The 49626-nt window shown below is 75.2% G+C and carries 43 protein-coding genes (1 of these 43 cut by a window edge); 32 read left to right on the forward strand and 11 right to left on the reverse strand.

Annotated elements, in window-relative coordinates:
• On the reverse strand, window positions 1-17 hold the beginning of the coding sequence (locus WCD74_RS25570) for a class I SAM-dependent methyltransferase (protein WP_337697725.1). 865 nt of this gene lie to the left of the window's left edge; only the first 17 of its 882 coding nucleotides appear in the window; the start codon lies at window positions 15-17; the stop codon falls past the left edge of the window.
• A 140-nt stretch (window positions 18-157) separates the two neighbouring features.
• Between WCD74_RS25570 and WCD74_RS25575 the strand changes: the two genes are divergently transcribed.
• Window positions 158-1408: an alpha-hydroxy-acid oxidizing protein gene (locus WCD74_RS25575; RefSeq protein WP_337697726.1), complete on the forward strand. Its 1251-nt coding sequence runs from the start codon at window positions 158-160 to the stop codon at window positions 1406-1408.
• On the opposite strand, the gene WCD74_RS25580 is transcribed toward WCD74_RS25575, so the two are convergent.
• Entirely contained in the window at window positions 1402-2067 is a 666-nt protein-coding gene (locus tag WCD74_RS25580; protein WP_337697727.1) for a DUF1707 SHOCT-like domain-containing protein, read from the reverse strand. The two genes, WCD74_RS25575 and WCD74_RS25580, sit on opposite strands and share 7 nt — an antisense overlap.
• A gap of 103 nt (window positions 2068-2170) precedes the next feature.
• Here WCD74_RS25580 and WCD74_RS25585 point away from each other — a divergent pair, with 103 nt between their 5' ends.
• A complete protein-coding gene (locus tag WCD74_RS25585) occupies window positions 2171-3421 on the forward strand; it encodes an FAD-binding oxidoreductase (RefSeq protein WP_337697728.1) in 1251 nt (416 codons plus the stop codon).
• Window positions 3422-3506: 85 nt separating this feature from the next.
• Here the strand turns inward: WCD74_RS25585 and WCD74_RS25590 are convergent, their stop codons facing one another.
• Window positions 3507-5003 (reverse strand): sigma-70 family RNA polymerase sigma factor, encoded by a 1497-nt coding sequence (locus tag WCD74_RS25590; protein ID WP_337697729.1) that lies wholly within the window; start codon window positions 5001-5003, stop codon window positions 3507-3509.
• Between the two features lie 158 nt (window positions 5004-5161).
• Between WCD74_RS25590 and WCD74_RS25595 the strand changes: the two genes are divergently transcribed.
• The 7 genes from WCD74_RS25595 to WCD74_RS25625 all read left to right on the forward strand — a co-directional run bounded on the left by WCD74_RS25595 (window position 5162) and on the right by WCD74_RS25625 (window position 12160).
• Complete coding sequence (locus WCD74_RS25595) at window positions 5162-6121, forward strand: GGDEF domain-containing protein (RefSeq protein WP_337697730.1); 960 nt, start codon at window positions 5162-5164, stop codon at window positions 6119-6121.
• Window positions 6122-6133: 12 nt separating this feature from the next.
• Window positions 6134-7318 carry a 5-(carboxyamino)imidazole ribonucleotide synthase gene (locus WCD74_RS25600; protein ID WP_337697731.1) on the forward strand — a complete coding sequence of 395 codons (1185 nt, stop codon included), beginning with the start codon at window positions 6134-6136 and terminating at the stop codon, window positions 7316-7318.
• A gap of 75 nt (window positions 7319-7393) precedes the next feature.
• Window positions 7394-7897 (forward strand): 5-(carboxyamino)imidazole ribonucleotide mutase, encoded by a 504-nt coding sequence (gene purE / locus WCD74_RS25605; protein ID WP_337697764.1) that lies wholly within the window; start codon window positions 7394-7396, stop codon window positions 7895-7897.
• A gap of 66 nt (window positions 7898-7963) precedes the next feature.
• On the forward strand, window positions 7964-9259 hold the full coding sequence (locus WCD74_RS25610) for a DUF222 domain-containing protein (protein ID WP_337697732.1): 1296 nt from the start codon (window positions 7964-7966) through the stop codon (window positions 9257-9259).
• Window positions 9260-9283: 24 nt separating this feature from the next.
• Window positions 9284-10216 (forward strand): LLM class F420-dependent oxidoreductase, encoded by a 933-nt coding sequence (locus WCD74_RS25615; protein WP_337697733.1) that lies wholly within the window; start codon window positions 9284-9286, stop codon window positions 10214-10216.
• Between the two features lie 124 nt (window positions 10217-10340).
• Window positions 10341-10880: a CGNR zinc finger domain-containing protein gene (locus WCD74_RS25620; protein WP_337697734.1), complete on the forward strand. Its 540-nt coding sequence runs from the start codon at window positions 10341-10343 to the stop codon at window positions 10878-10880.
• A gap of 122 nt (window positions 10881-11002) precedes the next feature.
• Entirely contained in the window at window positions 11003-12160 is a 1158-nt protein-coding gene (locus WCD74_RS25625) for an acyl-CoA dehydrogenase (RefSeq protein WP_337697735.1), read from the forward strand.
• Here WCD74_RS25625 and WCD74_RS25630 read toward each other — a convergent pair.
• Window positions 12157-12858 carry a TIGR03089 family protein gene (locus tag WCD74_RS25630; protein ID WP_337697736.1) on the reverse strand — a complete coding sequence of 234 codons (702 nt, stop codon included), beginning with the start codon at window positions 12856-12858 and terminating at the stop codon, window positions 12157-12159. The two genes, WCD74_RS25625 and WCD74_RS25630, sit on opposite strands and share 4 nt — an antisense overlap.
• Before the next feature lie 19 nt (window positions 12859-12877).
• The gene (locus WCD74_RS25635) at window positions 12878-14656 is read right to left on the reverse strand and encodes an LCP family protein (protein ID WP_337697737.1); all 1779 of its coding nucleotides are present in this window, start codon (window positions 14654-14656) and stop codon (window positions 12878-12880) included.
• A 287-nt stretch (window positions 14657-14943) separates the two neighbouring features.
• Between WCD74_RS25635 and rfbD the strand changes: the two genes are divergently transcribed.
• From rfbD to WCD74_RS25665, 6 genes are all read left to right on the forward strand, one after another.
• Complete coding sequence (rfbD, locus tag WCD74_RS25640; RefSeq protein WP_337697765.1) at window positions 14944-15837, forward strand: dTDP-4-dehydrorhamnose reductase; 894 nt, start codon at window positions 14944-14946, stop codon at window positions 15835-15837.
• Window positions 15838-15963: 126 nt separating this feature from the next.
• Complete coding sequence (locus tag WCD74_RS25645) at window positions 15964-16209, forward strand: hypothetical protein (protein WP_337697738.1); 246 nt, start codon at window positions 15964-15966, stop codon at window positions 16207-16209.
• A gap of 36 nt (window positions 16210-16245) precedes the next feature.
• Complete coding sequence (locus tag WCD74_RS25650) at window positions 16246-17136, forward strand: glycosyltransferase family 2 protein (RefSeq protein ID WP_337697739.1); 891 nt, start codon at window positions 16246-16248, stop codon at window positions 17134-17136.
• Between the two features lie 620 nt (window positions 17137-17756).
• The gene (gene manB, locus WCD74_RS25655; RefSeq protein ID WP_337697740.1) at window positions 17757-18854 is read left to right on the forward strand and encodes a mannose-1-phosphate guanylyltransferase; all 1098 of its coding nucleotides are present in this window, start codon (window positions 17757-17759) and stop codon (window positions 18852-18854) included.
• The gene (locus WCD74_RS25660; protein WP_337697741.1) at window positions 18847-19779 is read left to right on the forward strand and encodes a DNA-3-methyladenine glycosylase family protein; all 933 of its coding nucleotides are present in this window, start codon (window positions 18847-18849) and stop codon (window positions 19777-19779) included. Before manB ends, WCD74_RS25660 begins: the two co-directional genes overlap by 8 nt.
• Before the next feature lie 4 nt (window positions 19780-19783).
• Window positions 19784-20290 (forward strand): TipAS antibiotic-recognition domain-containing protein, encoded by a 507-nt coding sequence (locus WCD74_RS25665; RefSeq protein ID WP_337697742.1) that lies wholly within the window; start codon window positions 19784-19786, stop codon window positions 20288-20290.
• Between the two features lie 78 nt (window positions 20291-20368).
• On the opposite strand, the gene WCD74_RS25670 is transcribed toward WCD74_RS25665, so the two are convergent.
• From WCD74_RS25670 to WCD74_RS25685, 4 genes are read right to left on the reverse strand one after another with little or no spacing between them, the layout of a single operon-like run.
• Window positions 20369-20890, reverse strand: coding sequence for an NUDIX hydrolase (locus tag WCD74_RS25670; protein WP_337697743.1), 522 nt, complete (start codon window positions 20888-20890; stop codon window positions 20369-20371).
• A complete protein-coding gene (locus WCD74_RS25675) occupies window positions 20887-22242 on the reverse strand; it encodes a coenzyme F420-0:L-glutamate ligase (RefSeq protein WP_337697766.1) in 1356 nt (451 codons plus the stop codon). Before WCD74_RS25675 ends, WCD74_RS25670 begins: the two co-directional genes overlap by 4 nt.
• Window positions 22243-22246: 4 nt before the next feature.
• Window positions 22247-23206 (reverse strand): 2-phospho-L-lactate transferase, encoded by a 960-nt coding sequence (cofD, locus tag WCD74_RS25680; protein WP_337697744.1) that lies wholly within the window; start codon window positions 23204-23206, stop codon window positions 22247-22249.
• Window positions 23207-23249: 43 nt separating this feature from the next.
• Window positions 23250-24011, reverse strand: a complete 762-nt coding sequence (locus WCD74_RS25685; RefSeq protein ID WP_337697745.1) for a site-2 protease family protein — start codon at window positions 24009-24011, stop codon at window positions 23250-23252.
• Window positions 24012-24341: 330 nt separating this feature from the next.
• Between WCD74_RS25685 and WCD74_RS25690 the strand changes: the two genes are divergently transcribed.
• The 3 genes from WCD74_RS25690 to WCD74_RS25700 all read left to right on the forward strand — a co-directional run bounded on the left by WCD74_RS25690 (window position 24342) and on the right by WCD74_RS25700 (window position 28812).
• The gene (locus WCD74_RS25690; RefSeq protein WP_286054370.1) at window positions 24342-24593 is read left to right on the forward strand and encodes a WhiB family transcriptional regulator; all 252 of its coding nucleotides are present in this window, start codon (window positions 24342-24344) and stop codon (window positions 24591-24593) included.
• A gap of 96 nt (window positions 24594-24689) precedes the next feature.
• Window positions 24690-28397, forward strand: a complete 3708-nt coding sequence (locus WCD74_RS25695; RefSeq protein WP_337697746.1) for a glycosyltransferase — start codon at window positions 24690-24692, stop codon at window positions 28395-28397.
• Between the two features lie 37 nt (window positions 28398-28434).
• Window positions 28435-28812, forward strand: coding sequence for a VOC family protein (locus WCD74_RS25700; protein ID WP_337697747.1), 378 nt, complete (start codon window positions 28435-28437; stop codon window positions 28810-28812).
• A 4-nt stretch (window positions 28813-28816) separates the two neighbouring features.
• Here WCD74_RS25700 and WCD74_RS25705 read toward each other — a convergent pair whose 3' ends face one another.
• Window positions 28817-29338: a metallopeptidase family protein gene (locus WCD74_RS25705; protein WP_373696131.1), complete on the reverse strand. Its 522-nt coding sequence runs from the start codon at window positions 29336-29338 to the stop codon at window positions 28817-28819.
• Between the two features lie 194 nt (window positions 29339-29532).
• On the opposite strand from WCD74_RS25705, the gene WCD74_RS25710 reads away from it, so the two are divergent.
• The 6 genes from WCD74_RS25710 to WCD74_RS25735 all read left to right on the forward strand — a co-directional run bounded on the left by WCD74_RS25710 (window position 29533) and on the right by WCD74_RS25735 (window position 35707).
• Entirely contained in the window at window positions 29533-29883 is a 351-nt protein-coding gene (locus WCD74_RS25710; protein ID WP_337697768.1) for a DUF3499 domain-containing protein, read from the forward strand.
• A 73-nt stretch (window positions 29884-29956) separates the two neighbouring features.
• Window positions 29957-31381 (forward strand): phosphomannomutase/phosphoglucomutase, encoded by a 1425-nt coding sequence (locus tag WCD74_RS25715; protein ID WP_337697748.1) that lies wholly within the window; start codon window positions 29957-29959, stop codon window positions 31379-31381.
• Complete coding sequence (locus WCD74_RS25720) at window positions 31378-31611, forward strand: Trm112 family protein (protein ID WP_337697749.1); 234 nt, start codon at window positions 31378-31380, stop codon at window positions 31609-31611. The genes WCD74_RS25715 and WCD74_RS25720 overlap by 4 nt, the downstream gene beginning before the upstream one ends.
• The gene (locus WCD74_RS25725; protein WP_337697750.1) at window positions 31608-32747 is read left to right on the forward strand and encodes a hypothetical protein; all 1140 of its coding nucleotides are present in this window, start codon (window positions 31608-31610) and stop codon (window positions 32745-32747) included. Before WCD74_RS25720 ends, WCD74_RS25725 begins: the two co-directional genes overlap by 4 nt.
• A gap of 91 nt (window positions 32748-32838) precedes the next feature.
• Complete coding sequence (gene manA / locus WCD74_RS25730; RefSeq protein ID WP_337697751.1) at window positions 32839-34047, forward strand: mannose-6-phosphate isomerase, class I; 1209 nt, start codon at window positions 32839-32841, stop codon at window positions 34045-34047.
• Window positions 34048-34168: 121 nt separating this feature from the next.
• On the forward strand, window positions 34169-35707 hold the full coding sequence (locus WCD74_RS25735; protein ID WP_337697752.1) for an APC family permease: 1539 nt from the start codon (window positions 34169-34171) through the stop codon (window positions 35705-35707).
• Window positions 35708-35756: 49 nt separating this feature from the next.
• Here WCD74_RS25735 and WCD74_RS25740 read toward each other — a convergent pair whose 3' ends face one another.
• Window positions 35757-37367 carry a long-chain fatty acid--CoA ligase gene (locus tag WCD74_RS25740; protein ID WP_337697753.1) on the reverse strand — a complete coding sequence of 537 codons (1611 nt, stop codon included), beginning with the start codon at window positions 37365-37367 and terminating at the stop codon, window positions 35757-35759.
• Between the two features lie 468 nt (window positions 37368-37835).
• Between WCD74_RS25740 and ahcY the strand changes: the two genes are divergently transcribed.
• The 8 genes from ahcY to secA all read left to right on the forward strand — a co-directional run bounded on the left by ahcY (window position 37836) and on the right by secA (window position 49625).
• Complete coding sequence (gene ahcY, locus WCD74_RS25745; RefSeq protein ID WP_337697754.1) at window positions 37836-39320, forward strand: adenosylhomocysteinase; 1485 nt, start codon at window positions 37836-37838, stop codon at window positions 39318-39320.
• Between the two features lie 273 nt (window positions 39321-39593).
• The gene (locus WCD74_RS25750) at window positions 39594-40313 is read left to right on the forward strand and encodes a dTMP kinase (RefSeq protein ID WP_337697755.1); all 720 of its coding nucleotides are present in this window, start codon (window positions 39594-39596) and stop codon (window positions 40311-40313) included.
• A complete protein-coding gene (gene mtrA, locus WCD74_RS25755) occupies window positions 40310-40987 on the forward strand; it encodes an MtrAB system response regulator MtrA (protein ID WP_337697756.1) in 678 nt (225 codons plus the stop codon). Before WCD74_RS25750 ends, mtrA begins: the two co-directional genes overlap by 4 nt.
• Window positions 40988-41038: 51 nt before the next feature.
• On the forward strand, window positions 41039-42811 hold the full coding sequence (gene mtrB, locus WCD74_RS25760) for an MtrAB system histidine kinase MtrB (RefSeq protein ID WP_337697757.1): 1773 nt from the start codon (window positions 41039-41041) through the stop codon (window positions 42809-42811).
• A complete protein-coding gene (locus WCD74_RS25765) occupies window positions 42808-44604 on the forward strand; it encodes an LpqB family beta-propeller domain-containing protein (protein ID WP_337697758.1) in 1797 nt (598 codons plus the stop codon). The genes mtrB and WCD74_RS25765 overlap by 4 nt, the downstream gene beginning before the upstream one ends.
• Before the next feature lie 106 nt (window positions 44605-44710).
• On the forward strand, window positions 44711-45433 hold the full coding sequence (locus WCD74_RS25770) for a ComF family protein (RefSeq protein ID WP_337697759.1): 723 nt from the start codon (window positions 44711-44713) through the stop codon (window positions 45431-45433).
• A gap of 205 nt (window positions 45434-45638) precedes the next feature.
• Window positions 45639-46304: a ribosome hibernation-promoting factor, HPF/YfiA family gene (gene hpf, locus WCD74_RS25775; RefSeq protein ID WP_337697760.1), complete on the forward strand. Its 666-nt coding sequence runs from the start codon at window positions 45639-45641 to the stop codon at window positions 46302-46304.
• Between the two features lie 147 nt (window positions 46305-46451).
• Entirely contained in the window at window positions 46452-49625 is a 3174-nt protein-coding gene (gene secA / locus WCD74_RS25780; protein WP_337697761.1) for a preprotein translocase subunit SecA, read from the forward strand.
• Window position 49626 lies beyond the last annotated feature (1 nt).

The raw sequence follows: 49626 nt of genomic DNA on the forward strand, positions 1-49626 counted from the left end.
AAACGGCTGTCCGCCACGTCCGCCTCCTCAGAAATGTTGTTAGCGTCAACAACCGAGGTTCCGCGTACCGACGGTCCCGTGCAAGCGCTGCGTGACGGTCCCGACACCGTCCGTACCCGCACGGCGGCGGGGCCGGGTTCGTGCTAGACGACCGCGCATGGCGATCGCGGCGGGGCGGGCCCGTCAGGAGCAGGTGTACCGCGACGGCGTCTCCGGTCGCCGGCCCCGGGTCCCGACGACGGCGGGTGAGCTCGAGCGGCGCGGACGGCGCGCGATGTCGCGCCGGGCCGACGCCTACGTCACCGGCGGGGCCGGGGCCGAGGCGACCGTGCGCGCGAACCGGGCCGCGTTCGAGCGGTGGCAGACGGTGCCGCGGGTCCTGCGCGACGTCGGCGCGCGGGACCTGTCGGCCGAGTTGTTCGGCCGCCGTCTCGAGCACCCGCTGCTGCTCGCGCCGATCGGCGCGCTGGACCTGGTGCGCCGCGGCGCCGACGTCGCGGTGGCCCGCGGTGCCGCCGCGGCCGGCGTGCCCATGATCGTCAGCAACCAGGCGGGGACGGCGATGGAGGCGCTGGCCGGGATCGGGCGGCGGTGGTTCCAGCTGTACTGGTCGACCTCCGACGAGCTCGTCGACAGCCTGCTGGCGCGCGCGGAGGCGAGCGGGTGCGAGGCCGTCGTCGTCACCCTCGACACGACCATGCTCGGGTGGCGCCCGCGCGACCTCGACCTGGGGCACCTGCCGTTCAGCCGCGGGCTGGGGATCGCGCAGTACACCTCCGACCCGGTGTTCGCGCGCCTCGCGCAGGAGCGGGCCCGTGCGCCGCGGTCCGGTCCCGCGCCGCGGGTGACCCCGGCCGCCGTCCGGACCCTGCTCGACATCTCGCGGAACCACCCCGGACCGGTCCTGGAGAACCTGCGCTCGCCGGTGCCGCGGGCCGCCGTCGAGACCTTCCTGGACGTCTACTCCCGACCGCACCTGGGCTGGGACGACGTCGCGACGCTGCGGTCGCGGACCGCGCTGCCGATCGTGCTCAAGGGGGTCCTGCACCCCGACGACGCGCGGCGGGCCGCGGACGCGGGCGTCGACGCGGTGCTGGTCTCCAACCACGGCGGACGGCAGGTCGACCACGCGGTCGCGGCGCTGGACGCCCTGCCGGGCGTGGTGGCGGCGACGGACCTGCCGGTCCTGCTCGACTCCGGCGTGCGGACCGGGGCGGACGTCGCGGTCGCCCTCGCCCTGGGTGCCCGGGCGGTGTGCCTCGGGCGGCCGTTCGTCTGGGGGTTGGCGCTGGCCGGGGCGGACGGCGTCGCGCAGGTGGTCTCCGACGTGCTCGCCGAGCTCGACCTCACGGTCGGGCTGGCCGGGGCGACCTCGGCGGCCGACCTGGAGGTGACGCGCCGCTACTGAGCTCCCCCGACGGCCAGGGGTCGCCGGCTGACGCTCACCCCGCCCATCATCGCGAAGCCGGTGACGCGGACCCGGGGTCCGTCCGGCCGGTTCGGCGCGCCCGCCTGGTCGGCGAACCCGCCCATGAACCCGACGCCGGTCACCTCCACCGTGGTCTCCGGGTCCACCACGACCTCGCACCCGCCCATCAGCGCGAACGCCTGCACGGTGACGTCCTGGCCGACCCCGCGCAGGTCCACCCCGGCGCCACCCATGATCGACACGACCTGCAGCGTCAGCCCGCGCGGGTCCAGGCGGGCGTGCCGCAGGTCGAGGTTCGTCCCGCCCATCACGCTCACCGCGCGGTGCGTCAGCCCGGGCGTCCACGCCCCGGACCGGTCCGCGCCGCTCATCACCGCCACCGACCCCGTCGTCGCGGGCCTCGTGCCCTTCCCGACGGCGGGCGGCGCGGCCGGTCCCGGGGTCGCCTCCAGGTCGGCGGTGACGGGGGCGAGCTCGTGGCGGAAGGTGGCCGCGTAGGCCGCCCGCTGCCGCTCGTCGCCCTCGACCATCGTCAGCCGCCCGTCGCCGACGGCACGCCGGACGAGCTCGGCGACCTGCTCGCGGTCGGCGTCCGAGGCCCGGACGGCGGGTGGCGACGATTCCCCGGGCTCGCTCATGACGGTCAGCGTAGGGCGTGCGTCACGCCCATCACTGCTGCTTCTGGCGCCGGTCACCACCATGTCTTGGACTTCTGCAGCGGGTCTCGACACCGTGAACGCCATGACGAGCACCGTGACCGGCTTCCAGACCGCCGACCCGCACCGTCCCGACGTCCTCGTGACCGCGCACGAGCCCGCCGACGTGGTCGCGGCCGTGCGGACGGCGAGCGACCGCGACCTGCCGGTGACGGTGCACGCCACCGGGCACGGGCACACCGTCGGCCGGGTGGGCGGGCTGGTGGTCGCGACCGGGGAGATGCGCGGCGTCGCCGTGGACCCGACGGCCCGGGTGGCCTGGGTGGAGGCCGGGGCCCGGTCGGCGGACGTGGTGGCGGCCGCCGCCGCGCACGGGCTGGCGCCGGTGTCCGGGTCGTTCCCGGGCGTGGGGGTGGTCGGCTACACGCTCGGCGGCGGGCTGGGCCTGCTCGGCCGGGAGTTCGGCTGGGCCTCCGACCGCGTGCGGGCGGCGGAGATCGTCCTGGACGGCGGGGAGCTCCGGCGGGTGACGGACGGCGAGCTGTTCGCGGCGCTGCGGGGCGGCCGCCCCTCGGTGGGGGTGGTGACGGCGCTCGAGATCGGGCTGGTGCCGCTGCGCACCGTCGTCGGGGGCGGGCTGTTCCTGGACGTGGCGGACGCGGCGGCGGTGCTGCCGGTGCTGCACCGGCTCGCGGTGGAGGCGCCGGAGTCGCTGGGGGTGTCGTTCGGGGTGGTCCCGGTGCCGGCGCTCGACGTCGTCCCCGCGCCGATCCGCGGTCGGACGGTGCTGCACGTGCGGCTGGTGGACACGTCCGGTGGGGCGGCGCGGGCGGCGGAGCGGTCGGTCCGGGCGGCGGCCCCGGTCCTGCTCGGCGGGCTGCGGGAGCTGCCGTGGACCGAGAGCGGGACGATCGTCGGCGAGCCGGAGGTCCCGCACGCCTACGAGGGGACGAACGTCCTGGCGGGCGAGGTGCCGGCGGAGGCGCTGGGCGGTGTGGTGGAGGCCGCGCGGACGGCGCCGGTCGGGTGCGTGGTGGACGTGCGGCGGCTCGGCGGCGCGCTGGCACGGCGACCCGAGGGCCCGGACGCCGTCTCCTTCCGCGGCGCCGGGTGGATCGTGCGGGTGCTGTCGTCGACCGAGGGGTGCTCGCCCGACGACGTGCGGCGTGCCCACCGTGCGGTGCTCGCGCCGGTGGCGGAGTCGGCACTCGGCCGGATGGCGGGGTTCGTCTACGGCGCGTCCCCGGTCGGCCCGGCGGAGCTGCACGAGCCGGCCGTCGCCGACCTCCTCACCCGGGTCCGGGCCGAGTACGACCCGGCGGGCCGGTTCGCCTGACGCGCAGCCGGGTGGTGTCCGGGGACGACGAGCGGACCCTCACGGGGGTCCCGGGGGCCGACCGGGACCGATGAGGGGCCGGTGATCACCGCAGGAGGACGTCGAGCACCGGTTCGAGCAGCCCCCTGCGGTCGGGCTCGCGCTCCCGCGCCACCTCGACGCCCAGCCCGAGCACCCGGAGCTCGACGAGGCTGCGGTCCTCGGCGACGCGCGACGGCCGGGTGGCCGTGAGCGCGGTGGCGGTCGGCCTCGCGGCCGAGGACCGCTCCGGTGTCCACCGACCCGAGGTGACCCGACCGGACGTCGGCACCTCCTCCGCCGACGCACGCGACCCGCCGGAGGACCCTGACCGGCCGGGGTCCGCCATGGAGGCGCTGCCGTCCACCCGGTCCTCCGCGTCGCCGGGCGTCGCGGGCGGGACCGGCGCCGACCTGTTGTCGGGAACGGGCGGTACGGCCGGTGCGGCTGGGGGAACCGGACGCACCGGGGCCGGTAGACCGTCGGGGATCAGCACCGACGGCGGCGCCGCGACCACGGGGGCGTCCGGGGTGGACAGCGCGGCGGCGGTCGCGACCCCGAGGCCCGCGAGCCCGACGACGGCCGCGCCCAGTCGGCGCGCGCGGGGGACCTCCGCGGTCCGGGTGAGGCCGCCGATGGCGCCGAGGACCCCGACGACGCCGGCGCCCGCGACCACGAACTCCGCGGTCGAGGGCACCCACGTGCCCTGGCGGGCGGCGAGGTAGCCGACGAGCGCCGCGCCCAGCACGAGCGGGCCGATCGCGGAGCGCACGATCCCGGAGTTGACCTCGCGCAGCTCCGCGGCCAGCGCGCGGCACTCCGCGCACTCGCGCAGGTGCTCCTCGACGCGGGCGGCGTCGCGCTTCGACAGGCCGCCGCGGGTGTAGGCGCCCAGCTTCTCCTCGGTCTCGCGGTGCCGGCGGTCCTTGGGTGGCGTGTCCGGCCCCGACCCCGCGAGGTGTTCCTGGAGGTAGGCCTGCCGCAGCCCCTCGCGGGCCCGGTAGCCGAGGGCGGAGACGGCGTTGGGGGTCAGGCCGAACAGCGGGGCGATGTCGGCGGGGGAGTCGCCCTCGACCTCCAGGTGCCACAGCACGGCCTGCCAGCGCTCGGGCAGCGTGCCGAAGGCGCGGGCCGCCAGGGAACGCTCCAGCCCGGCGACGGCGGGGTCGGCGAACGGGACGATCGTCCGGTCCGGGTCGACGCCGATCACCTCGCCCATGTCCTCGGTGAGGTCCAGGCGGCGTTCGGCGCGGGTGCGGTCGTAGGCGAGGTGCCGCAGCGAGGTCAGCAGGTACGCGCGGAAGGCCTCCGTCGGCCCGCCGCCGGCCCGCAGGATCTCCAGCAGCCGGGCGAAGGCCGCCGAGACGAGGTCGTCGGCGTCGGAGGGCGAGCGGGCCAGCTGGCGGGCGAGCGCGCGGGCGGCGTCGCGGTGGCGGCCGTAGAGGGTGCCGAAGGCGAGGGTGGACTCGGTGTCCGCGGGACGGCCGCGGATGACGCCGAGCAGCTCGGCATCGCTGGGCCCGGGCGGGTCGGAGCCCGCCGCGCTGTCGCCGTTCTCGGCCATCTGGGCACACCACCCCCCTCGGCGAGGAGTCTGGTGCCGCTTCGGGGAGGATCCCCGCAGTGTCACCGTCACGGATGACCGTCTCGCGCGTCGCCAGGGGGAGCGATCGTCACGAGGGGGCGGTCCGATCCGGCTGGGACCGAGGAGGGGTGCATGGCATGACGGTCGCCGAGGAGCGCGAGGACGCGGTCGGTCCCGTGCCGGGCGCCGACCGTGCGCCGCTCGCCCGCGGCGCCGGGCGGGGGCGGCCCGGGCTCGCCCACGGAGCGCTGAAGGAACGCTGGTTCGCCTGCAGCAACGCGCTCGGGTGGTCGATCGCCTCCGAGTGGCCCGACCCGGCCGTCGACGAGGTCTGCGACGTCATCCTCTCCGGCCGCGCCGGCCCGCCGCTGGAGCGCGCCCTCACCCGGTGGGCGGGTGCGCGCGCCGCCGCCGGGATCGGCCTCGACGAGACCCTGTCCGACCTCGCGGCCCTGCACACCGCCGTCAGTGGCGCCCTCGGCGACCTCGGGGAGCGCCGCCGCCTGGGCCTGCCCGGGGCGGAGGGCTCGCGCCTGGTGCGGGTCGTCTCGCTCGGCTGGACCGACGTCGCGTGCGGGGACCTCTCCGAGGCCGCGGCGCTCGATCCCCTCTCCGGGCTCGCGAGCTCCCGCTACCTGCGCACCCGGCTCGCCGAGGTCTACCGCGCCGCCCGCGCCCACGGCACCGCGGTCGGCGAGGGTCATGCGCTCGTCGTCGTGACCCTGCACGTCGCCGGGTGGTCGCGGGTCGCCCCGTTGACCGTGGCCGGCGACGCGGCCGCGGTGGTGTTCGACGCCGGCGAGACGATCGCGGTGGTCGGGCGCTCCACCGTCGTCGTCCTCGCCCCGCGGGCCGGTCTCGCCGCGCGGGTCCGGGTGCTGCGCGGGCTCCTGGCGCGGCGCCTGCACGGGGCGACCGGCGTGACGGGCGCACCGGGTGCGCGCATCGTCGCCCTGCCGTCCTCGCTCGACGCCGCGGACGAGACCCTCGCGCGGCTGCGCGACGCCGAGCCGGCCGCGCCCCGCCGCGACCGGATCCTCGGGTTCGACGTCCCCGTGATCGCCCCGGACGAGTTCGACGCCGACGCCGCCGACTAGGGTTCCCGCCTCGTGGAGGAGCGCACCGGCCTGCCCGTCGTCGCGATGGTCGGCGGCGGTCAGCTGGCCCGGATGACCCACCAGGCCGCGATCTCCCTCGGACAGACGCTCCGGGTCCTCGCGACCGGCCCCGACGAGGCGGCGGCGATGGTGACGCCGGACGTCCGGATCGGCGACCACCGCGACCTGGACGCGCTGCGCCGCGTCGCCGTCGGGGCCGAGGCGCTGACCTTCGACCACGAGCACGTGCCCGGCGAGCTGCTCGAGACGCTGGTCGCCGAGGGCGTCACCGTGCACCCCGGCCCGGCGGCGCTCCTGCACGCCCAGGACAAGCTGGTGATGCGCCGCCGGCTCGCCGAGCTCGGGGAGCCGGTGCCGCCGTTCGCGCCCGTGTCCACTCCCGCCGATCTCGAGGCCTTCGCCGGCGAGCACGGCTGGCCGGTGGTGCTCAAGGCGGTGCGCGGCGGTTACGACGGGCGCGGCGTGTGGGTGGTCGACGCCGACGGGGCGGGCCCGCTGGTCGACGAGCTGCTCGCGGCCGGGACGCCGCTGATGGCCGAGGTGAAGGTGCCGCTCGCGCGCGAGCTCGCCGTCGTGCTGGCCCGGTCGCCGTTCGGGCAGGTCGCCGTGTACCCCGCCGTCGAGACCGTGCAGTCCGAGGGCATCAACACCGAGGTGCTCGCGCCCGCGCCCGGGCTGTCCGAGGACACGGCGGAGGAGATCGGCGAGCTCGCGATCCGGATCGCGGCCGCCACCGGCGTCGTGGGGCTGCTCGCCGTCGAGCTGTTCGAGACCCCCGACGGCCGCATCCTGGTCAACGAGCTCGCGATGCGCCCGCACAACTCCGCCCACTGGACGATGGACGGCGCCGTGACCGGCCAGTTCGAGCAGCACCTGCGGGCGGTCCTGGACTACCCGCTCGGGTCGACGGCGGTCCTGCGCCCGGTGTGCGTGATGGCGAACGTCCTCGGCGGCGATCCGACCCCGACGACCGGCCCGGACGAGCGCCTGCACCACACCCTGGCCCGCTTCCCCGAGGCGCGGGTCCACCTCTACGGCAAGGGCGAGCGGCCGGGGCGCAAGCTCGGCCACGTGACGATCACCGGGGACGATCCGGCCGAGGTCCGCCGCCGCGCGCGGCTGGCCGCCGACCACCTCGCGACCGGTGTGTGGACCGACGGATGGAGTGCGCACTAGATGTCGAGCTCGGAACTCGTGCCCGGCCAGGCCGTGGCGACGTCGGGCGACTCGAGCCAGGTCGCGGGCGCGCGGCTGCCCCCGCTGGTCGGCATCGTCATGGGCTCGGACTCGGACTGGCCGACGATGCAGGCGGCCGCGGCGGCGCTGGACGAGTTCGGCGTGCCGTGGGAGGCGCGGGTGCTCTCGGCGCACCGCACGCCGCGGGCGATGCTGGAGTGGTCGGAGACGGCGGCCTCGCGGGGCCTGCGGGTGGTGGTCGCCGGAGCCGGCGGGGCGGCGCACCTGCCGGGCATGGTCGCGGCGGCGACGGTCCTGCCGGTGATCGGTGTCCCGGTGCCCCTCAAGCACCTGGACGGCATGGACTCGCTGCTCTCGATCGTGCAGATGCCGGCGGGGGTCCCGGTGGCGACGGTGTCGATCGGCGGCGCGCGCAACGGCGGCCTGCTCGCGGTGCGCATCCTGGCGGCCGCCGACGCCGGCCTCGCGGCGCGGATGGCCGACTTCCAGGCCGACCTGCGCACCTCGGTGGCGGGCAAGGACGAGGCGGTCCGCAAGCTCGGTCCGGGCGGTTCCTGACGGCGGGTCGGTGCCGGGGCGGCCGACTCAGGCGTGGTTGTCGGGGGGTCGCGCTATCCTTCGAACATGAGTTCGGACGGTGGTGGGGACGCGGTCAGCGACGAGCTGACCGCGCTGCTCACCCGCCTCTCCGAACTCGCCGACCTTTCCACCGACCCGGCGTGCGGGATCACCGACACGGCGCGGATCGACCGGATCGCGCTGTTGGAGCAGGCCCGGGCCGCGCTCGCGGCCGCTCAGCACACCGAGATGGTCGCCTTCGCCAAAGCCCACGTGGAGGCCCAGGCCGACCTGGTCGCCGCCCACGAACTCGACCCCCGCGACCTCGGCAAGGGCATCGCCGACCAGATCGCCCTGGCCTGCCACGTCTCCCCGACAGTGGGCTCTCGGCGGTTGGGGGTCGCCCAGGCGCTGGCCGACGACCTGCCCTGTACGCGGGCGTTGTTGGTGGCGGGTCGGGTGTCGGAGCGAGTCGCCGAGCTGGTGGTGTCCTGGACCAGCCACCTCGACCCCGAACTGCGCCGACACGTCGACCAGCAGGTCACCGAGGCGGGGATCGAGGCGCAGAGCCGATTCCAGGCCGAAGCGACCATCAAGCGGCTCGCGTACGAGGCGGACCCGGCCGGGTTCACCGACCGCGGGCGGACCGCCCGCAAACAGCGGCGGGTCACGCTGCGCCCCGCCCCGGACACCATGAGCGTGCTCTCCGGGCTGCTGCCGGTCGAGCAGGGCGTCGCCTGCATCACCGCGCTACGCCGCCACGCCGACACGTTGATCGCCGGTGGCGACGCCGACGGGCGCACGCGGGATCAGATCGTGGCCGACACCCTGGTCGAGCGGGTCACCGGGCAGACCTTCGCCGAGGACGTCAACGTCGAGGTCGGGATCGTGCTCCCCCTCGACGCCCTCACCGACCCCGACAACCCCACCACCGGCGAGGTCGTCGGCCACGGGCCGCTGCCCGCCGGGGTGGTCGCGGACCTGCTCAACACCACCCAGGGCAAGAAGTGGTGGCGGCGGCTGTTCACCCATCCCCGCTCCGGGCGCCTCGTCGGCGGCGACCCCACCCGCCGGTTGTTCGACGGGTTCCTGGCCACCCTGATCCACTACCGCGACCACGGCCGCTGCCGCGACCCTTACTGCGGCGCCCCCGCGAGACACACCGACCACATCCGCGGCAAGACCGCCGGCGGGCCGACCAGCCTCGGCAACGGCCGCCGTACGTGTGTGCGCGGCAACCAGGTCAAAGAACTCCCCGGCTGGTCCACCGACCTCATCGACGACGGCCTCGGCGAGCACCCCCACGAAGTCCGGACCACCACCCCCACCGGCCACACCTACACCAGCCGCGACGGACCATGAGCGGTGCGACCTACGGTGGAGGTCGTGGACCTCAGGATCTTCACCGAGCCCCAGCAGGGTGCGACCTACGGCGACCTGCTCCGCGTCGCGTGCGCGGCCGAGGACGCCGGGTACGACGCGTTCTTCCGCTCCGACCACTACCGCTCGATGGGCGACGCCTCCGGCGAGCCCGGGCCGACCGACGCGTGGACGACGCTGTCCGCCCTGGCCGTGCAGACCGAGCGCATCCGCCTCGGCACCCTGGTCACGTCGGCCACCTTCCGGCTCCCCGGCCCGCTCGCGATCCAGGTGGCGCAGGCCGACCAGATGTCCGGCGGGCGGATCGAGCTGGGGCTGGGCGCGGGGTGGTTCGAGGCGGAGCACACCGGCTACGGCATCCCGTTCCCGTCGACCGGGGAGCGCTTCGCCCGGCTCGCCGAGCAGCTGGCCGTCATCACCGGACTCTGGTCGACGCCGCCCGGCGGGTCGTTCTCGTACGAGGGCGAGCACTACACCCTCGTCGACTCCCCGGCCCTGCCGAAGCCGACACAGCAGCCGCTGCCGGTGATCGTCGGCGGCACCGGCCCGCGCCGCACGCCCGCCCTCGCCGCCCGGTTCGCGACCGAGTTCAACCTGCCGTTCACGCCGCTCGAGCAGGCCGCCACGCAGGTCGAGCGGGTCGCCGCGGCGTGTGCCGACGCGGGCCGCGACCCGGGGTCGATCACGCGCTCCTTCGCCCACACCCTCGTCGTCGGGAAGGACGACGCCGAGGTCGCCCGCCGCGGGGAAGCCCTCGGCGTCGGCGCCGATCAGCTCGCCGACAACCCCTTGGCGGGCACGCCCGCGCAGATCGTGGACGCGATCGGGACGTGGCGGGAGCGCACCGGCGTCACGCGCGCCTACCTCCAGGTGCTCGACCTGGACGACCTCGACGCGATCGAGCTCGTCGCGGCAGAGGTGGCCCCGCAACTCGGGTAGAGCACGCGGAGGGCCCCGCACGCGCACCGCTGGTAGCGCACGGGGCCCTCGCTGGTGGCGTGGCTCGAGGTGGTCGTCCAACGGTGGCTCGCGGTCATGACGACGAGCGTGGTGTCATTGTCTTGTGCACCTCAACCCTTACGGGCACGACGCCGTGCTGTTGGCGGCGGATCTGGTCAACGACCCGCCGTCGGGACCCGAGGACCTGGTGCAGCGGTGCCGCGCCGCGGGCCTCGTCGTCGACGCGACCGCGGACGACGACCTCGAGCGCGCCCGCGAGGTGCTGGACGGGTGGGTGCGGGTCGTGGACGCCGACGAGCCGGCGGGGCGGGCGGGGCGGGCGGCGATCGTGAACGAGCTGCTCGCCGAGTACTGCGGCCACCCGCGGCTGACCGACCACGCGGATGATGGTCACCACCTGCACTTCCGCGACGCGGACCTCCCGCTGGGGCGGGTGCTGTGCTCGCTGATCGCCATGGGCACGGCGCTGCACCTCGCGGGGCGCGGGATGCACCGTCTCGGCCGGTGCGCGGTCGACGGTTGCGAGCGGGTGTTCGCCGACGTGTCCCGGACCGCCCGGCAGCGCTACTGCTCGACGGCGTGCGCGAACCGGGACGCGGTCCGGCGTCACCGAGCGCGTCCGCGACCGTCCACGGAGGAGTGACGGCCGCGGGCCCGTGGACCATCGGGTGCCGGTGAGACACGGGCCATCGTGCGAACGGTAGGTCGTCCTAGCATCGGGCGGTAGCGTTGGCCACGAGCAGGTGACGGCAGAAGGAGTACGCGGTGAACCCGGAGTTCGACGTCTACGACCTGGGCGAGGAGCGCGCCGCGCTGCGGGAGTCGGTCCGCGCGCTGTGCGAGAAGGAGATCCAGCCGTTCGCGGCCGAGGTCGACGCCACGCCCCGGTTCCCGCAGGAGGCCCGGGACGCGCTGACCGCGGCCGGGTTCCAGGCGATCCACATCCCGGAGAAGTACTCCGGGGAGGGCGCGGACTCGATCGTCGCGTGCATGGTGATCGAGGAGGTCGCGCGCGTCGACGCGTCGGCGTCGCTGATCCCGGCGGTGAACAAGCTCGGCTCGATGCCGATCATCCTGTCCGGCTCCGAGGAGCTGAAGCAGAAGGTCCTGCCCTCGATCGCGAGCGGCGAGTCGATGATCAGCTACGCGCTCTCCGAGCGGGAGGCCGGCTCGGACACGGTGTCGATGCGCACCCGGGCGCAGGCCGACGGCGACGACTGGATCCTCAACGGCACCAAGTGCTGGATCACCAACGGCGGCGTCTCCGACTGGTACACGGTCATGGCGAAGACCGACCCGGAGAAGGGCGCGAACGGCATCTCCGCCTTCGTCGTGCACCAGGACGACCCCGGCTTCTCGGTGGGTCCCAAGGAGCACAAGCTCGGCATCAAGGGGTCGCCGACGACGGAGATCTACTTCGAGAACTGCCGGATCCCCGGTGACCGGATCATCGGTGAGGTCGGGACCGGCCTGAAGACCGCCTTCGCCACGCTCGACCACACCCGCCCGACGATCGGCGCGCAGGCCGTGGGCATCGCGCAGGGTGCGCTCGACGCGGCGGTCGAGTACGTCAAGGACCGCAAGCAGTTCGGCAAGTCGATCTCGGACTTCCAGGGCGTGCAGTTCATGCTCGCCGACATGGCCATGAAGATCGAGGCGGCCCGCCACCTGGTCTACGTCGCCGCGGCGAAGGCCGAGCGCGGCGAGGAGAACATCGGGCTGATCGCGTCCGCGTCGAAGTGCTTCGCCTCGGACACCGCGATGGAGGTGACGACGGACGCCGTGCAGCTGTTCGGCGGCGCCGGCTACACCACGGACTTCCCGGTCGAGCGCATGATGCGCGACGCCAAGATCACGCAGATCTACGAGGGCACGAACCAGATCCAGCGCATGGTCATGGCCCGTCAGGTGTTGCGCGGCTAGTCGAGCCGCTCGGTCGCCTTCTCCGACCCGGCGCGCTTCTCCAGCGCCGCCGGGTCGGCGTGGCGGACCTGCACGAGCGAGCCGCCCGCGGCGAGCACGGCCAGCAGGCCGTCGACGAGCCCGCCCGCGGTGGTCACGGGCCACGGGGCCGTCGAGAGCAGCCGCGTCCCGTCCGACCAACCGAGCTCCGCGGCCCGCCGTCGGGACAGGTCCACGACCTCGTCCACCGTCGCCTCGCGGAGCGCGGGCGCGTCCCCGGGCACCGGGTCGGGCGTGAAGTGGTCGCCGTGCATCCGGACCTCGGACGCGTAGTCGACCGCGTCGGACGGCAGGTCGGCCAGCGGGCGTCCGAAGGCGTCCAGCGAGAACCCCACGACCAGCCCGGCGGGCGTGTCGAGGTGCTCGGCGTCGACCAGCGCCACCTCCGGGTCGTCGTCGGTGACGTGCGCGCCGACCCACCAGGCGCCGAGCAGGGCGACCGCCTTCTGCCAGTGCGCGGGCAGCGCGACCGCGACCCGGGTGCCGGGCTCGACGTCGCACTCGTCGCGCAGGAGGTTCGCGGTCTTCGCGACCCAGTTCGCCAGCGTCTCCCCGGAGAACTCGAGGCGCTCGCCGGACGCGTCGTCGTAGAAGGTGATCAGCGGACGGCGGGCGTCCGCGGCCAGGACGGGGGCCAGCAGGGCGTCGGTGACGGTCATCGGGCGGCGAGCCTAGCCGTCAGTTCACGCAGGCGATCCCGTCGGCCGTGATCGGGGGCTGCGGGGGCGGCGGGGGTGCGCTGTCCGCAGCGTCGCTCGGCGTGGTCACGGCGCCCGGCCCCGCGTAGTCCTCGGCGAGCAGCACGCGCACGGAGTTCGCCGGCACGGCCGGGTCGGCGCGGGTGGGCAGCCCGCCGAGCGCCCGCGCGACCACCCCGGCCCCGGCGTCGCCCCCGGGGCCGAAGACGACCGCGGACGAGGCCGCCGCCTGGTCGGCGTTGCCCGAGCGCAGCTGCGTGTAGCCCTGCGCGCCGAGGATCTGCACCACCCGCGCGGCCGCGCCGCCGGTGCCGGAGGCGTTGCGGACGTCCACCGGGATCGACGCCGGGGCGGGACCCGTGGGCACCAGCGGCGTGTCCTTCGGCCCGATCGCGTCCGAGACGAACTGCCGGACCTCGTACTCGTCCACCTTGAGCGCGTCCCCGGCGTTCGTGCTCACGCCGCCCTGGGTGGGGATCGTCATGAAGGTGACCGCCCCGCCGCTGACGCCCTGCATCTGCTGGGCGAAGCCGAGCAGGTCCCAGTCGCCGTCGAGGACCACCGACTGCTTCACCGAGTCGAGCAGCCGCGACAGGGTCACCGGGTCGGAGAGGGTGCCGGCGGAGAGCACCTTGTTCGACAGGCCCGCGAGGAACGCCTGCTGGCGCCGCACCCGGTCGAGGTCGCCCATCGGCAGGCCGTGGCGCTGGCGGACGAAGGCGAGCGCGTCGTGCCCGGACACCGACCGCGGGCCGGCGGCGAAGTGCGCGCCGGAGAAGTCGTCGTCGACCGCGCTCTTGAGGCAGACGTCCACGCCGCCGATCGCGTTCGTGAGGTTGAAGAACCCGAGCAGGTTGATCTCGGCGTAGTGGTCCACGCCGATGCCGGTCAGCTCCTGGACGGTCTCGACGAGGGCGGCACGGCCGGCCTCGGAGGAGCGCACGTCGACGTCGCGCGGGTCGGCGTCCCCGCCGGAGACGAGCTGCTGGGCCATGGCGGCCTTCGCGCCGGGGTAGACCGAGTTCAGCTTGCCCTTCGCAGAGGACCACGGCATCCCCACGTAGCTGTCGCGGGGCAGCGAGAACGCGACCGCACGGCTGCCGTCGTTGGGCACCCGCACCAGGATCATGCTGTCGGTGTTCAGCTCGCCGTCGGCGGACCCGGCGTCGAGCTGGGCGAGGACGTCGCGCGGCAGCGGGTTGCCCTGCGCGTCGTTGCGGCTGTCCGTGCCGACCAGCAGGACGTCGGTCGCGCCGTCCGCCGCGGTCCCGCGCTTAGAGAGCGCCCCCGACGTCGCGAAGCTGCCCGAGAGCGCGGCCCACGCGGTCCCGCTGACCGCGAGGACCAGCACGGACACCACGGTGACGACGACGCGCAGCATCCGCCACGGGTCGCGGCGCGGCTCGTCGCGGGGAGGCGGCGCCGGCCGCGACGGGCCGCCGGGCCGGGGCGGTCCGCCCGACGCCGTGCGCGGCCGGGGCGGAGGCGGGCCACCGGCGCGCTCCCGGACCGGTGCCTCCCGGACCGGTGCCTCCCGGACCGGTGCCTCCCGGACCGACACCGGGCGGCCCGCAGCTGCCCGGTCGGGACCGGCGGCCCGCATCTCGCGCAGGTCCCCGCGGCGCAGCCGGGCGGATCCGCCGCCGGCGGGGCCGGGACGCGGGGGCGCCTCCCGGAGGGGCTCCGTGCCGACCCGCCCGGCCGACGGTCCGAACCGGCGCCCCGGGTCACGACGGGGGCGGCCACGGTCGTCCTCCACGGGGCGCCTCCCCTCGGCTGCTCGTCGGTGTCGCGTGCGGTGTCGGCGTGCGGGTCGGGTGCGGGTCTGCGGGCGCGGCCCGGGGCGGGTGCGGCCACCGGCCTCCCCGGTGACATCGTCGTCGCCCGTGCACGCCTTCAGGGCAGGCTAGACGGGTTCACCCGCGTTTCCCGGGCACCACCCGTCCGGACCCGCCGCGTCGCACCGGAGGATGGCACAGCGTCACCCGGCCGAGGGGCCCGGGGACGATCTTCACCAGCGGCCGGGAGGAGCACCACGTGCGGTGGATGGTGACGGGAGCGGCGGGGGCCCTGGGGACCGACCTCGTCCGTGTGCTCACGGCGGACGGCGAGCGGTTCCACGCCTACCCGCGCGCCGACCTCGACATCGCCGACGCCGAGGCGGTCGAGGCCGCGGTGGCGGGGTGGGCCGGTGGGGCGGACGAGCCCTGCGTGCTGCTCAACGCGGCGGCGTACACCGCGGTCGACCTCGCCGAGACCGACGAGCAGGCCGCGCGGACCGCCCACGCGGTGAACGCGGAGGCTCCCGGTCTCCTCGCCGCGGCCTGCGCCCGCCACGGCGCGCGGCTCGTCCACGTCTCCACCGACTACGTCTTCGACGGCCGGGGCCCCGACGGCCGCCCGGGCGCGGGCTACGAGCCGGACGACCCCACCGGGGCGCGCAGCGTCTACGGCCGCACGAAGGAGGAGGGGGAGCGGCGCGTCCGCGAGGCGCTGGACGCCCACCACGTCGTCCGCACCGCCTGGGTCTACGGCGACACCGGCAGCAACTTCGTCGCGACGATGGCCCGCCTGGCCGCCCAGCGCGACACCCTCGACGTCGTCGACGACCAGCACGGGTCGCCGACGTGGTCGGCCGACCTCGCGGCCGCGCTCGTGGCCCTCGGGCGCTCCGACGCGCCGGCCGGGACCCTGCACGCGACCGGCGGCGGTGCCACCACCTGGTGCGGCTTCGCCCGCGCGGTGTTCGCCGAGCTCGGGGCGGACCCGGACCGCGTCCGAGGCTGCACCACCGACCAGTTCCCCCGGCCCGCCCCGCGCCCGGCCTGGTCGGTGCTCTCCCCGGCCTCGTGGACCGCGGCCGGACTGGCGCCGCTGCGCGACTGGCGGGAGGCCCTGCACGAGGCGGTCACCCGGCATCCGGGGCTGCTCGGCCGCTGAGGGGACCCGGGCGCCCGTCCGGCGCACCCGGCCACCGGCCGTGCTCGTCCGGGTCCGGATCGACGATTTCCCGGGGCATGTCGGCGATGGACCGTCACCTCCCGGCTCACCACGCGTTCACCTCACATGGCGCTGGAGACGGTCCTGCTCTGCCTGCTCGGTGTGGTCGCGATCGGACTCGTGATCGACGCGTGCCGCGAGCGGCACCGCCTCCGGGCGCGGATGGACCGCGCGGTGCGCCGGGCGCAGGAGCCCGCGATGCCGCGGGGCGTGAACACCGGCCACCGCGCGCCCAACACGGGCGGCCTCGGGCCGGGGTCCTGGCAGTACTGGCCGGTCGCGCTGCCCGCGAGCGACGAGCGGCGTCGCTAGACCCTCCTTCCCGACGGCGGGTCGGGGCCGTCCAGGATGGGCGGCATGCCGGGTGGAGACGGACAGCAGTACGGGGACGGACTCGCGGTCGTCGTCGTGACCTACTCCCCGGGTGAGTCGCTGCCGACGTTCCTCGACTCGGTGGAGGTCGCGACCAGCCGGCCGGTGACCGTGGTGCTGGCCGACAACGGCTCCGTCGACGGCGTGCCCGAGGCGGAGGCGACCCGGGGCCGGGCGCGGCTGCTGCCGATCGGGGAGAACCTGGGCTACGGCGCCGCCGCGAACCGCGCGGTCGCCGGGCTGGACCCCGACGTCGGGTGGGTGCTCGTGTCCAACCCGGACATCGTGCTGGCCCCGAAGGCGCTCGACCTGCTGCTCGAGGCCGCCGCGCGCTGGCCGCGGGCGGGGTCGCTCGGCCCGCTGATCCGCACCGACGGCGAGGTGTACCCGTCGGCCCGGCTGGTCCCGTCGCTCGGTCGCGGGGTGGGCCACGCGCTGTTCTCCGCCGTGTGGCCGGCGAACCCCTGGACCCGCTCGTACCGGCAGGAGGGCTCGGTCGCGGAGCGGACCGCCGGCTGGCTGTCCGGCTCGTGCGTGCTCCTGCGCCGCGAGGCGTGGGACTCGGTGGACGGGTTCGACCCGCGGTTCTTCATGTACTTCGAGGACGTCGACCTCGGCGACCGGCTCGGGCGCGCCGGCTGGCTCAACGTCTACGTGCCGGACGCCGAGGTGGTGCACACCGGCGGGCACGCCACCAACGCGGACCGCCCGACGTCGTCGCGCATGCTGCGCGAGCACCACCGCAGCGCCTACCGGTTCCTCGCCGACCGCTACCGCGGCCGGCGGTGGGCGCCGCTGCGGGCCGGGCTGCGTGCCGCGCTCGGACTGCGGTCGCGCTGGAGCACCCGGCGCGCGGTCAGCGCCTGAAGAGCCGCTTCCAGAAGGGGACCCGAATCCCCACGGGCGGCGTGGTCGGCGCGTCGTCCGGGCGGGGACCGGCGTCCGGGGCGGGCCCGGTGTGGTGGTCCTGGGCCGGGAACGGGGCCGTCGCCGGACGCGTGGCGGAGGTCCGCACGGTCGGCGGCTCGGCCGGCAGCGGCCGCATGAGCGTCGGGTCGGACACCTCGACCGGGGTCGTCTCCGGCTCCCGGGGCACCCGTCCGGGCGGCTGACGATGCCGCCCGTCCCGGTCAGGGCGCGTGGGTGCGGGGCGCGGAACCCGACCGTGCGTCGCGGCGTGGTCACCCGGACGGAGGGCGGCCTGCGGGATCATCTGCGTGGCCGAGGCGTCGAAGGGTGACTCGGCGCTGTCGGGCGTCACCACCGTGGCGTTGCGCTCCTGCGCCCGGGCGATAGCCTCCTGCGCACGGTCCCACGCGTTCGACGGCTCCACCACGCTGCTCCTGCCCCGATCCCGGTGGCTACGGCCCGGCCGGTGGCCCCGCGGACCCGGACCGGTGTCATGCCGAGTGCACGTCACACTAGCGCCCGGACGCGACGTCGTCGTCACGCCGGGGCAGGACGACAGCGAGCGGGAGGTCACGGACGTGACGACCACGGGGGGAACGGCCGAGGGCACGGCGGCGGTGGTGCTCGTCGGGGGTCAGGGGAGCCGGCTGCGCCCGCTGACCGCCTCGACGCCGAAGCCGATGCTGCCGACCGCGGGGGTGCCGTTCATCGGCCACCTGCTCTCGCGCATCGCGGCCGCGGGCATCCGGCGGGTGGTGCTCGGCACGAGCTACCGCGCGGAGGTCTTCGCGGAGTACCTGGGGGACGGGTCCGCGTTCGGGCTGGACATCGAGTGCGTGCCCGAGCCGGAGCCGCTGGGCACCGGCGGCGGCATCCGCCACGCGGCGGCCGCCCTGGACCGGTCCCACGACGAGGTCATGGTCTTCAACGGCGACATCCTCTCCGGGGTCGACCTCGGTGCGGTCCTGGCCGAGCACCGCACCGCGGGCGCCGACGCGACGCTGCACCTGGTACGCGTGCCCGACCCCACCGCCTTCGGCTGCGTGCCCACCGACGCCACCGGCCGCGTCGAGGCGTTCCTCGAGAAGACCCTCAACCCGCCGACGGACCAGGTCAACGCCGGCTGCTACGTCTTCCGCCGCGAGGTCGTCGACTCCATCCCGGAGGGCCGCCCGGTCAGCGTGGAGCGCGAGACGTTCCCCGGGCTGCTCCGGGCCGGCCGGCGGCTGCAGGGGCACGTGGAGTCGTCCTACTGGCTCGACCTGGGCACCCCGGCCGCGTTCGTGCGCGGCTGCGCGGACCTGGTCCAGGGCATCGCGCCCACCTCGGCGCTGCCCGGGCCCGTGGGCACCGCCCTGCTGCTCACGGGGGCCAAGACCGCGGCCACGGCCTCGGTGTCCGACGGCACCACCCTCGGGCACGACGTCGTGGTCGGCGACGGCTCCCGGATCATCGGCTCGGTGGTCATGGACGGGGCGCGGATCGGCGACAACGTCGTGGTCACCCGCTCGGTGATCGGGCCGCGCGCCGTGATCGGCCACGAGACCGTGGTCAGCGACGCGGTCGTGGGCGACGACGTGACCGTGGGTGCCGGGTGTGAGCTGCGCGACGGGGTCCGGCTGTGGCCCGGTCTCACGATCCCCGACGGCGGTCTGCGATTCTCGGGGAGTGCCTGACGCGGTCCTGACGACGGGAGCCCCACGGACCCGTCGCTGGGCGCCGGACTACGTCCTGGACGTCCCCGCCCTGATCGGCCCGCTGCGGCACGGCCGGGGCGACCCGACGTGCCGCATCGACGAGACGGGCGTGGTGTGGCGGGTGTGCTCGACGCCGGCCGGCCCGGCGACGACCCGGATGCGCCGCGTCGGTGGCGAGATCGTGGCCGACGCGTGGGGCGACGGGGCGGAGTGCGTGCTCGACGGCCTGCCCGCGCTGCTGGGGGCGGACGACGACGACGCCGGGTTCGTCGGCCACCACCCGCTCGTGGCCGACGCCCGCCGCCGGCTGCCCGGGCTGCGGCTGGGGGCGTGCGGCGCCGTGTGGGACCAGCTGTTCGCCGCGATCCTCGAGCAGAAGGTGACCGGCACGGAGGCGCACCGCTCGTGGCGGGAGCTGTGCTGGCGGTTCGGGGACACCCCGCCGGGCCCGGCCCCGCGGGGCATGCGCGTCCCGCCGACGCCCCGGCAGACGAAGGCGATCCCGGACTGGGAGTGGCACAAGGCCGGCGTCGACCAGTCCCGCCGCCGGGCGATCCTCGCGGCGGCCACGGTCGCGCACCGGCTGGAGAAGGCCGTCGAGCTGCGCGGGGTCGAGGGCCGCACGCTGCTGCGCAAGGTGCCGGGCATCGGGGTGTGGACCGCCGCGGAGGTCGCCCAGCGGGCCTGGGGCGACCCGGACGCCGTCTCGATCGGCGACTTCCACATCCCCACGACCGTCGGGTACGCCCTCGTGGGCCGCAAGCTCGACGACGCCGGGATGATGGAGGTCCTCGCCTGCTACGCCCCGCAGCGCCAGCGCGCCGTGCGCTACATCGAGGCGTCGGGGTTCAAGCGACCGCGGTTCGGCCCTCGCTACTCGCCGCGCGACTTCCGGGAGTACTGAGCCCGTGCCCGAGGAGTTCAGCGCCGCGGAGGTGGCGCGGGCGGGCGGGCTGCCGCTCGCCGAGGTGCGCCCGGGCCTCTGGTCGCACGACGACGTCGTCGAGCTGCAGCGCCGGCTGCTCGGTCGCGAGCTCGGACGTCCCGACGACGGGTCGGTGGACCCGGCGCAGCTGCTGGGCGCCCTCGAGGCGGCGCGCGACCGGCTGGACCGGCAGATCGCGGCGGTCCGCGGGACGCTCGACGGCACGGCCCGGACCCCCGCGGAGGTCCTCGACGGGTTCGGCGGGTCCGTGGTGCACGACAGGGAGTTCATGGAGGCGCTCGACGACCTCGCCCTGGCGTGGGCCCGCCTGTGGACGGCAGGGGAGGCGGTCGACTCGCCCGCGGCCCGGGCGGTCGCCGCGGAGCACCGCGGGCTCGTCGGGCCGGGCGTGGACGAGGCCCTGGGCGCGGTCCTCGACCGGCACGCCCTCGGGGTCGCCGCCTACGCGCGGGACGCGCTCGCCGTCTGAGCCACCCCGGTGTCAGCAATGGTCCATGGCTGACACCTGACATCAGAACGGCGCCACTCGCGCATCCGCGGGCGCACGTCAGCCCAGCGCCCGCCCGAACGCCACGTCGTCGGGGAGCTCGGCGAGCGGCCACCACCGCAGGTCCGCGGACTCGTCGCTGCGCACCGCGACGGCACCCTCCGGCGCCCGGACCAGGTAGCGCACGTCGAGGTGGCGGGTCGGCACGCCCAGCGAGCACGTCACCGGGTGGACGTCGAGGTGCACCGGGGCGTCGGAGATCGTCAGGCCGCCGATCCCGGACTCCTCGGTCGCCTCCCGCAGCGCCGCCTCCCGCAGCGTCGGGTCGTCGGCCTCGATGTGCCCGCCGAGCTGCAGCCAGCGGCCCACCCGCGGGTGCAGCGTCAGCAGCGCCCGCTCCCCGGCGGCGTCGACGACCAGCGCGGACGCGGTGAGATGACCGGTCACGCACTCCCGCGCGCACGCGTCGGGACGTGCGGCCAGGTACGCCAGCAGGGCGTGGCGGATCGCGGACTGGTCCGCGTCCGGGGCCTGCCACGCGGACAGCACGGCGACCGCGTCGTCGTGCACGGGGGACGTCACATCTCCACCAGTCGGTCGTCGGGGGTCGGGTCGCCCCGCGGTGCCGGGGGCTCCGCGGGGTGCCCGAGCGCCACGGCGCCGAGCGGTTCCCACGTCGCCGGCAGGTCGAGCGTCGCGCGCACCACGTCGGCCGCGAAGATCGTCGAACCGACCCAGCACGAGCCCAGGTCCTCCGCCGCGAGCGCCACCAGCAGCCCCTGCACCGCCGCGCCACCGGCCACGGTGAACATCGTGTCCTCGCACCCCGCGCGCCGGGCGTCGGGATAGTCGTGGGACCCGCCGTCGGGACCCCGCACGAGGAACGGCAGCACCAGCTCCGGCGCCCGGTACAGCAGGTCCCCGCGGGCGAGCCGCTTCTCGACCTGGTCGGCGGTGAACCCGTCGTCCTCCAGGTCGGCCCGCCACGCCACGGCCATGGCCTCGAGCAGGTCCCGACGACGGGCCGGGTCGCGCACCCAGACGAACCGCACCGGCCGGGAGTGGTGCGGCGCGGGCGCGGTGAGTCCCGCGGCCACCGCCCGGCGCACGGCCTCCGGGTCGACGGGGTCGTCGGTGAACGCGCGCACCGAGCGCCGCGCGGGGACCGCGTCCCGCCGGCCCCGCGCGAGCGCCTCGGCGGTGCCGAGCCAGAACAGGTCCTCCTCGACGGGCCGCACCAGTCCGCCCGCGGTCGGGCCCTCGCCGCGCAGCGCGGCCAGGCCGCGCACCACCGCGACCGGCACCCCGCCGAGCTTGCCCTTCACGAGGTCGGCCGCGGCCGCGACCTCGTCGGCGACGGCGACCTCGGTGACCAGCAGCTCGTTGCCCTGGCCGTCGACCGCGCCGCCGTAGCCGTGCAGCGCGACCAGCCCGGCGGACCCGATCGCGGCGTCGGTCTGCCCGAGCCGCCAGCAGCGGCCCATCGTGTCGGTGACGACGACCGCGACCTCCACCCCGAGACCGGCGGCGAGGTCCGCCCGGAGCCGGGCCGCGGACCCGTCCGGGTCGACCGGGAGCAGCGCGACCTCGTCGGTCTCCACATTGGACCCGTCGACGCCCGCCGCGGCCTGGACGATCCCGAGCCGGTTCGTGACGATCTTCGTCCGGCCCTTGGTGGCGAGGACGCGGACGGTCTCGTCGTCGATCAGCCTCCGGCGGGCGGTGTCGCGCTCCTCGGGGTCGCGCGGCACGGTGACCAGGCGGCCCTCGACCTTCGAGAACACCTTCGAGGTCACCACGACGACGTCCCCGTCGGCGACCTGGCCGCGCAGGGCGTCGACGAGGGCGACCGCGAGGTCGTCGCCGGGGCGGAACTCGGGCAGCCCCGGTACGCCCCAGGCCGTGATCCCGCCCGGCGCGGCGTGGTCGGGCACGGGCTCAGACACGCAGCCCCACCAGGTCGACCGCCTCGCGGACCATGGCCGCCGTCGTCGCCGGGTCGCTCATGAGCAGCGGGACGGACCGGACGGCGACCCCGGGCACGTCCGCGGTGTCGTCGGTGTGCACGAGCCAGCCGTCGAGCAGCCCGCCGGTCGCACGGGCGCCGTAGTGCCGTCCGACGCCCTCGGCGGAGACCTCCACCCCGATCGCGTCCAGGCAGGGCTCGGCCATCCCGCGCACCGCGTGCCCCCCGATGATCGGGCTGATCCCGACGACGGGGGCGGGCGCGGCGGCGAGCGCGGCGCGCAGGCCGGGGACGTCGACGATCCTGCCGACGCTGACGACCGGGTTGGACGGCGCGATCAGCACGAGGTCGGCGTCCGCGATCGCGGCGAGGGCGGCGGGGCAGGCGGTCGCCTGGTCGCGCCCGACGGAGGCGAACCCGTGGGCGCGCGGCACCGCCCGGTGCCGGACCCACCACTCCTGGAAGTGCACCGCGCGGCGCTCGCCGGAGACGGGGTCGTCGATGACGACGTGCGTCTCGATGCGGTCGTCGCTCGCCGGGATCAGCGCCACCCCGGGCTGCCAGCGGCGGCACAGGGCCTCGGTGACCTGCGAGAGCGGGTAGCCGGCGCGCAGCATGCGGGTGCGGACGAGGTGGGTGGCCACGTCGCGGTCGCCCAGCCCGAACCACGTCGGGTCGGCCCCGTAGGCCTCCAGTTCCGCCTTGACCGACCACGTCTCGTCGGCGCGGCCCCACCCCTTCGCGGCGTCGATGCCGCCGCCGAGGGTGTACATGCAGGTGTCGAGGTCCGGGCACACGCGCAGGCCGTGCAGCCAGATGTCGTCGCCGACGTTGACGACCGCGCGCACCTCGTCGTCGTCACCGAGCGCCGCGAGCACCCCCTGCAGGAACCGCGCGCCGCCGACGCCCCCGACCAGAACCGTGACCTTCACACGACGATCGTGCCCCCGGGCGCCGGCAGGCGCCCGGACGGGGTCACCGTTGCCAGAAGAAGAAGATCGCGCGGCCTGCCTCGGCCAGCGAGGCGTCGCCGCCGGTGGCGGAGTAGACGAACGACGCCAGGTCGAACAGGGCCTCCGCGGCCGGCCGGAAGAAGATCAGCACGACGAACAGCACCAGCGGCGCGTACGGCGTGAACGGGGCGACCCGCGCCCGGGTGCGCTCCGAGAGGTACGGGTCGAGGACGCCCCACCCGTCGAGCCCCGGGATCGGCAGGACGTTCAGCACGAACGCGAGCACCTGGATCAGGGCCAGGAACGACAGGCCGGCGGCCAGGTAGACCGGGACGAACGGCACCAGCAGGGCCAGCAGCGCCGCCAGCACGAGGTTGACCAGCGGCCCGGCGAGCGAGACCAGGCTCATCGCCCACCGGGCGCGCAGCGTCCCGCGCGCGATGTAGACCGCGCCGCCGGGCAGCGGGATGCCGCCGATCAGCAGGAACAGGACCGGCAGCACGAAGGTCAGCCCGGGGTTGGCGTACTTGGTGATGTCCAGGGTGAGGTACCCGCGGGCCTTGACCCAGGGGTCGCCGCAGCGGTGGGCGGTCAGGGCGTGGGCGAACTCGTGCAGGCACAGCGAGACGCACCACCCGGCGAGGATGATGATCACCACGCCCGCCGTGATCGCGATCCCGGAGTCGATCAGCGTCAGCACGGACCCCGCGACGGTCGCGGCGAGGAGACCCAGGAAGATGGGGCTGGTCCGGGTGAGGCTCCGACCGGAGCGCAGGCTGGCCACGGGCCCGAGTGTCCCAGGTCGCGGGGTCCGATGCGGCCACGCTGCGTCGATGGACGTCGGAAACACGTTCACCGCACGTGACGACCGTCCGTCGCGACATGCGGCCGCCCGTGGGACCCGACTTGACCCACATGGAACGACACCGATGTAATTCCCTGCGACGTACACGCCGGCGCGGGGCCGGCGCTCCGCCAGCTGGGGAGTGCTAGCGGTGAGGGAGGCCGTGTGAACGGTGCGGAGAGCGGGTCGGTGGTGCTGGGCAGCGTGAACTTCGGCGGGACGGGCGGCGTGAGCGGGGCGGTGGCGGGGTCGGGACGACCTCGCGACGTCCTGGGGGAGCTGTTCGCCGTCGCGGGCGAGGACGAGCAGGAGTGGCAGGAACGCGCTCTCTGCGCGCAGACGGACCCGGAGGCGTTCTTCCCCGAGAAGGGCGGGTCGACCCGGGAGGCCAAGCAGATCTGCAACAGCTGCGAGGTCCGTGCCGAGTGCCTCGAGTACGCGCTGGGGCACGACGAGCGGTTCGGGATCTGGGGTGGGCTCTCCGAGCGGGAGCGCCGCCGCCTGAAGCGCCGGGTCGTCTGACGACCCTCTCCGACGGGGCCGTCGGACCTCCCTTCTAGTCTCGGACACCGCCCGGTGGGGACCGGGCGGTGCGGCCGAGACGGCGGGAGGTGCGCGGTGGCCCCCACGGCGCCCGTGCTGGCGGTCCTGGTCTGCCACGACGGCGAGGCCTGGCTGCCGGAGGCCCTCGGTGCCCTCGGCCGCCTCACGGTGGGCCCGCGCCGCGTCGTCGCCGTCGACACCGGCTCGCGGGACTCCACGGCCGATCTGCTGCGCTCCTCCAACCGCGTCGACGTCGTCCTGGACCTGCCCCGCGACACCCCGTTCGGCAGCGCGGTCGCGGCGGCCGTCGCGGACGCCGACCGTCGATGGGGCCGTGGTGCGGACCGCGGCTCGGGCGACTGGCTGTGGGTGCTGCACGACGATGCCGCCCCCGAACCGTCCTGCCTGGACGTGCTGCTCTCGGTCGCCGAGGCCTCCCCGGCCGTCGCGATGCTCGGCCCGCTGCAGCTGGACTGGGACGACCCCCGGCTCGTCGTCGAGGCCGGCCTGTCCACCGACGCCTCCGGGCACCGGCAGACCGGCATCGGCTCCGACGAGCTCGACCTCGGGCAGTTCGCGACGAACTCCGAGGTGCTGGCCGTGGGCTCGGCAGGCGCCCTGGTCCGGCGGCGGGAGTGGGACGCCCTCGGGGGGTACGACTCCGCGTTCGGCCTGCTCCGCGAGGACCTCGACCTCGGCTGGCGGATCAACCGGGCCGGCGGCCTCGTGCTGTGCGTGCCCTCGGCCCGGCTGCACCACGCCCGCGCCGCGACCACCGGCGCGCGTGACCTGGACGCGGCGGGCACCGGCGGCGGGCTGCGCACCACCGACCGCCGCAACGGGATGCTCACGGTCCTCGCGAACGGCTCCGGCCCGGCCTACGCGACGGGCCTGGTCCGGTTGCCGCTGCTCGCGGTCCTGCGCGCCATCGGGTTCCTGCTCCTGCGCCGGCCACGCGCGGCGAACGCCGAGCTGGGCGCGATGGGCCGGCTGGTGGCCGACCTGGCCGACCTCCGGGAGGCCCGCCGGCGGCGCCAGGCCCCCGGCGTCGCGGCCGGCGCCGCCGGCGACGTGCGGGGCCTGCTGACCAGCCGCACGACGCGGCTGCGCAACGCGGTGTCCGGCGGGCTCGCGAGCATCGTCCGCAACCGGGTGCGCGACGACCTCGACCTGGGCCGGCTGCCGGACTGGGCGGACCGCCCCGCGCGCGCCCCGGCCTCCGCCGCGGCCGCCGCCGAGGGCCCCGAGGACGGGGCGCTGCTGGTCGGCCAGGGGGCGCTGCCCGCCGGGGTCACCGCCCCGAAGCGCTCCGCCCGCCGCAAGGCCGGGCTGCGCCGGCCGGGCGGTGAGTCGGTCGCGGTGTCGCTGGCCGGCCCCCCCGTCGGCGGGGACGCGGGCCCGACCGAGCTGATCGGCGGCCCGCGCAGCGGACGGCACCGCAGCGCGACCGACGCCGCCGACCCCGCCGGTCCCGAGGCCGCGACGGCACTCGTCGGCCTCCCCGCCCCGCGGGACCCGCACGGCCCGCCGGTGGCCCCGGAGCCGGATCCGCGCCTCGTCGTCGTCCCGGTCACGCCCGGGCGCGTGCTCCGCGAACTGCTGCTCGCGCCCCCGCTGCTGCTGGTCCTGGCGCTGACGGCGGTGTCGCTGCTGGCCCAGCGCTCGCGGCTCGGGCTCGACCTCGCGGGCGGGCGCCTGCGGGCGCTGCCGGAGCTGGGGCCGCTGTGGAGCGCCTACCTGGCGGAGTGGCACCCCGTGGCCGGGGGGACCGCCGCGCCCGCCTCGGCCGCGCTCGCCGTGATCGGGGTCCTGGGCGGGGTGCTCTGGCCGGTCGCGGGCTCGTCCGGCCCGGCCGTCGCGGTGTCGTTGCTGGTGCTCGGGGCCCTGCCCCTCGCGGGTCTCGCGGCCTACGTGGCCACCCGCCCGATCCGGGTCGGCCGGGTCCTGCGTGCCCTCGCGGCCGCGGTCTACGCGCTGCTCGGGATCGCCGGGGCGGCGGTGTCGCAGGGGCGCCTCGACGGCGTGGTCGTGGTCGTGCTGCTGCCGCTGGTGCTCGCCGGGGTGGCGGCCGTGCTGCGGGGGAGCCGGACCGCGTCGGCCGGCGAGGGCGACCGCGGCCGGCGCACGTCCTGGTGGAGCGCCGCCGCGGGGACGTCGCTGCTGCTGGCCGCGGTCTCCGCCTTCGCCCCGCTGGTGCACCTGCTGGTGCTGGTGGTCGTGGTCGTCGGGTTCGTCGTGGTCCCCGCGCCGCTCGGGAGCGCGAAGCGGCGGGCGGTGGCGCTGGCCGCGGTCGTCGTGCTGCCCGTGCTGCTGCTCCTGCCGTGGCCCTCGACGCTGCTGCGCGCCCCGCAGGTCCTGCTGCACGGCACCGGGACCCCCGTCGCCGAGCGGTTCGCGAGCACCCTGGACGTGCTCTCCCTCGACCCCGGCGGGGCCGGTTCGCTGCCCGTCGTCGGGCTGATCGTGCTGGTGGTCGCGGTCGGCGGGGCGCTGCTGGCCCCGCGCCGGAGCATGGTGCCGGGGCTCGCGGTCATGCTCCTCGGGATCGTGGCCGCCGGGATCGTCGGCACCGTGTCGCTGGCACCCCTGTCGGGCGGCGAGCCGCGGCCCGGGTGGACCGGCCCGGCGCTGGCCTTCGCGGCCTGCGGGGCGCTGTGGGCGCTGCTGTCCCTGGTGGCCGAGGCACGCGTGACGCCCCTGGGCACGCTGGTGACCGGGCGGAGCGGCCCGCGCCACCGGCCCGCGCCGCGCCGGCTGGGCGACCCGGCGATCGACCTCGGCCCCGACGGGGTGCTCAGCCGGGTCGGCGGCGGGGCACGGTCCGCCGCGTCGCGCCTCGGGACCACGCTCGGCTCGCGGCTGCGGACGCGGTCCAGCGCGGGGACCGCGGCCGCGGGCTCCGGGCGGGCGCGCGGCGCCGCGGTGCCGGTGGCCGCGGCGGCGGGCGTCGCGCTGGCCGTGTGCGCCGTGCTCGTCGGCCCGGCCGGCCCGCTCACCGCGCGCCCTGCGCCGACGCTGGACCCGGAGCTCGCGGGGCGGCTCGCGTCCTCGGGCGCGACCGTGGCCGACGTCGGGCTCGTGCCGCGTCCCGACGGGGCCGGGTTCGCGCTCGACGCCGACGCCACCCGCCGCGCGGGCGCGGAACTGCCCCGCTACGGCGACGACGACCTGGTGCCGGTCGGCGCCGCCCCGGCCCGCCTGACCCGCGACGTCACCGCGCTGCTCTCCGGCGACCCCGCGACGGTGCAGGCGGGTGCCGCCGAGCTCGCCACCTCCGGGACCGCCGCCGTGGTGCTGCCCGACCGCGGGGTCGCCGAGCGCGCCGTCGGCGCCGGCTCGCCGTTGCTCTCGCCCGCCGCCCCCACCTCCGACGGCCGCCCGGTCCTCACGATCGGGCTGCCGGCCGCCGGGGCGGTCATCCTCGAGCCGCCGGTGTCCGACGACGCGACCGACGCGAAGGCCGCGCCCCGCCGGCCCTCCGGCATCTCGCCGCTGCCCGCGGCCCCGCCGTCGGTGGGGGTGCTGATCTCCCCGGGCGCCGACCGGCGCCTGGTGGTGCTCGCGGCGGAGCGGGAGTCCGGCTGGAACGCCACGGTCGGGGGCGCGCCGGTCGAGATCGTGCCCGCGTGGGGCCACCTCGTGGGGGTGTCGGTCCCGGCCGGGGGCGGTCCGGTGGTGGTCGACCGCGACACCACGCTGCGCGGGCTGCTGCTGCTCCTCCAGCTCGCGCTGGTCCTCTTCACCGTCCTCTCGGCGCTGCCGTCGCGGAAGCGGCTCGACTGAGCCGGGAGTGTCGGGGGTCACCGCTAGCGTGCCCCGCATGATCGATCACTTCGGGCTGCCGGTCGCCGACGTCGACGCCGCCACCGCCCGCTACCTGCAGGTCTTCGCGCCGCTCGGGTTCACCGAGGCGATGCGCATCCCCCACGAGGGGAGCGCCGTCGTCGGGCTGGCGGGCGCCGCCGGGGTGCCGCAGTTCTGGCTCTCCCCGGGCGGCCCGCTCGACCGCGAGCTGCACGTCGCGTTCGCGGCGCCCGACCGTGCGGCGGTCGACGCGGTGCACGAGGCCGCGCTCGCCGCGGGGGTGGAGGTGCTGCACGCCCCCCGGGAGTGGCCGGAGTACCACCCGGGCTACTACGCGGTGTTCCTGCGCGACCCCGACGGGCACAACGTCGAGGCCGTCCACCACGGTTCCTGACCGGTCACGGGTCGGGCTCGTCGTCGATCGTGTCCGGCTCGACGCCGAGGTACTCGGCCACCTGCTCGACGAGCACGTCGTGGAGCAGGTCGGCCAGGTCCTCGCCGTCGAGCGCGCGCGCCTCGAGCGGGCGGCGGTAGAGCACGATCCGGGCCCGCGTGGACGCCCCGCGACGGTCGACCCCCGCGGGCACCAGCCGGGCGAGCGGCACCTCGCCGTCCCCGACGACGCCGTCGTCGTCCGGGTCGGCGGCCGCGACGTCGGGCACGTCGTCCACCGCGACGTCCAGGTCCTCCAGCTCCGCGCCCCACCGGTCCTCGATCGGCTCCAGGGCCTCGAGCACCACGGCGTCGAAGCGCTCCGCGCGGGTGCGCGCGGCCGGGGCGCCCGCCGGGTAGAGCGGCGCCCGCATCCCGCGGCCCCGCCGGTCGCGCCGCCGCGGGGTCCACCCGCCCGCCCGGCCGCCGGTGCGGGCCGTGCCCTGGCCGCCCGCCCGGCCACCGGTGCGGATGCCACCCCTCGCCATGAGCGGCGAGCCTACGCCCCGCCCCGGGCCACCCGCGGGACGTTCGCCCGAGTGCGACACCTCGCAGGATCCGGCGCCGGCGCACCTGCGACACGTCGCACTCGGCGGGGCCGCCTCCGCTGTCACCCGACGCGCCGAGCGTGCCTGCGCGGCGCCGCCGGAGGAGGCGTCTATCGTCTCGGTCCGTGCGAGGAGTGCGGAAGTGCTCACGGACCGGGTGCGGCCGGGCGGCCGTGGCCACGCTGACGTACGTCTACTCCGATTCGACGGCCGTCGTGGGTCCGCTGGCGACCAGTGCGGAGCCGCACTCGTACGACCTCTGCGAGGTGCACGCGCTCCGGCTCACCGCCCCCCGCGGCTGGGAGGTCGTGCGCTACGAGGGCGAGTTCCCGTCCGAGCCGAGCGCGGACGACCTCACGGCCCTCGCCGAGGCCGTCCGGGAGGCCGGACGCGCCGAGCCGCCGACCGAGGCCGTGAGCCTGGGGGCGGTCTCCGGCACGGGCCGCCGCGGCCACCTGCGGGTGCTGCCGGACCCGTCCGCCTGAGCGCCGGGGGCCGCCACCTGATCGGGTGCCTGCCGACCCGCACGTCGTCGGACCCGGCCGATACGCTCGCCGTGTGACCAGTCGAGCAGGCACGGAGTCCGCGCAGGCCGCCCGTTCCCGGGTCGTGAGCCAGGTGATCAAGGCCTACGACGTCCGGGGCCTGGTCGGCGAGCAGCTCGACGCCGCGTTCGTCCGCGACGTCGGGTCCGCCTTCGCGCACCTGCTGATCTCCGAGGGAGACGGCGTCCCCGCGAACGGGGTCGTCGTCGGGCACGACATGCGGGACTCCTCGCCCGAGCTCGCGTCCGCCTTCGCCGAGGGCGTCACCGCGCTCGGGGTGGACGTCGTCGAGATCGGGCTGGCCAGCACCGACATGCTCTACTACGCCTCGGGCACGCTGGACGCGCCGGGCGCGATGTTCACCGCGAGCCACAACCCGGCCACCTACAACGGCATCAAGCTCTGCCGGGCCGGCGCGAGCCCGGTCGGGCAGGACACGGGGCTCGACGAGATCGCCGCGATGCTCGACCGCGGGCCGGGCGAGATCCCCGCCGACGCCGCCACCCCCGGCCGGGTCACGCAGCAGGACATGCTCGCCGGGTACGCCGAGTACCTGCGCGGCCTGGTCGACCTCTCCGGCATCCGGCCGCTGTCGATCGTGGTGGACGCCGGCAACGGGATGGCCGGGTACACCGCCCCCGCGGTGTTCGACCCGCTCCCCGTCGACGTCCACCCGCTCTACTTCGAGCTGGACGGGACGTTCCCGAACCACGAGGCGAACCCGCTGGACCCGGACAACCTGGTGGACCTGCAGCGCGAGGTCTCCAACCTCGGCCACGTCGACGCCGGGTTGGCCTACGACGGCGACGCCGACCGCGTGTTCCTCGTCGACGAGCGGGGCGAGGCGGTGAGCCCCAGCGCGATCACCGCGCTCGTCGCCACCCGCGAGCTCGCCAAGGAGCCCGGTTCGACGATCATCCACAACCTGATCACGTCGCGGGCCGTGCCCGAGATCGTCGGCGAGGCCGGCGGGAGGCCCGTGCGCACCCGCGTCGGGCACTCGTTCATCAAGGCCACGATGGCCCAGACGGGCGCGATCTTCGGCGGGGAGCACTCCGCGCACTACTACTTCCGCGACTTCTTCCGGGCCGACTCCGGCATGCTCGCCGCCCTGCACGTCCTGGCGGCCCTCGGCGAACAGGACAAGCCGCTCTCGGAGCTGATGGCGCAGTACTCGCGCTACGCCGCGTCCGGCGAGGTCAACTCGACGGTGGAGGACCCGCAGGCCAGGATGGCGGAGGTGGAGCAGCTCTACTCCGACCGCGCGGACGTCACCGTCGACACGCTCGACGGGCTGACGGTGACCTTCGAGACCGGCGACTGGTTCAACCTGCGCCCCTCCAACACCGAGCCGCTGCTGCGCCTGAACGTCGAGGCGTCCGACGCCGACGCGGTGGCCGCGCTGCGCGACGAGGTGCTGGCGGTGGTCCGCAAGTGAGCGCCCAGCCGGCGGGCCTCGACCCCGCCCTGCTGGAGATCCTCGCCTGCCCGGCGCCCGATCACGGCGAGCTGCGCCCCGACGCCGACGCCTCCACCCTCACCTGCGCAGCCTGCGGACGGACCTACCCGGTCACCGACGGCATCCCGGTGCTGCTGCTCTCCGAGGCGACGGGCGGGCCGTCCGCTCCCGGTCCCGACGCCGGGTCGGGCGAGACCGCGGGCGGGTGAGCGCGGTGCTCGACGAGGCACTGCTCGACGACACCGGCCGCCTGCTCGACGCCGACCGGGCGGGCGTGCTGCGCGCCGCGGCGACGGCGGGCGCCCAGGTCCGGGCCACGTGGGCGGCGGCGCGCGACGCCGGCATCGGCGTCCTCGGCGGCCTGCGGCCGCGGGCGCTGGTCCTGATCGCCCGACCCGGGGCGGAGCGGGCGGTCGCCGGGATCACGGCCGCGCTGCTCGAACCGACCTGCCCCTGTCCCGTCGTCGTCACCGGCTCCGCGCCGCCGTGGCTGGGGCCGCTCGACGTCGTCGTCGTGTCCCACCGCGGGTCGGAGCGCGACCCGGCGGACGCCGCGATCGCGGAGGCGGTCGACCGGGCCGTGCGGCGCAACGCGCACGTCGTGCTCACCGGCCCGCCCGACGGTCCCGCGGCGGCCGCCGCGGCCGGCCGCGCGATCCAGGTCGCGCCGCGGGTGCCCGTGCTGGACGGGCTCGGCGGCCCGACCGACCTGGCGGCGGCGTACGTGACGGCGCGCGAGCTCGGACTGCTCGACGTCGACGGCGAGGCCCTGGCCGACCGGCTCGACGACGAGGCCGAGCGCAGCGGCCCCCGCCCGGAGGCGTTCGTCGCGCCCGCGAAGGCGCTGGCCCTGCGCGTGGCCGACCACACCCCGCTGCTCTGGGGCACCGACCGCACCGCGACCGCCGTCGCCGGCTACGGCGCGACCGCGCTGGCCGCGCACGCCGGGGTGGTGGCGCACGCCGACGGGCTGGACGCGGCGGTCGGGGTCCCGGCCCTGGCCGCGCGGCTCGACGGCGGCACGGGCGCCGACTCGATCTTCGCCGACCCGTTCGACGACCCCGCGCCCGACGGTCCGCCACCGCGGCTCGTCGTCGTGACCGTGGCCGAGGACGTGCCCACGCGGCGGCTGGCCCAGGACGCCCAGCGGCGCTGGCCGGCCGCGGACACCCTCGAGCTCGACGACCTCGAGCTCGCCGGGCCGGGCCCGGGCCGGGACGCCCTCCGGGCCGGGGTCCTGGCGCTGCGACTGGACCTCGCGGCGCTCTACCTGGGCCTCGCGACCGGTGCGGTCGGCGTCGACCCGGACACCGACCGCGGGACGCTGCCCCCGATCGGGGCCTGAGGAACACACGCCGAGCTCGAGACGACGGGCTCGCGACACCGGGCCCGCGTCGCCGGGCCCACGGCGAGCACGACGGCAGGGGGACACGGCGGTGGAACTGCTCGAGGGGACGGTGCGGCCCTACGCCTGGGGGTCGCGGACACACATCCCGGCGCTGCTCGGCGAGCCGGTCCCGTCCCCGCACCCGCAGGCCGAGCTCTGGTTCGGGGCGCACACGGACGACCCGTCCCGGCTGCCCGGCGGGCGGACCCTGCTGGACGCGATCACCGAGGCGCCGCGGGAGGCGTTCGGCGACGAGCGGGCCGAGCACTGGGGCGGGCGGCTGCCGTTCCTGCTGAAGGTGCTCGCGGCCGAGGAACCGCTCTCGCTGCAGACCCACCCCTCCGCCGAGCAGGCGGTCGCCGGGTTCGCGCGGGAGGAGGCGGCGGGCGTCCCCCGGACGGCGTCCGACCGCAACTACCGCGACGCGCTGCCCAAGCCGGAGATCCTCTGCGCGCTCGAGGAGTTCCACGCGCTCGCCGGCTTCCGCGACGCGCGGGACACCCTGCGGCTGATGCGGGCCCTGGACGTGCCCGGCCTGCGCCACCACACCGAGCTGCTCGCCGCCCAGCCCGACGCCGACGGCCTCCGTGCGGTGTTCACCACCTGGATCACGCTGCCCCAGCGCACCGTGGACCAGATCGTCCCCGAGCTCCTCGACGCGTGCGTCGCCCTGCTCAAGGCCGGTCACGACGAGTTCGACCGCGAGGTCCGCACCCTGCTCGACCTCGGCGAGCGCTACCCCGGCGACGCCGGCGTCCTCGCGGCGCTGCTGCTCAACCGCGTGGTCCTGGCCGAGGGCGAGTGCCTGTTCCAGCCGGCGGGCTCGCCGCACGCGTACCTGTCCGGGTGCGGCGTGGAGCTGATGGCGAACTCGGACAACGTGCTCCGCGCCGGGCTCACCCCGAAGCACGTGGACGTGCCCGAGCTGCTGCGCGTCCTGGACTTCCGCTGCGGCCCGCCCCCGCTGCTGCGTCCGGAGGTCGACGGCCCGCGCTCGGTCTTCCACGCTCCCAGCGAGCACTTCCGGCTCGTCCGCCTGGATCTGCCCGACGGCGCCTCGGCCGGGCTGGGCCTCGACGGTCCCCGGATCGCCGTCGTGATCCGTGGCGAGGTCGAGATCGAGGGCGCCCGGGGAACCCGGACCGTCCCGCGGGGCCGGGCGGTGTGGCTGCCCGCGGACGAGGACTCGGTCCACGTGGCCGCCCTCGGAGGGCCCGCGCTGGTGTTCGCGGCGGGGGACGGCTGGCGACCGGAGTAGCCACCCGCCCGGGTGGTGCAACAGGTGGCTACCAGTCGCCGCGCCGACACGACGCGTGTCGGTGTCGCGCAGTAGGGTCCGCGCCACCGCACACCCATCACACAGGGAGGGGGCCGGGGCCATGGCGACGACCACGCCTTCGCCGCGCACGAACAGCCTGTTCCGCACGAAGTCGGTCGAGCAGTCGATCCGCGACACCGACGAACCCGACAGCAAGCTGCGTCGGGAGCTCGGCGCCCTCGACCTGACGGTCTTCGGCGTCGCGGTCCTCATCGGCGCCGGCATCTTCACCATCACCGCCCGCGTGGCGGGGGACATCACCGGCCCCGCCGTCGCGATCTCGTTCGTCATCGCCGCGATCGCCTGCGGGTTCGCGGGTCTGTGCTACGCCGAGTTCGCCTCGACGGTCCCGGTGGCGGGCAGCGCCTACACGTTCTCCTACGCGACCTTCGGCGAGTTCATCGCCTGGATCATCGGGTGGGACCTCGTCCTCGAGTACGCCCTCGGTGCGGCCGTGGTGTCCACCAGCTGGTCGAGCTACCTGGGCCAGCTGTTCACCGGCGACGGCACCGCGACGACGCTCGAGCTCGGCGGGCTGGCCGTCAACTGGGGCGCGATCCTGATCATCGCGGTCCTCACCGTGGTCCTCGTCCTCGGCATCAAGCTCTCCAGCACGGTGTCCTCGGTGATGACCGCGGTCAAGGTCGGCGTCGTCCTGCTGGTCATCGTGGTGGGGGCGTTCTTCATCCGGGCCGCGAACTACTCGCCGTTCATCCCGCCCGCCGGGGGCGAGCAGGAGAGCGGCAGCGGGGTGAAGTCCTCGCTGCTGTCCCTGATCGCCGGCAGCGACGGCTCGACCTACGGCGTCTACGGCCTGCTCGCCGGTGCCTCGCTGGTGTTCTTCGCGTTCATCGGCTTCGACGCCGTGTCCACCACCGCCGAGGAGACGAAGAACCCGCAGAAGGACCTGCCGCGCGGCATCCTCGGCTCGCTCGCCGTCGTCACCGTCCTCTACGTCGCGACGTCGCTGGTGCTGGTCGGCATGGTGAACTACACCCAGCTGCAGACCGGCCCGGACGGCGACTCCGCGACCCTGTCCACCGCGTTCTCGCTGGTCGGCGCCAACTGGGCCTCGACGGTCATCGAGGTGGGCGCCATCGCCGGTCTGACCACCGTGGTCATGGTGCTCATGCTCGGCCAGAGCCGGGTGTTCTACGCGATGAGCCGCGACGGGCTGCTGCCGCGGAATCTGGCGAGGACGGGGTCCCGCGGTACGCCGGTCACGATCACGATCATCATCGGCGCCCTGTGCGCGGTCCTCGCCGGCTTCTTCCCGGCCGAGGAGCTCGAGTCGATGGTCAACATCGGCACGCTCTTCGCGTTCGTCCTGGTGGCGATCGGCACGTGGGTGCTGCGGGTCAAGCAGCCCGACCTGCCGCGCAGCTTCGTCGTCAAGGGGCTGCCGGTCGTGGCGACCCTCGCGGTGGTCAGCTGCCTGTGGCTGATGATCAACCTGACGGTGGAGACCTGGCTCCGGTTCATCGGGTGGATGGTCCTCGGCGTGATCATCTACTTCGCGTACTCGCGCCGGAACTCCGTGCTCGGCAAGCGCGAGCGCGGCGAGATCGCCGAGAACACGCCCACCGCCGGGCAGCAGTAGCCGCGTCCCGACGGCGGGTCGCGCCGCGACCCGCCGTCGGGACCGGGGATCAACCCTTCTCGGCGGCGAACTTCTCGCGCAGCGTCTTCTTCGAGAACTTCCCGGTCGAGGTCTTCGGGACCTCGTCGATGAACACGACGTCGTCCGGGACCTGCCACTTCGCGACCTTCGTCGCCAGGTAGTCCTTGACCTGCTGGGCGGTGAGGTCGGAACCCTCGCGGATCACCACGCACGCCATCGGGCGCTCCGACCACTTCTCGTCGGGCACCGCGATGACGGCGGCCTCGGCCACCTCGGGCATGCCCATGATCTGGTTCTCCATGTCCACCGAGGAGATCCACTCGCCGCCGGACTTGACCAGGTCCTTGGTGCGGTCGACCAGCCGGACGTAGCCGTGCGGGTCGATGATCGCGACGTCGCCGGTGCGCAGCCAGCCGTCCTCGGTGAACTGCTTCCCGCCGTCCTCGTTCAGGTAGTAGGAGGCGGCGATCCACGGGCCGGCGGCCTGCAGCTCGCCCGAGGCCTCCCCGTCCCACGGCTGGATCTCGCCGGAGTCCGGGTCGGCCAGGCGCAGCTCGACCAGCGGGGTCGCCTGGCCCTGGGTGGCGCGGACGTCGGCGAGCTCGTCCTCGGAGAGGCCGTCGTGGATCGAGCGCAGCATCCCCGTGGTGGCGATCGGGCTGGTCTCGGTCATGCCCCAGGCCTGGGTGATCGGCAGCCCGATCTTCTCCCGCCAGCCCTCGGACAGCGACCGCGGCACGGCCGAGCCGCCGCAGAGCACCATCCGCAGGTGCGGCACCTGGTCGCGCTCGAGCTCGGGCAGCACGCCCATCCAGATCGTGGGGACGCCGGCGGTGACGGTGACGTCGTGGTCGCGCAGCATGCCCGCGATCGCCTTCGGCACCATGTTCGGGCCGGGCATCACCATCGACGCCCCGCAGAACACCGCGGCGTACGGCGTGCCCCAGGCGTTGGCGTGGAACATCGGCACGATCGGCAGCAGGACGTCCCGCTCCACCAGGCCGGCGACGTCGGCGATGAGCACCGCGATCGAGTGCAGCACCGTCGAGCGGTGGGAGTAGACGACGCCCTTCGGGTTGCCGGTGGTGCCGGACGTGTAGCACATGGCCGCGGCGCGGTTCTCGTCCGCGACCTCGAACGTGCCCGCGAACGGCTCCACCGACGCCAGGAGCTCCGCGTGGTCGACGATGCGCTCGTCGGACGGGATCTCGGTGTCGGCGCCGTCGTCGATGACGACGAACTTCCGCACGTTGGGCATCTGGTCCACCAGCGGCCACAGCAGCCCGAGCAGCGCCCGCTCGACGAAGATCACCTCGTCGTCGGCGTGGTTGACGATGTAGGTCAGCTGCTCCGGGAAGAGCCGGATGTTCAGCGTGTGCAGCACCCGGCCGGTGCAGGGCACCGCGAAGTACAGCTCGAGGTGGGTCGGCGTGTTCCAGCAGAACGTGCCGACCCGCGCGTCGGCGGAGACCCCGAGGGCGTCGAGGGCGGCGGCAGTCCGCCGGACGCGCTGGGCCCAGTCGGCGTACGTGCCGGTGGTGACCGTTCCACCCACGCCGATCCCGGTGAGCGTCTTGTGGCCGAACATCTGCTCGGCCCGGTGGAACACGTGGGGCAGGGCGAGGGGCCGGTTCTGCATCTGTCCGAGCACGGGGTGGGCCTTCCTGGGTGATCACGACGGGCGGGCCCGAGCCTACGACCAGGTGTGGCGCCGGTCATAGGCGTCCGGGGCCGGACGCACCGCGGTCCGGCAGTGTGACGCGGGGAACTGTGATCCGGGAGACGATCGGGGACTATCGCGCGTCCACCTGCGGGGACCTTCCGCACCCGGGTGAGGTGGGGGCGGTTCGCCTTGACCGTCCCCACGGCCTGTGTGACGCTTTTTCCACGGCAATCGAACGCACGTGACGTGCGACGGAGCCCTCGAGTGGCGCTGCAACGGACCCTCGCGTCCGCCACGCTCGACGGGTATTCCGCACCGAAGCAAGGGCGCCTCCGACCGCTGGAGGACCGTGCTCACCGTCGTGACGGGCCGCTCGCCGCGCTCGCGTCACCGGTGATCCGGACTCCGGACGGTCGTTCATCCGATCCGAGTGAACGAGGAGTCATGGCAGCAGTAGGGACCACGCACGAGAAGTACGCCGAGAAGAACGGGATCGACTTCGCGGTCGCCGACCTCTCGCAGGCCGACTTCGGTCGCCGCGAGATCCGGCTCGCCGAGCACGAGATGCCCGGCCTGATGGCCCTGCGCCGGGAGTACGCCGAGGCCAAGCCGCTGCACGGCGCGCGCATCTCCGGCTCGCTGCACATGACGATCCAGACCGCGGTGCTCATCGAGACGCTGGTCGAGCTCGGTGCCGAGGTCCGCTGGGCCTCCTGCAACATCTTCTCCACCCAGGACCACGCGGCCGCCGCGGTCGTCGTCGGCCCGCACGGCACGGTCGACGAGCCCAAGGGCATCGCGTGCTTCGCCTGGAAGGGCGAGACGCTGGAGGAGTACTGGTGGTGCGCCGAGCAGATGCTCGCGTGGCGTGACGCCGACACCCGCGGACCGAACATGATCCTGGACGACGGTGGCGACGCCACCATGCTCGTCCACAAGGGCGTCGAGTTCGAGCAGGCCGGCGTCGTCCCGTCGACCTCGGCCGACGACCCCGCCGAGTACGGCGTCGTCCTCGAGACGCTGCGCCGCTCGCTCGCCGAGGACCCGCAGCACTGGACCAAGGTCGCGTCCGGCATCAAGGGCGTCACCGAGGAGACCACGACCGGCGTCCACCGCCTGTACGAGTTCTTCGAGCAGGACAAGCTCCTGTTCCCGGCGATCAACGTCAACGACTCGGTCACGAAGTCGAAGTTCGACAACAAGTACGGCTGCCGCCACTCGCTGGTCGACGGCATCAACCGTGCGGTCGACGTGCTGATCTCCGGCAAGAAGGCCGTCATCTGCGGCTACGGCGACGTCGGCAAGGGCTCGGCCGAGTCGCTCGCCGGCCAGGGCGCCCGCGTGACCATCACCGAGTCGGACCCGATCTGTGCGCTCCAGGCGCTCATGGAGGGCTACGACGTCCAGACCCTCGACAACGTGATCGAGACCGCCGACATCGTCATCACGACGACCGGCAACAAGGACATCGTCACCCTCGACCACATGAAGCGGATGAAGCACCAGGCGATCCTGGGCAACATCGGCCACTTCGACAACGAGATCCAGATGGAGAAGCTGGAGCGCTCCGGCGACGCCCAGCGGCTCAACATCAAGCCGCAGGTCGACGAGTGGCGCTTCTCCGACGGCCACTCGATCATCATCCTGTCCGAGGGCCGGCTGCTGAACCTCGGCAACGCCACGGGGCACCCGAGCTTCGTCATGTCGAACTCGTTCGCCAACCAGACGATCGCGCAGATCGAGATCTTCACCAAGCCCGGTGAGTACCCGATCGGCGTCTACCGGCTGCCGAAGCACCTGGACGAGAAGGTCGCGAAGGTGCACGTCGAGGCGCTGGGCGGCGAGCTGACCAAGCTCTCGAAGGACCAGGCCGAGTACATCGGCGTCGACGTCGAGGGCCCGTACAAGCCGGAGCACTACCGGTACTAGTTGGTCGCGGCAAGCAGGTGCGGCCGTCAGCTCTCCTTCGTCGAGCTGCTGACCGACCTGCGCCGCGCTTCGGTAGGCGCGCCGTGATCTGACCGAAGGGCCCCTCCGCTCGAGTAGATCGAGCGGAGGGGCCCTTCGCTCGTTCGCCGACGGCGGGCCGCCCGGTCGCGAGTGCGACGTGGGGCAGGTCCGGTGGCCGAGGAACCTGCGAGGTGTCGCACTCGCACGGCCCGAGCCCTCGTCACACGGAGCGCCTGGCTAGCGTGGCCGTCCGTGGGTGGTGAGGCAGCGGGCGTGCTGGTGGCGGTCGAGGGGCTCGACGGGGCGGGCAAGGCGACCCTCGTGGCGGCCCTGCGCGACGCCGCGACCCGCCGCGGCGCCACCGTCGCCACGATCGCCTTCCCGCGCTACGACGACGACGTGCACGCCGCGCTGGCCGGGGAGGCGCTCCGCGGGGAGCACGGCGACACCGGGACGTCGGTGCACGCGATGGCGCTGCTCTTCGCCCTGGACCGCCGGGCCGCCCGCGACGAGCTCGCGGCCCGCCGTCGCGACTGCGACGTGGTGCTGGTCGACCGGTACGTCGCCTCGAACGCGGCGTACGGCTCGGCCCGCCGGCACGAGACGATCGGTCCCTTCGCCGCGTGGGTGCACGCGACCGAGATCGACCGGTTCGCCCTGCCCGTCCCGGACGCCCAGGTGCTGGTGCGGGTGCCGCCGGAGATCGCCGCGCAGCGCGTCCGCGACCGCGCCGCGGCCGACGCCCACCGCGACCCGGACGCGTTCGAGGCGGACGCCGAGCTGCAGGGCCGGTGCGCCGCGGTCTACGACGCGCTGGCCCGGGAGCAGTGGTTGGCGCCCTGGTGGGTGACCGACAATCGGCAGACGGGTGAGCAGGCGCTCACCCGTACGGCTGATGACGTGCTGGATGCCGTGCTGGGGGCGGTATCCGCTCCCGGATCGTCGGTGAGAAGTGACAGCATTGAGACATGAGTTCCCGAATCCTCGTCGTGGACGACGACTCCTCGCTCGCCGAGATGCTGACGATCGTCCTCCAGGGCGAGGGTTTCGACACGACCGTGGTCTCGGACGGCGCGGACGCGCTGCCGACGGTCCGGGAGTCGGCGCCCGACCTGGTGCTGCTCGACCTCATGCTCCCCGGCATGAACGGGATCGACGTGTGCCGCGCGATCCGCGCGGAGTCCGGGGTGCCCGTCGTCATGCTGACCGCGAAGACCGACACGGTGGACATCGTGCTGGGGCTCGAGTCGGGGGCGGACGACTACATCGTCAAGCCGTTCAAGCCCAAGGAGCTCGTCGCGCGGATCCGCGCCCGGCTGCGGCAGTTCCCGACCGAGCCGAGCGAGCAGATGCAGATCGGCGACGTCACGATCGACGTCCCGGCCCACCAGGTGCGCCGCGGGTCCAGCCCGATCCCGCTGACGCCGCTGGAGTTCGACCTGCTGGTCGCCCTCGCGCGCAAGCCGCGGCAGGTGTTCACCCGCGAGGTGCTGCTCGAGCAGGTGTGGGGCTACCGGCACGCCGCCGACACGCGGCTGGTCAACGTCCACGTGCAGCGGCTGCGCTCGAAGGTGGAGAAGGACCCGGAGCACCCCGAGGTCGTGCTGACCGTCCGCGGCGTCGGCTACAAGGCCGGACCGCCCTGATCGGCAGGGAAGACGGAGCGGAGCGGAGCTCGACCCCGGGGGGCTGCGCTCGTGGCTGACCGTCTCGCCCGGCTGCGCCGCCGCGCCGAACTGGCCCTCGCCGAGCGGGTGGGCGCCGTCCGCGTGCTGTGGCGGCGGTCGATGCAGCTGCGGGTCGTGCTGTCGACGGTCGCCATGTCGACCGTCGTGGTCCTGGTGCTCGGGCTCGTCCTGCAGACCCAGATCGCGGACCGCCTGCTGCAGGGCAAGCAGCAGGCCGCCCTGGTGCAGGCGGACATCAGCCGCCTGAACCTCGAGCGGGACCTCGCCCGGGTGGACCCCGACCGCGACGGCACCCGGACCACGCTCGACGACGCCCTCGACCGCCTGACGTCCTCGGGCTCGGGCTCCGACCGCGACGCGGGGGCGTTCGAGGCGGTCCTCATCGCCGGCACCGAGGCGATCGGCACGCCGGGGGCGTCCTCGGACCCGGAGGCGACCGACCCGTCGTCCGGACCGGCCGACGTGGTGCCCGCGCAGCTGCGCGACCCGGTGCTCAAGGGGTTCCTCGCGACGAAGTACGTCACCGTGGCGCAGGTCGGGCGCCCGGACGTCCCCGCGCTCGTGGTCGGCCAGCCGGTGCGCACCGCCGGGCGGAACCTGCAGCTGTACCTGATCTTCCCGCTCTCGGCCGAGCAGCGGACGCTGGCGCTCATCCAGTCGACGCTGGCCCTGGCCGGCCTCGCCCTGCTGGGCCTGCTGGCCGCGATCTCGAGCATCGTCACGCGGCAGGTCGTGCGCCCGGTGCGCCAGGCCGCGGACGTCGCCGAGCGCTTCGCCGACGGCCACCTCGACGAGCGGATGCCGGTCTACGGCGACGACGAGGTGGCGCGGCTCGCGGAGTCCTACAACGAGATGGCCGCGAGCATCCAGCAGCAGATCCACCAGCTCGAGGAGTTCGGCGGGCTGCAGCGGCGCTTCACCTCCGACGTCAGCCACGAGCTGCGGACGCCGTTGACGACGGTGCGGATGGCGGCGGAGGTGCTGCACGCCCAGGCCGAGGACATGGACCTCGTGGCCCGCCGGTCCGCCCAGCTGCTCGTCGACGAGCTCGACCGGTTCGAGTCGCTGCTCGCCGACCTGCTCGAGATCAGCCGGCTCGACGCCGGGATGGCGGAGCTGGCGCTGGAGCAGGTCGACGTCCGCGACGTGGTGCGCCGCTCCGCCGAGACCGTGCGTCACCTCGTCGACGAGACCGCCACCCCGCTGCTGCTCGACCTCACCGAGCCCGCCGTCGCCGAGGTGGACCCGCGCCGCGTCGAACGCATCCTGCGCAACCTGCTGGCCAACGCCATCGACCACGGCGAGAGCCGCCCGGTGGAGGTGCGGGTCGCGGCCGACGAGCACGCGGTGGCGGTCGTGGTGCGCGACCACGGCGTCGGGCTCAAGCCGGGCGAGGCCGGGCTGGTGTTCAACCGGTTCTGGCGGGCGGACCCGTCCCGCCAGCGCCGCAGCGGCGGGACCGGGCTCGGGCTGGCGATCAGCCTGGAGGACGCCCGGCTGCAGGGCGGCTGGCTGCAGGCCTGGGGCGAGACCGACCACGGCGCGGTGTTCCGGCTGACCCTGCCCCGCACCCACGGCGACCTGCTGCGCACCAGCCCGTTGCCGCTGATCCCGGTGTCCGCCGCGCCCGCCGAGGCCGAACCCGGCATCCACGAGGCCGCCGGGACCACCGGGACCGCCCTGCCGCCGCCGGAGACCGGGGAGTTCCCGGTGGTGGTCGGCGACGGCCGGAACGACGCCGCGGACGCTGCTGACGCCGCGGACGCCGAGGACGCCCGGTGAGGCGCACCGGGCTCGTGGCCGTCCTCGCCCTGGTGGCCCTGCTGCTCGCCGGGTGCGCGACCGTCCCTGGCTCGTCGGACGTCTCGGTGCTGCGCCGCGTGGGCGACCCCGCGGAGCCCAGCGCCCCACCGGGCCCCGCCCGCGGCGCGGGTCCGCTGGAGATCGTCCGCGGCTGGATCCTGGCGTCGGGCGCCACCGCCGAGCGGCACAGCGCCGCGCGGGCGTTCCTCACCCCCGCCGCGGCCGGCGGGTGGGACGACGGAGCGTCCCCGACGGTCGTCTCCGACCGCGTCGACACGGTCTTCGTCCAGGGCAACGGGCGGTCCGAGGAGGCGGTGGTCCGCATCCGGGCGGACAAGCTGGGGACGCTGCGCCCGGACGGCGCGTTCGTCGCGGCCCCGGGTCTGGTCGACCTCACCGTGAACCTCACCGCCACGAACGGCGTCTGGCGCATCTCCGGCCTGCCGCCGGGGACGATCGTGCGGCGCGCCGACCTGCGGGCGAACACCCGACCGGTGCGGATCTGGTTCCTCGCGTCGGTCGGCGGGGCGCCGGTGGGGGAGACCCGCTACCTGGCCACCAGCCCGGCCCGGTCGGTCTCGTCGCGCGTGCTCGACGAACTGCTCTCCGGCCCCTCGGACGACCTCCGCGGCGCCGCGCTGTCCGCCCTGCCGCCGGGCGCGCTGCTGCGCTCGGCGGTCGGGACCACCCCGGACGGTGCGACGACGGTGGACCTGACCCGGGTCGGGCCGGTCGACTCCCTGGACGCCGGCCGCCGCGCCGAGATCGCCCAGCAGATCGTGCTGACCCTGGCGGGCGTCGGGGTCGACCGCGTCGCCCTGACCGTCGACGGCGCACCGCTGCTGGCCGGGCGGGGCGAGCTGGGGGTCGCCGACGTGCTCGCCGGGCTCCCGCCGACGGTGCGCGAACGCCGCGACCTCCCGAGCGACGGCCCCGCCGCGGCGGCCCCCGCCGCCCCGGCCCCCGCCGTCGTCGTCACCGGCGGACGCGTGCTGACCGTCCCCGAGGACCTCACCGACACCCGTGCGACCACCCCCGACCTCGTCACCGGCGTCGACGACGCCCGCAGCGCGAGCCTCGCGCCCGACGGCCGCGACGTGGCCGTGGTCGGGTACGAGAACGGCGTCATGCGGCTGTTCGTGGGCCGGTCGGGGGCGGCGGTGACCCCGACCGGAATCGTCGGGCGGGTGGTCACGCGGCCGTCGTGGACCCCGGACGGCGCGGAGGTGTGGACCGTCGTCGACGGCGTCCCGGTCCGCGCGATCCGCCCGCCCGGCCCGGGCGGGACCCTCACGCCCGTCGCCCTCGACACCGCGCAGCTCACCGGTCTGGGCCCGCCGGCGACGCTGCGGCTCTCCCCGGACGGCACCAAGGTCGCCCTGGTCGCCGACGGCCGCGTCGTCATCGCCACCGTCGTGCGCGACCCCGGGGGCGGCGCCCGCCTCGGCCCGGTGCGGGTCCTGCGGCCGGGCCCGGTCGGCGAGGCCCTCGGCGGCGTGCTCGACGTCGCGTGGGCGCAGACCGACCGGCTCGTGGCGGTCGGCACGGCTCCCGGGCTGCCCGTGCAGATCGCGTCCGTGGACGGGTTGGAGCTCGACAGCCCGACGACGACCAATTTGACCCCGCCGGTGACGGCCGTCGCCGCGGCCTCCGAGCGGCCCGTCCTCGTGGTCGACCAGGGCGGGCTGTGGTCGCTGCCGCCCACCGGCGGGGACGTGTGGAGCTCGGTGCCGGGCGGGGCGAACTCATCCGTGCCGTCCTACCCCGGCTGAGCCGTCCGGTCCAGCGGTCCGTCCCCACCGGCAGCGGCGGCGCCGCTCGTCCCCAGGCCGCCGCGACCACCCGCGGCCACGAGCGGCCCGGCGGCAGCATCGGGGCGTGCTCACCGGCCTGCTGCCCGCCCTGGTCGACCTGCTGCTCCCGGCGGGCTGCGGCGGGTGCGACGCCGTGGTCGGGCCCGGCGGCGGCCTGTGCCCGACCTGCCGTCGGGACCTCGCCCGCCCGGTCCCGGTCCCGGAGCAGCCGGGCCTGCCGCCGGCTCTCGCCCTCGCGCCCTACCGCGGGGCACCGCGGCACGCGGTGATCGCGTACAAGGAACGGGGCCGACGCGACCTGGCCGGCCCGCTCGCGGCCGCGCTCGCGGCGGCCCTGGACCGGACCGTCCCCGACGAGGAGTGCCTGCTCGTGCCGGCGCCGTCCCGCCGCGGCGCGGCCCGGGCGCGCGGGGGCGACCACATGCTGCGCCTGGCCCGGGCGGTCGCGGCTCGCTCGCACCACGAGGTGCTGCCGGCGCTGGCGCTCTCCCGCGGCGCCCGCGACTCCGTCGGGCTGGACGCGGGTGCCCGGGCGGCGAACCTGCAGCGCCACCTGCGGGTCCGGCGCGGCGTGCGCCCGGTCCCCGGGCGTCCGGTCGTGCTGCTCGACGACGTCCTGACCACCGGGGCCACCGCGCTCGCGTGCGGCCGCGCCCTCGCCGGGGTCGGCCTGCCGGTCGACCTCGTCCTCGTCCTCACCGCGGTCGGCGCGCGGCGCCCGGTCGTCCCGGGCGGACGCATCCCCCGCGCGGGCGTCATCCGGACGGACCACCACCCGCCGTCGTGAACGCGTGACAAACGGGAGCCGTCCCCCGACCTGACGGTCGCCCCCGCGACACCTTCCGGCCATCCGTCCGAATCGCTAGCGTGTCCCCTCTCACCGGTCCGGCGACCGAGAGGAGGCGCGAGGAGTCGTACCGCGACGCCACGGGCCCGCGACCACCCGCCGGGCACCTCCGTGGCGACGCTCCTTCCTTCCCACGGGAGTTGATGTGGAGATCGTCATCTGTGGCCGCAACGTCGAGGTCCCGGAGCACTTCCGCGACCACACGAACGAGAAGCTGGCCCGACTCGGACGCTTTGACCACAAGGTCATCCGGATGTCCGTCGAGCTCTCGCACGAGAACAACCCGCGCCAGTCCAAGACCTGCCAGACCGTCGAGATCACCGGCCGCGGGCGCGGCCCGGTCGTCCGCGCCGTCGCGTGCGCCGGGGACTTCTACTCCGCGCTCGACCTGGCCGTCGGCCGCCTCGAGGAGCGGATGCGCCGCGCCCACGACCGCCGCGTGCACAAGGCCGCGCGACGCAAGGTGGCGGTGGGTGCCGGCGGTCCCGGCGAGGACCTGCCCTCGTCCGGCGCCGAGCTCGACGAGGCGCTGCCCGAGCCCCTGCGCGACGGCGAGGACGAGCACACGGCCGTGCCCGCCGCCCGGGAGGCCCTCGACGACCGCTTCGACCGGGAGGTCGACGGCGACGGCCCCGGTCACATCGCACGCGTGAAGGAGTTCGAGGCGGTCCCGATGACCGTCGACGACGCCCTGTCCCAGATGGAGCTGGTCGGGCACGACTTCTTCCTGTTCTCCGACAAGTCCAGCGGCCGGGCGAGCGTCGTGTACCGCCGCCACGGCTACGACTACGGCGTCATCCACCTCGTCTAGGGCACCGCGTCCCGCCGGGGCCCGGTCCACCACGGGCCGGGCCCCGGATCGTGTCCGTGCTCCGCGCTTACCATGGGGGCGTCACGGTGCCCAGGTGGGCGCAGTGACGCGAGCCAGCGACGACGAGGACGAGCGAGGTCACCCATCGTGGTGCTGAACCGACTGCTGCGGGCCGGCGAGGCGAGGACGGTCAAGCGTCTCGGCGCGATCGCGGACTACGTCGACACCTTCGCCGACGAGATCGAGCGGCTCTCCGACGCCGAGCTGCGGGGCAAGACCGAGGAGTTCCGGGGGCGCTACGCCGACGGCGAGTCGCTCGACGACATGCTGGGCGAGGCGTTCGCGGTGGTCCGCGAGGGGGCCCGGCGCACGCTCGGCCAGTACCACTACCGCGTGCAGCTGATGGGCGGCGCGGCGCTGCACCTGGGCAACGTCGCCGAGATGCGCACCGGTGAGGGCAAGACCCTGGTCTCGACGCTGCCCGCCTACCTCAACGGCATCACCGGCGAGGGCGTGCACGTCGTCACCACGAACGACTACCTGGCCCGACGCGACTCGGAGTGGATGGGCCGCGTCCACCGCTTCCTGGGGCTCTCGGTCGGCGCGATCTACGCCGAGATGCCGCCGGACGAGCGCCGCGAGGCCTACAAGGCCGACATCACCTACGGCACGAACAACGAGTTCGGCTTCGACTACCTGCGCGACAACATGGCGTGGGCCAAGTCCGAGTGCGTGCAGCGCGGCCACGTCTTCGCGATCGTCGACGAGGTCGACTCGATCCTCATCGACGAGGCCCGTACGCCGCTGATCATCTCCGGGCCCGCCGAGCAGAGCGCGCGCTGGTACTCCGAGTTCGCCCGCCTCGCGCCGAAGATGACCAAGGACCTGCACTACGAGGTCGACGAGCGGAAGAAGACCGTCGGGGTCACCGAGGAGGGCGTGTCCTTCATCGAGGACCAGCTCGGTATCGAGAACCTCTACGAGGCTGCGAACACCCCGCTCGTCGGTTACCTGAACAACGCGATCAAGGTCAAGGAACTCTTCGTCAAGGACAAGGACTACATCGTCCGCGACGGCGAGGTCCTCATCGTCGACGAGTTCACCGGCCGCGTCCTCGCTGGCCGGCGCTACAACGAGGGCCTGCACCAGGCGATCGAGGCCAAGGAAGCGGTCGAGATCAAGCAGGAGAACCAGACCCTCGCGACGATCACGCTGCAGAACTACTTCCGGCTCTACGAGAAGCTCTCCGGGATGACCGGTACGGCCCAGACCGAGGCCGCGGAGCTCTCCAAGACCTACAAGCTCGGCGTCGTGCCGATCCCGACGAACCGGCCGCCGCAGCGCGTCGACCAGCCCGACCTGGTCTACAAGACCGAGGCCGCGAAGTTCGAGGCCGTGGCCGACGACATCGCCGAGCACTACGAGCGCGGCCAGCCGGTGCTGATCGGTACCACCAGCGTCGAGCGCTCCGAGTACCTCGCGAAGCTGCTGGTGCAGCGCGGCGTGGAGCACTCGGTGCTGAACGCGAAGTTCCACGAGCAGGAGGCCGGGATCATCGCCCAGGCCGGGCGCCGCAAGGCCGTCACGGTCGCGACGAACATGGCCGGTCGCGGCACCGACATCGTGCTCGGCGGGAACCCCGACTTCATCGCCGACCTCGAGCTGCGCGCGAAGGGCCTCGACCCGGTCGACATGCGCGAGGAGTACGAGGCCGCCTGGGACGACACGCTGGCCCGGGTCAAGGACGAGGTGTCCCGCGAGGCCGACGAGGTGAAGAAGGCCGGCGGGCTCTACGTCCTGGGCACCGAGCGCCACGAGTCGCGGCGCATCGACAACCAGCTCCGCGGCCGCGCCGGCCGCCAGGGCGACCCCGGCGAGTCGCGGTTCTACCTCTCGCTCGGCGACGAGCTGATGCGCCGGTTCAACGGCGCCATGGTCGAGACGATCATGACGCGCTTCAACCTGCCCGAGGACATGCCCATCGAGGCCAAGATGGTCTCCCGGGCGATCCGCAGCGCGCAGACCCAGGTCGAGCAGCAGAACTTCGAGATCCGCAAGGACATCCTCGAGTACGACGAGGTCATGAACCAGCAGCGGACGGTGATCTACGACGAGCGCCGCCGCGTGCTCGACGGGGAGAACCTGTCCGAGCAGATGCAGAACATGCTGGTCGACGTCGTCACCGCCTACGTCGACGGCGCGACCGCCGAGGGCTACAGCGAGGACTGGGACCTCGAGAAGCTCTGGGAGGGCCTGCGCCAGCTCTACCCGGTCTCGGTCGGCTGGGAGGACGTCGTCGAGAACAACGAGGACATCGACCGCGATCTCCTCGTGGACGTCCTCACCGAGGACGCGCTGGAGGCCTACCGCCGCCGCGAGGCCGAGATCGACGGCATCGTGCCCGAGGGCGGGATGCGCGAGCTCGAGCGCCAGGTGGTCCTCTCCGTGCTCGACCGCAAGTGGCGCGAGCACCTGTACGAGATGGACTACCTCAAGCAGGGCATCGGGCTGCGGGCGATGGCCCAGCGTGACCCGAAGATCGAGTACAAGCGCGAGGGCTACGAGATGTTCTCCTCGATGATGGAGGGCATCAAGGAGGAGTCCGTCGGCTTCCTGTTCAACCTGACGATCCAGGTCGAGGAGGTCGCGCCGGTCGACGCCGTGCCGGGCGCCAACCCGAACACCGACACCGCCATGCAGCCCGCGATCCGGCCCGAGCCGCCCCAGGACGGCCGCCGGCTCTCGACGGCGGGAGCGGCCCCGGTCTCGGGCCCGCCGCGGCCCGCCGGCCCGGCCGGGCCGGTGCCGCCGGGGCAGGCGCCGCCGCGGATGGTCCCGCCGGACCCGCGCTCGACGCCGACCACCGCGATCCCCGCCGGCCGACCCGCCGGGCCGGTCGACCGGCCGTCCCGCCCGAGCGGCCCGCAGCCCGCGGCGCCGGCGCCGACCGGACGGGCCGGGCGTGGCGTGCCGACCGGTCGTCAGGGGCGCCAGGCCCCGGCGGACCCCGGTGCGCCCACCCAGCCGACCGCGGCCGGCCCGGCCATGTCGCAGCTGAACAACGGCCCGGTCCCCGACGCCTTCCGCGGTGCGGGGCTCGGCGGGCACCGGCCGCAGCAGCTGAACTACTCCGGCCCGGACGAGGACGGCCAGGCCTCGGCGCAGGCCGCGAACGGTCAGCAGGGTGGTCAGCAGGGCGGCCGGCACGCGGGCGGCAACCCGCAGCAGGCGCGCCGGGCCGACACGCCGTCGCGCAACGCGCCGTGCCCGTGCGGGTCCGGTCGCAAGTACAAGCAGTGCCACGGGGCACCGGCGCGCTAGC

It is taken from the genome of Actinomycetospora aurantiaca, from assembly GCF_037401875.1.
Lineage (GTDB): Bacteria > Actinomycetota > Actinomycetes > Mycobacteriales > Pseudonocardiaceae > Actinomycetospora > Actinomycetospora aurantiaca.

Excerpts from the sequence above, each read along its gene's own strand:
- mtrA (WP_337697756.1), top strand. The coding sequence starts at position 40,310 with ATGAGTTCCCGAATCCTCGTCGTGGACGACGACTCCTCGCTCGCCGAG.
- rfbD (WP_337697765.1), top strand. The coding sequence starts at position 14,944 with ATGGTGACGGGAGCGGCGGGGGCCCTGGGGACCGACCTCGTCCGTGTG.
- WCD74_RS25575 (WP_337697726.1), top strand. The coding sequence starts at position 158 with ATGGCGATCGCGGCGGGGCGGGCCCGTCAGGAGCAGGTGTACCGCGAC.
- WCD74_RS25650 (WP_337697739.1), top strand. The coding sequence starts at position 16,246 with ATGGGCGGCATGCCGGGTGGAGACGGACAGCAGTACGGGGACGGACTC.
- WCD74_RS25735 (WP_337697752.1), top strand. The coding sequence starts at position 34,169 with ATGGCGACGACCACGCCTTCGCCGCGCACGAACAGCCTGTTCCGCACG.
- WCD74_RS25610 (WP_337697732.1), top strand. The coding sequence starts at position 7,964 with ATGAGTTCGGACGGTGGTGGGGACGCGGTCAGCGACGAGCTGACCGCG.
- WCD74_RS25590 (WP_337697729.1), bottom strand. The coding sequence starts at position 5,003 with ATGGCCGAGAACGGCGACAGCGCGGCGGGCTCCGACCCGCCCGGGCCC.
- WCD74_RS25740 (WP_337697753.1), bottom strand. The coding sequence starts at position 37,367 with ATGCAGAACCGGCCCCTCGCCCTGCCCCACGTGTTCCACCGGGCCGAG.
- WCD74_RS25705 (WP_373696131.1), bottom strand. The coding sequence starts at position 29,338 with ATGGCGAGGGGTGGCATCCGCACCGGTGGCCGGGCGGGCGGCCAGGGC.
- WCD74_RS25700 (WP_337697747.1), top strand. The coding sequence starts at position 28,435 with ATGATCGATCACTTCGGGCTGCCGGTCGCCGACGTCGACGCCGCCACC.
- ahcY (WP_337697754.1), top strand. The coding sequence starts at position 37,836 with ATGGCAGCAGTAGGGACCACGCACGAGAAGTACGCCGAGAAGAACGGG.
- WCD74_RS25645 (WP_337697738.1), top strand. The coding sequence starts at position 15,964 with ATGGCGCTGGAGACGGTCCTGCTCTGCCTGCTCGGTGTGGTCGCGATC.
- WCD74_RS25580 (WP_337697727.1), bottom strand. The coding sequence starts at position 2,067 with ATGAGCGAGCCCGGGGAATCGTCGCCACCCGCCGTCCGGGCCTCGGAC.
- WCD74_RS25585 (WP_337697728.1), top strand. The coding sequence starts at position 2,171 with ATGACGAGCACCGTGACCGGCTTCCAGACCGCCGACCCGCACCGTCCC.
- WCD74_RS25630 (WP_337697736.1), bottom strand. The coding sequence starts at position 12,858 with ATGACCGTCACCGACGCCCTGCTGGCCCCCGTCCTGGCCGCGGACGCC.
- WCD74_RS25595 (WP_337697730.1), top strand. The coding sequence starts at position 5,162 with ATGACGGTCGCCGAGGAGCGCGAGGACGCGGTCGGTCCCGTGCCGGGC.